At 59.7% G+C, this 57,355-nt stretch carries 53 protein-coding genes (2 of these 53 only partly in view); 23 read left to right on the plus strand and 30 right to left on the minus strand.

Annotation, left to right across the window (positions count from 1 at the left end; genetic code table 11):
* The 3 genes from HWW83_RS17585 to HWW83_RS17595 all read left to right on the plus strand — a co-directional run.
* Nucleotides 1-1,184: the 3' portion of an amidohydrolase family protein gene (locus HWW83_RS17585; RefSeq protein ID WP_176589457.1), read on the plus strand. It extends 205 nt beyond the left edge of the window; only the last 1,184 of its 1,389 coding nucleotides appear in the window; its start codon lies beyond the left edge, outside the window; it ends in the stop codon at nt 1,182-1,184.
* Between the two features lie 100 nt (nt 1,185-1,284).
* Nucleotides 1,285-1,836 carry an isochorismatase family protein gene (locus HWW83_RS17590; protein ID WP_069100550.1) on the plus strand — a complete coding sequence of 184 codons (552 nt, stop codon included), beginning with the start codon at nt 1,285-1,287 and terminating at the stop codon, nt 1,834-1,836.
* Between the two features lie 2 nt (nt 1,837-1,838).
* A complete protein-coding gene (locus HWW83_RS17595) occupies nt 1,839-2,762 on the plus strand; it encodes a GlxA family transcriptional regulator (protein ID WP_033652294.1) in 924 nt (307 codons plus the stop codon).
* Here HWW83_RS17595 and HWW83_RS17600 read toward each other — a convergent pair.
* A complete protein-coding gene (locus HWW83_RS17600; protein WP_033645106.1) occupies nt 2,757-3,749 on the minus strand; it encodes an acyltransferase in 993 nt (330 codons plus the stop codon). The two genes, HWW83_RS17595 and HWW83_RS17600, sit on opposite strands and share 6 nt — an antisense overlap.
* A gap of 217 nt (nt 3,750-3,966) precedes the next feature.
* Here HWW83_RS17600 and HWW83_RS17605 point away from each other — a divergent pair, with 217 nt between their 5' ends.
* Complete coding sequence (locus tag HWW83_RS17605; RefSeq protein ID WP_033633516.1) at nt 3,967-5,214, plus strand: MFS transporter; 1,248 nt, start codon at nt 3,967-3,969, stop codon at nt 5,212-5,214.
* Nucleotides 5,215-5,267: 53 nt separating this feature from the next.
* On the opposite strand, the gene HWW83_RS17610 is transcribed toward HWW83_RS17605, so the two are convergent.
* Nucleotides 5,268-5,894: a LysE family translocator gene (locus tag HWW83_RS17610; protein ID WP_047573204.1), complete on the minus strand. Its 627-nt coding sequence runs from the start codon at nt 5,892-5,894 to the stop codon at nt 5,268-5,270.
* A 121-nt stretch (nt 5,895-6,015) separates the two neighbouring features.
* Between HWW83_RS17610 and HWW83_RS17615 the strand changes: the two genes are divergently transcribed.
* On the plus strand, nt 6,016-6,927 hold the full coding sequence (locus HWW83_RS17615) for a LysR family transcriptional regulator (protein ID WP_033645108.1): 912 nt from the start codon (nt 6,016-6,018) through the stop codon (nt 6,925-6,927).
* 11 nt (nt 6,928-6,938) lie between these two features.
* Here HWW83_RS17615 and HWW83_RS17620 read toward each other — a convergent pair whose 3' ends face one another.
* The 10 genes from HWW83_RS17620 to fdnG form a co-directional block, all read right to left on the minus strand.
* Nucleotides 6,939-7,214: a type II toxin-antitoxin system RelE/ParE family toxin gene (locus HWW83_RS17620; RefSeq protein ID WP_033636570.1), complete on the minus strand. Its 276-nt coding sequence runs from the start codon at nt 7,212-7,214 to the stop codon at nt 6,939-6,941.
* Nucleotides 7,214-7,474 carry a CopG family ribbon-helix-helix protein gene (locus tag HWW83_RS17625; RefSeq protein ID WP_142001737.1) on the minus strand — a complete coding sequence of 87 codons (261 nt, stop codon included), beginning with the start codon at nt 7,472-7,474 and terminating at the stop codon, nt 7,214-7,216. The genes HWW83_RS17620 and HWW83_RS17625 overlap by 1 nt, the downstream gene beginning before the upstream one ends.
* 82 nt (nt 7,475-7,556) lie before the next feature.
* Nucleotides 7,557-9,398: a selenocysteine-specific translation elongation factor gene (selB, locus tag HWW83_RS17630; RefSeq protein ID WP_176589458.1), complete on the minus strand. Its 1,842-nt coding sequence runs from the start codon at nt 9,396-9,398 to the stop codon at nt 7,557-7,559.
* Nucleotides 9,395-10,789, minus strand: a complete 1,395-nt coding sequence (gene selA, locus HWW83_RS17635; protein WP_047025980.1) for an L-seryl-tRNA(Sec) selenium transferase — start codon at nt 10,787-10,789, stop codon at nt 9,395-9,397. Before selA ends, selB begins: the two co-directional genes overlap by 4 nt.
* 69 nt (nt 10,790-10,858) lie before the next feature.
* Nucleotides 10,859-11,464: a glutathione S-transferase gene (locus HWW83_RS17640; protein WP_069100544.1), complete on the minus strand. Its 606-nt coding sequence runs from the start codon at nt 11,462-11,464 to the stop codon at nt 10,859-10,861.
* Between the two features lie 40 nt (nt 11,465-11,504).
* On the minus strand, nt 11,505-12,155 hold the full coding sequence (locus HWW83_RS17645) for a DcrB/PsbP domain-containing protein (protein WP_033645112.1): 651 nt from the start codon (nt 12,153-12,155) through the stop codon (nt 11,505-11,507).
* Nucleotides 12,156-12,269: 114 nt separating this feature from the next.
* Nucleotides 12,270-13,199, minus strand: a complete 930-nt coding sequence (gene fdhE / locus HWW83_RS17650) for a formate dehydrogenase accessory protein FdhE (RefSeq protein ID WP_033645113.1) — start codon at nt 13,197-13,199, stop codon at nt 12,270-12,272.
* Nucleotides 13,199-13,834, minus strand: coding sequence for a formate dehydrogenase cytochrome b556 subunit (gene fdoI, locus HWW83_RS17655; protein WP_004934017.1), 636 nt, complete (start codon nt 13,832-13,834; stop codon nt 13,199-13,201). The genes fdhE and fdoI overlap by 1 nt, the downstream gene beginning before the upstream one ends.
* Nucleotides 13,831-14,733, minus strand: a complete 903-nt coding sequence (gene fdxH / locus HWW83_RS17660; protein ID WP_004934014.1) for a formate dehydrogenase subunit beta — start codon at nt 14,731-14,733, stop codon at nt 13,831-13,833. Before fdxH ends, fdoI begins: the two co-directional genes overlap by 4 nt.
* 12 nt (nt 14,734-14,745) lie before the next feature.
* Nucleotides 14,746-17,793 (minus strand): formate dehydrogenase-N subunit alpha, encoded by a 3,048-nt coding sequence (gene fdnG / locus HWW83_RS17665; protein WP_103101707.1) that lies wholly within the window; start codon nt 17,791-17,793, stop codon nt 14,746-14,748.
* 427 nt (nt 17,794-18,220) lie between these two features.
* On the opposite strand from fdnG, the gene sodA reads away from it, so the two are divergent.
* Nucleotides 18,221-18,841, plus strand: coding sequence for a superoxide dismutase [Mn] (sodA, locus tag HWW83_RS17670; RefSeq protein WP_004934003.1), 621 nt, complete (start codon nt 18,221-18,223; stop codon nt 18,839-18,841).
* A 125-nt stretch (nt 18,842-18,966) separates the two neighbouring features.
* A complete protein-coding gene (locus HWW83_RS17675) occupies nt 18,967-20,895 on the plus strand; it encodes a methyl-accepting chemotaxis protein (RefSeq protein ID WP_047025983.1) in 1,929 nt (642 codons plus the stop codon).
* A 32-nt stretch (nt 20,896-20,927) separates the two neighbouring features.
* On the opposite strand, the gene HWW83_RS17680 is transcribed toward HWW83_RS17675, so the two are convergent.
* Nucleotides 20,928-21,542, minus strand: coding sequence for a histidine phosphatase family protein (locus tag HWW83_RS17680; protein WP_031299772.1), 615 nt, complete (start codon nt 21,540-21,542; stop codon nt 20,928-20,930).
* A gap of 131 nt (nt 21,543-21,673) precedes the next feature.
* Here HWW83_RS17680 and yiiM point away from each other — a divergent pair, with 131 nt between their 5' ends.
* Both yiiM and HWW83_RS17690 read left to right on the plus strand, forming a co-directional pair.
* Entirely contained in the window at nt 21,674-22,345 is a 672-nt protein-coding gene (yiiM, locus tag HWW83_RS17685) for a 6-hydroxyaminopurine reductase (protein WP_033645117.1), read from the plus strand.
* A gap of 102 nt (nt 22,346-22,447) precedes the next feature.
* Nucleotides 22,448-23,227: a class I SAM-dependent methyltransferase gene (locus HWW83_RS17690; RefSeq protein ID WP_033652303.1), complete on the plus strand. Its 780-nt coding sequence runs from the start codon at nt 22,448-22,450 to the stop codon at nt 23,225-23,227.
* 11 nt (nt 23,228-23,238) lie between these two features.
* Here the strand turns inward: HWW83_RS17690 and HWW83_RS17695 are convergent, their stop codons facing one another.
* Complete coding sequence (locus HWW83_RS17695) at nt 23,239-23,601, minus strand: YibL family ribosome-associated protein (RefSeq protein WP_021504152.1); 363 nt, start codon at nt 23,599-23,601, stop codon at nt 23,239-23,241.
* A gap of 73 nt (nt 23,602-23,674) precedes the next feature.
* The gene (locus HWW83_RS17700; RefSeq protein WP_033652304.1) at nt 23,675-25,141 is read right to left on the minus strand and encodes an aminotransferase-like domain-containing protein; all 1,467 of its coding nucleotides are present in this window, start codon (nt 25,139-25,141) and stop codon (nt 23,675-23,677) included.
* Nucleotides 25,142-25,289: 148 nt separating this feature from the next.
* On the opposite strand from HWW83_RS17700, the gene HWW83_RS17705 reads away from it, so the two are divergent.
* Nucleotides 25,290-25,898: a LysE family translocator gene (locus HWW83_RS17705; RefSeq protein WP_176589459.1), complete on the plus strand. Its 609-nt coding sequence runs from the start codon at nt 25,290-25,292 to the stop codon at nt 25,896-25,898.
* On the opposite strand, the gene HWW83_RS17710 is transcribed toward HWW83_RS17705, so the two are convergent.
* The 4 genes from HWW83_RS17710 to HWW83_RS17725 all read right to left on the minus strand — a co-directional run bounded on the left by HWW83_RS17710 (nt 25,895) and on the right by HWW83_RS17725 (nt 30,926).
* Nucleotides 25,895-26,446 (minus strand): MltR family transcriptional regulator, encoded by a 552-nt coding sequence (locus HWW83_RS17710; protein ID WP_016929575.1) that lies wholly within the window; start codon nt 26,444-26,446, stop codon nt 25,895-25,897. The genes HWW83_RS17705 and HWW83_RS17710 overlap by 4 nt on opposite strands.
* A 94-nt stretch (nt 26,447-26,540) precedes the next feature.
* On the minus strand, nt 26,541-27,686 hold the full coding sequence (locus HWW83_RS17715) for a mannitol-1-phosphate 5-dehydrogenase (protein ID WP_164057667.1): 1,146 nt from the start codon (nt 27,684-27,686) through the stop codon (nt 26,541-26,543).
* 58 nt (nt 27,687-27,744) lie between these two features.
* On the minus strand, nt 27,745-29,664 hold the full coding sequence (locus tag HWW83_RS17720) for a PTS mannitol transporter subunit IICBA (protein ID WP_042783401.1): 1,920 nt from the start codon (nt 29,662-29,664) through the stop codon (nt 27,745-27,747).
* 542 nt (nt 29,665-30,206) lie between these two features.
* Nucleotides 30,207-30,926 carry a DUF3053 domain-containing protein gene (locus HWW83_RS17725; protein WP_025304780.1) on the minus strand — a complete coding sequence of 240 codons (720 nt, stop codon included), beginning with the start codon at nt 30,924-30,926 and terminating at the stop codon, nt 30,207-30,209.
* Between the two features lie 125 nt (nt 30,927-31,051).
* On the opposite strand from HWW83_RS17725, the gene HWW83_RS17730 reads away from it, so the two are divergent.
* Nucleotides 31,052-31,741: a Fic family protein gene (locus tag HWW83_RS17730; RefSeq protein WP_232095318.1), complete on the plus strand. Its 690-nt coding sequence runs from the start codon at nt 31,052-31,054 to the stop codon at nt 31,739-31,741.
* A gap of 40 nt (nt 31,742-31,781) precedes the next feature.
* Here the strand turns inward: HWW83_RS17730 and glyS are convergent, their stop codons facing one another.
* Both glyS and glyQ read right to left on the minus strand, forming a co-directional pair.
* On the minus strand, nt 31,782-33,851 hold the full coding sequence (glyS, locus tag HWW83_RS17735; protein ID WP_042783397.1) for a glycine--tRNA ligase subunit beta: 2,070 nt from the start codon (nt 33,849-33,851) through the stop codon (nt 31,782-31,784).
* A 9-nt stretch (nt 33,852-33,860) separates the two neighbouring features.
* Nucleotides 33,861-34,778 (minus strand): glycine--tRNA ligase subunit alpha, encoded by a 918-nt coding sequence (gene glyQ / locus HWW83_RS17740; RefSeq protein WP_004933966.1) that lies wholly within the window; start codon nt 34,776-34,778, stop codon nt 33,861-33,863.
* Nucleotides 34,779-35,252: 474 nt separating this feature from the next.
* On the opposite strand from glyQ, the gene HWW83_RS17745 reads away from it, so the two are divergent.
* Nucleotides 35,253-35,927, plus strand: coding sequence for an acyl-homoserine-lactone synthase (locus HWW83_RS17745; RefSeq protein ID WP_033645124.1), 675 nt, complete (start codon nt 35,253-35,255; stop codon nt 35,925-35,927).
* On the opposite strand, the gene HWW83_RS17750 is transcribed toward HWW83_RS17745, so the two are convergent.
* Nucleotides 35,874-36,620: a helix-turn-helix transcriptional regulator gene (locus HWW83_RS17750; protein WP_033645125.1), complete on the minus strand. Its 747-nt coding sequence runs from the start codon at nt 36,618-36,620 to the stop codon at nt 35,874-35,876. The genes HWW83_RS17745 and HWW83_RS17750 overlap by 54 nt on opposite strands.
* 591 nt (nt 36,621-37,211) lie before the next feature.
* Complete coding sequence (locus HWW83_RS17755; protein WP_089195329.1) at nt 37,212-39,200, minus strand: autotransporter outer membrane beta-barrel domain-containing protein; 1,989 nt, start codon at nt 39,198-39,200, stop codon at nt 37,212-37,214.
* Between the two features lie 197 nt (nt 39,201-39,397).
* On the opposite strand from HWW83_RS17755, the gene HWW83_RS17760 reads away from it, so the two are divergent.
* The 8 genes from HWW83_RS17760 (at nt 39,398) to ghrB (ending at nt 46,833) form a co-directional block, all read left to right on the plus strand.
* On the plus strand, nt 39,398-39,964 hold the full coding sequence (locus HWW83_RS17760) for a DNA-3-methyladenine glycosylase I (RefSeq protein ID WP_033652312.1): 567 nt from the start codon (nt 39,398-39,400) through the stop codon (nt 39,962-39,964).
* Complete coding sequence (locus HWW83_RS17765; RefSeq protein ID WP_169539925.1) at nt 39,961-40,413, plus strand: N-acetyltransferase; 453 nt, start codon at nt 39,961-39,963, stop codon at nt 40,411-40,413. Before HWW83_RS17760 ends, HWW83_RS17765 begins: the two co-directional genes overlap by 4 nt.
* A gap of 248 nt (nt 40,414-40,661) precedes the next feature.
* The gene (locus HWW83_RS17770; RefSeq protein WP_033645129.1) at nt 40,662-41,324 is read left to right on the plus strand and encodes an OmpA family lipoprotein; all 663 of its coding nucleotides are present in this window, start codon (nt 40,662-40,664) and stop codon (nt 41,322-41,324) included.
* 124 nt (nt 41,325-41,448) lie between these two features.
* Nucleotides 41,449-42,483, plus strand: coding sequence for a LacI family DNA-binding transcriptional regulator (locus tag HWW83_RS17775; protein ID WP_004933951.1), 1,035 nt, complete (start codon nt 41,449-41,451; stop codon nt 42,481-42,483).
* Between the two features lie 165 nt (nt 42,484-42,648).
* Nucleotides 42,649-43,401, plus strand: a complete 753-nt coding sequence (locus tag HWW83_RS17780) for a sugar phosphate isomerase/epimerase family protein (RefSeq protein ID WP_103101711.1) — start codon at nt 42,649-42,651, stop codon at nt 43,399-43,401.
* 7 nt (nt 43,402-43,408) lie between these two features.
* Nucleotides 43,409-44,374 (plus strand): sugar kinase, encoded by a 966-nt coding sequence (locus HWW83_RS17785; protein ID WP_176589465.1) that lies wholly within the window; start codon nt 43,409-43,411, stop codon nt 44,372-44,374.
* Between the two features lie 139 nt (nt 44,375-44,513).
* The gene (locus HWW83_RS17790) at nt 44,514-45,782 is read left to right on the plus strand and encodes an MFS transporter (RefSeq protein ID WP_033645131.1); all 1,269 of its coding nucleotides are present in this window, start codon (nt 44,514-44,516) and stop codon (nt 45,780-45,782) included.
* A gap of 73 nt (nt 45,783-45,855) precedes the next feature.
* Nucleotides 45,856-46,833, plus strand: a complete 978-nt coding sequence (gene ghrB / locus HWW83_RS17795; protein WP_033645132.1) for a glyoxylate/hydroxypyruvate reductase GhrB — start codon at nt 45,856-45,858, stop codon at nt 46,831-46,833.
* 67 nt (nt 46,834-46,900) lie between these two features.
* Here the strand turns inward: ghrB and HWW83_RS17800 are convergent, their stop codons facing one another.
* From HWW83_RS17800 to HWW83_RS17820, 5 genes are all read right to left on the minus strand, one after another.
* A complete protein-coding gene (locus tag HWW83_RS17800; RefSeq protein WP_033652314.1) occupies nt 46,901-47,851 on the minus strand; it encodes a DMT family transporter in 951 nt (316 codons plus the stop codon).
* Nucleotides 47,841-49,103 (minus strand): ATP-grasp domain-containing protein, encoded by a 1,263-nt coding sequence (locus tag HWW83_RS17805; RefSeq protein ID WP_033652315.1) that lies wholly within the window; start codon nt 49,101-49,103, stop codon nt 47,841-47,843. Before HWW83_RS17805 ends, HWW83_RS17800 begins: the two co-directional genes overlap by 11 nt.
* A gap of 103 nt (nt 49,104-49,206) precedes the next feature.
* Nucleotides 49,207-50,145: a phosphotransferase gene (locus HWW83_RS17810; RefSeq protein ID WP_080273428.1), complete on the minus strand. Its 939-nt coding sequence runs from the start codon at nt 50,143-50,145 to the stop codon at nt 49,207-49,209.
* Nucleotides 50,146-50,150: 5 nt separating this feature from the next.
* Nucleotides 50,151-51,290 (minus strand): trans-sulfuration enzyme family protein, encoded by a 1,140-nt coding sequence (locus HWW83_RS17815; RefSeq protein WP_046687995.1) that lies wholly within the window; start codon nt 51,288-51,290, stop codon nt 50,151-50,153.
* Nucleotides 51,291-51,369: 79 nt separating this feature from the next.
* Nucleotides 51,370-52,149 carry a 2OG-Fe dioxygenase family protein gene (locus HWW83_RS17820; RefSeq protein ID WP_033645137.1) on the minus strand — a complete coding sequence of 260 codons (780 nt, stop codon included), beginning with the start codon at nt 52,147-52,149 and terminating at the stop codon, nt 51,370-51,372.
* A gap of 1,027 nt (nt 52,150-53,176) precedes the next feature.
* Here HWW83_RS17820 and HWW83_RS17825 point away from each other — a divergent pair.
* The 3 genes from HWW83_RS17825 (at nt 53,177) to HWW83_RS17835 (ending at nt 55,102) form a co-directional block, all read left to right on the plus strand.
* The gene (locus HWW83_RS17825) at nt 53,177-54,427 is read left to right on the plus strand and encodes a valine--pyruvate transaminase (protein WP_033645138.1); all 1,251 of its coding nucleotides are present in this window, start codon (nt 53,177-53,179) and stop codon (nt 54,425-54,427) included.
* A 73-nt stretch (nt 54,428-54,500) separates the two neighbouring features.
* On the plus strand, nt 54,501-54,722 hold the full coding sequence (locus HWW83_RS17830) for a ribbon-helix-helix domain-containing protein (RefSeq protein ID WP_025304767.1): 222 nt from the start codon (nt 54,501-54,503) through the stop codon (nt 54,720-54,722).
* Nucleotides 54,722-55,102: a type II toxin-antitoxin system VapC family toxin gene (locus HWW83_RS17835; RefSeq protein WP_025304766.1), complete on the plus strand. Its 381-nt coding sequence runs from the start codon at nt 54,722-54,724 to the stop codon at nt 55,100-55,102. Before HWW83_RS17830 ends, HWW83_RS17835 begins: the two co-directional genes overlap by 1 nt.
* A 10-nt stretch (nt 55,103-55,112) precedes the next feature.
* Here HWW83_RS17835 and HWW83_RS17840 read toward each other — a convergent pair whose 3' ends face one another.
* Nucleotides 55,113-56,771, minus strand: a complete 1,659-nt coding sequence (locus HWW83_RS17840) for a putative transporter (protein ID WP_042783386.1) — start codon at nt 56,769-56,771, stop codon at nt 55,113-55,115.
* 167 nt (nt 56,772-56,938) lie between these two features.
* Nucleotides 56,939-57,355, minus strand: partial view of a small heat shock chaperone IbpB gene (gene ibpB, locus HWW83_RS17845; protein WP_004933922.1) — the 3' portion only. The gene runs 12 nt beyond the window's last position; the window shows 417 of its 429 coding nt (coding positions 13-429); its start codon lies off the right edge, out of view; the stop codon is at nt 56,939-56,941.

Consider the following 57,355-nt stretch of genomic DNA (forward strand, 5'->3'; position numbering starts at 1 on the left):
ACGGCGAAACGGTGATCGGCACCCGCACCGCGCTGTACACCCTGGAGATCAAAGACGGCAAGATCGCCGCCATTCACGCCGCCAACGCCGCGTTGCCGGCCGGCGTGCCCCGCTATAAGGCGCAGGGCCGGCTGCTGCTGCCGGCATTTCGCGATATGCACATCCACCTGGATAAAACCTTCTACAGCGGCCCGTGGCAGGCGCCGCGCCCGCGCCAGGGCAAAACCATCATGGACATGATCGCGCTGGAGCAGACACTGATCCCGACACTGCTGCCCACCTCGCAGCAACGGGCGGAAAACCTGATCGCCTTGCTGCAGTCCAAAGGCAGCACCGTGGCACGCAGCCACTGCAATATCGATCCGGTCAGCGGCCTGAAAAGCCTGGAGCACCTGCAGCGCGCGCTGGAAAACCACCGGGCGGACTTCAGCTGTGAAATCGTCGCCTTCCCGCAGCACGGCCTGCTGCACTCCAGGGTCGATGCGCTGATGCGCGAAGCGATGCAGATGGGCGTGCAGTACGTCGGCGGGCTGGATCCGACCAACGTCGACGGCGCGATGGAGAAATCGCTCGACGCCATGTTCCAGATCGCCCTCGATACCGGCAAAGGCGTGGATATCCACCTGCATGAAACCAGCCCGGCCGGGGTCGCCGCCATCAACTACATGATCACCACCGTGGAGAAAAACCCAGCGCTGCGCGGCAAGGTCACCATTAGCCACGCTTTCGCCCTGACCACGTTGACGCCGGGCGAACTGGCGGAAACCGCCACCCGGCTGGCGGCGCAGCAGATCACCATCGCCTCCACGGTGCCGATCGGCGGCCTGATGATGCCGCTGCCGCAGCTCAGTGAGAAAGGGGTGTTCGTGATGACCGGCACCGACAGCGTGATCGACCACTGGTCGCCGTTCGGCACCGGCGACATCCTGGAGAAGGCCAATCTGTACGCCCAGCTGTACCGCGGTTCCGACGAGTATCACCTGTCGCGCGCCATGGCCATCTCCACCTGCGGCGTGCTGCCACTGGACGATAAGGGGCAGCGCGCCTGGCCGAAAGCCGGCGATGCCGCCGAGTTCGTGCTGGTCAACGCCAGCTGTTCCGCCGAGGCGGTCGCCCGTCTGCCGGCGCGCAGCGCCACCTTCCATCAGGGGCGCCTGGTCGCCGGCCAGGTGAGCAAAGCCTAAGGTCGGTCCGCTGTTGTCATCATGATGGCCGTTTTTGGCCTTCTGCCAGAGTAAGGCGCGGCGCAAGATGGTCGCTACACACACTGGCGGAGGGCCGAAAATGTCACAGAGCGCGTTATTGATCATCGATGTCCAGCAATCATTCCAGCACCGTCCATTCTGGCAGGAGGACGATTTGCCTGCGTTTCAACAGGCGCTGACCCGCCTGATTGCGGGCTGCCGACAGCGCGGCGCGGCCCTGGTCGACGTGCTGCACGTTTCGCCGCAAGGGCCGTTCTCACTGGCTTCGGGCCATGTGCAGCGCCTGCCGTTCCTCACCCACCAGGCGGATATCACCGTACACAAGCATGTGCACAATGCGCTGACCGAATCCGGCCTCAACGCCTGGCTGCGCGAGCGGGACATCAACCACCTGATCGTCTCCGGCATCCGCACCGAGCAGTGCTGCGAAACCACCACCCGGGTGGCGTCCGACCTCGGTTATCGGGTGACTTTCGTCACCGAGGCGACGCTGACCTTCCCGATGCGCCATCCCGACGGCGAAGTCTTTACCCCCGCGCAGTTGAAGCGGCATACTGAAACCGTACTGGTCGATCGTTTCGCCCGCATCGCCAGCGTGGATGAGGCGCTGGCGCAACTCGCACAGGAGTAATCATGTCGCAGGCCGTCTATTTTCTGCTGTTGCCCAACGTGCTGTCGCTGGACGTCAGCGGCCCGGCGGAAACCCTGCGCCTCGCCGGGCAGTTCAGCCTGCGTTACCTCAGCCCGGCGCCGCAGATCGTCTGCTCCATCGGCATGACGCTGAGCGGCCTGCAGCCGTTGCCCGAACGCCTGGAAGACGGCGCCATCCTGGTGCTGCCGGGCGTCGGCGATTCGCAGCGCTATTTCGCCGGAGAGGAGGCCGAGCAGGCGCGCCGCTGGCTGGCGACGCTGCGGCCCGATCTGCAACGGCAGCGCATCACCCTGGTGTGCATCTGTTCCGGCGCGCTGCTGGCGGCGCAGGCCGGGCTGCTCGACGGCTATCAGTGCACCACCCACCACGACGTCATCGAACGTATCCGCCTCCAGGCGCCGGCGGCGCAGGTGAAAGAGAACCGCATCTTCGTCGAAGACCGTGGCGTCTACACCAGCGCGGGCATCACCACCGGCATCGATTTGGCGCTGCACCTGGTCCACCGCCACTGCGGTTCCGGCCGGGCGCGCGACGTCGCACGCGACATGGTGGTTTATTTCCGCCGCGCCGGCGACGATCCGCAGCTGTCGCCCTGGCTGCGCTACCGCAACCACCTGCACCCGGCGGTGCACCGCGCGCAGGACGTGATGGCCGCAGAGCCGGAGGCCGACTGGTCGGTGCCGCAGATAGCGGAGAAGGCGCACGTCAGCAGCCGCCACCTGGCGCGGCTGTTTCGCAGCCACGTCGGCATCAGCGTGCGGGAATATCATGAGCAGCTGCGGTTGGCGGTGGCGCAACAGCGCCTGCAGCAAGGATATGGCTTGGAGAAGGCCGCGCTGGCGGCTGGGTTTTCTTCCGGGCGGCAACTGCGCCGCGCCCAGCAGCGCCAGCGCTCGCCGCTATGACACCAGCCGGCGGGTATCCAGCCGCTGCAGGCCGACAGACAGCAGCAGGCTGCCCCCCAGCGCCACGCCGAACACCCAGAAGATATCCAGCAGCGGGTGGCCGGTGAAGTCCAGGTGCCGGCTGCGCATCACGTTGACGATCAGGGCGTGAAAACCGTAGATCGCCAGCGAATGGCGGGAAAATACGCTCAGCCAGCCGATCGGCTGCGGCAGACAGTGTTTCACCCACACCAGCAGCGCCACCGCCGCCATAAACACCAGCGGGCCGCTGTAGATGTAGTAGGTATCGGCGAAGTTGCCGTTGATGAACAGCTGATGTTTGGTGCCGCGCGCAATCAGCGCCACGCACAGCGCAAATCCCAACGCCGCCAACCAGCCCACGGCGCGCCCGCGCGCCTCCATCATGCCAATCGCCCGTCCGGCCAACGCATACAGCAGGTAGTAGAAGGTATCGCCGTAGATATACAGGTTAACCGGCAGCAGATGCGCGTTGCCGAAGGTCAGCTTATCGGTATTCGGGTTGGCGATCGCCGCCAACATCACCAGCGCGGCGGCCAGGTAGCGGCGCGATACCGGTTTGACGCTAATCAGCGGCGACAGCAGGTAAATCACCGCGATGGCGTAGAAAAACCACAGATGATAGAACACCGGCTTTTGCAGGATGCCGCGCAGCGACGGCCAGAAACCGATCTTGGTGAAAGCCGCGATATAGATCAGCGCAATGGCGCTGTAGAACAGAATGCAGCAGAGGATGCGGGTGAAATGCCGCCGGCCGGCGCTCTTTTCGCCGAAGAACAGGTAGCCGGAAATCATGAAGAACAGCGGCACCGACACGCGCGACAGTGAGTTCAGCACGTTGGCGATGTCCCAGTTGTGCAACCCTATCGCCGCGCCGTTGGTGACGTAATAGGTGGTGGCGTGGATCATCACCACCATCATGCACGCCATCGCCCGCAGGTTGTCTATCCAGCCGATTTTCTCGCTCAAACGCTCGCCCGATCTTGTGTCATATTGATATGTTAAGAAGAGGTTATCGGGCACGGCGTTCGGCGACAACCCAAAAGCGAAATATCAGAATGCACTTAAACAACACCTTATGATTGCGAAGGTGAACAATTGGCGGCAAAATAGCCGCCATAACTCGCTCAGTTTGCGCTTCCCGCCCTGGCAGTTCCTTTTTCTCTTTTACTATCAGTACAATAATATGAAAACGACATTACCACCTGCGGCACGTTTGGGCCGGCAGGCGCTTTTATTCCCTCTTTGTCTGGTGCTGTTCGAGTTCGCCACCTATATCGGCAACGATATGATTCAGCCCGGCATGCTGGCCGTCGTGGCGGATTTCAACGCCGGCGAAGAGTGGGTGCCCACCTCGATGACCGCCTATCTGGCCGGCGGCATCTTCCTGCAGTGGCTGCTCGGGCCGCTGTCGGATCGCCGCGGCCGTCGCCCGGTGATGCTGGCCGGGGTGGCGTTCTTTATCGTCTCCTGCCTGGCGATCCTGCTGGTCACCACCATCGAGCAGTTCATCGCCATGCGTTTCCTGCAGGGCATCGGCCTGTGCTTTATCGGCGCGGTCGGCTACGCCACGATTCAGGAGTCGTTCGAAGAGGCGGTGTGCATCAAAATCACCGCCCTGATGGCTAACGTGGCGCTGATCGCCCCGCTGCTGGGGCCGCTGGCCGGTGCGGCGCTGATCCACGTCGCACCGTGGCAAAGCATGTTCGTGCTGTTTGCGGCGCTGGCGGCCATCGCCTTCTACGGCCTGTGGAAAGCCATGCCGGAGACCGCCACGCTGCAGGGCGAGGCGTTCTCCGCCGCCAACCTGTGGCGCGACTACCGCCAGGTGCTGGGCAACCGCCGCTTCCTGTGCGGCGCCCTGGCGATCGGTTTCGCCAGCCTGCCGCTGCTGGCCTGGATCGCCCAGTCGCCGGTGATCCTGATCAGCGGGGAGTCGTTGTCGACGCTGGATTACGGCCTGCTGCAGATCCCGGTGTTCGGCGCACTGATCCTCGGCAACCTGACGCTGGCGCGCCTGACCGGCAAAAACAGCGTGGAGCGCCTGATCAAGCTGGGCGCTGGCCCGATGCTTCTGGGGCTGCTGATCGCCGCGCTGGCGACTCAGTTCTCCAGCCACGCCTACCTGTGGATGACCGCCGGCCTGAGCCTGTACGCCTTCGGCATCGGCCTCGCCAACGCCGGGCTGTACCGCCTGACGCTGTTCTCCAGCAACGTCAGCAAAGGCACCGTGTCCGCCACCATGGGCATGCTGAGCATGATGGTGTTCACCGTCGGCATCGAGCTGGCCAAGGTCGCCTACGTCTGGGGCGGCAGCGGGTTGTTCAACCTGTTCAACCTCATCAGCGGCCTGTGCTGGCTGACGTTGGTGGCGCTGTTCCTCGCCAAACGCCGCAACGGCGATCCCACCCCGCAGCCGAACGGCGCGGCATAAGCGCGACGATAAAACGCCGGTCTGGTTTCCCGACCGGCGTTTTTTATGCGGCTTCAGCCGAGCAGCTCCCCCAGCGCATACCCCGCTCCCACCACCGCTACCGCCAACAACAGCAACGCCGACAGGACGGAGATCGCCCGTCGCGCGCGCTGCAATGCCGTTCCCGACAGCAGGGTGATATAGGCCAGCAAGATGGCGAAGTCCATCAGCACCCACAGCGCGATCAGCAACGTCAGGCTGCCGCCGACCGAGGGGGTGACGGCGATGAACTGCGGAAAAAAGGCGACGAAGAAAATGATGTCCTTAGGGTTGGCGATGCCCACCAGAAAACCGTTCACGATCGCCGAGCATTTTTGCGGCGGCGCAACGGGCCGCGCATCGGGGGCCGGCGAGGAGAAATCCTCATACAGCGAGGCGATCGCCATGCGGGCGATAAACAAGCAGCCCAACAGGCTGATCCCCTGCAGCATGCGCCTTTCGACGGCGAACAGCCCGGTGACGATCAGCGCAGCGATGCCGATCAGCAGCAGTGAGGCCCCGTTGCTGCCCAGCGCGGTCCACAGCGCCCGCCGGGCGCCAAAGCGCGTCGCGGTGTTGGCGACCATTACCACCACCGGCCCCGGCGTGGCGATAAGCAGGAAAATAGCGGCGAAATACGCCGCCAGCAACGACAGGTTCATCTTTATTTCACTCACATTCAGACGGTTGGCATCGGATCATTATGATGCCGCCGCCCCCGCCTTGAAAAAGGAGTAATCCTGTCGTTTACTGTGAATCAGACTCATCCTGAGAGACGCCGCGATGGCCAGTTCCCTTCCGCCGCTTTACGCCCTGCGCGCCTTCGAAAGCGCCGCCCGCACCGGCTCGTTCACGCTGGCCGCCGACGCGCTGCATCTCACCCCCAGCGCCGTCAGCAAGCATATCAAAACGCTGGAGCAGCACTTTGGCTGTCGCTTGTTCCAGCGCAATGGCCCGCGCATCGAGGTCACCCCGCAGGGAAAAATCTTCGCCGCCGAGCTGCAGCAGGGGTTTGCGCGCATCGAGCAAGCCTGCGAGCTGTTCAGAAGCCACCGCGATCTGCTGCGGCTGAAGGCGCCCTCTACCCTGACCCTGCGCTGGCTGCTGGACTGCCTGAGCCGGTTCCGGCAAACGGCGCAGGCGTTCGAAGTGCAGGCAGCCAGCGTGTGGATGGACATCGACAACGTGGACTTTTTCAGCGAACCCTACGACTGCGCCATTCTGCTCGGCAACGGCTATTTCGGCGCCAACACCGCCGCCGTAAAACTGTTCGACGAATGGCTGATCCCGATTTGCGCCCCTGCGCTGCTCGCCGACGCGCAGCGCGATCTTGCCGCCTGCCCGCTGCTCCATCCTTCGCCCGATCGGCGCGACTGGCGGCGCTGGCTGCAAAAAAGCGGCATCGCGACCCCGATCGATCTTATGCGCGGCCAGGTATTTGATTCGCTGGAACAGGGCAACGCGGCGGCCATCGCCGGGCACGGCGTCTCGATCGGCGATCTGGCGCTGAGCCTGCGGACGATTGAGGAGGGGTTATTGGCGGTGCCCTGTGACGCCGCCGTGCGCACCGGCGACGGTTACTATCTGGTTTGGCCGGAGGAATCGGCGAAACGGCCGCTGATCGAGCGTTTACAAGCGTTTCTCGCCGCCCAAACGCCCGACGTCAGCCGGGCCGCCGTCAGGTTTATCGGGTAGGGGAGTTCGGCCTATCGCTCTTCGCGCGTATGCCAAATACGCAGAACATAAATCGTTGCCGGCTGCACCTGGTAACGTATCTCATAACGGCCGACCAGAATACGCCTCACTTCCTGCGGTAAAAACTCGTCCAGCCTTTCACCCAGGCGAGGATTATCGAGCAACGCTTTAGGCGCGGCGACCAAGGCCTTCACCGAATTCGCTGCCGCAGTGCGGTTAGCCAAGGCAAGAAACTCAAACAAACGCGCCAAATCCGATAGCGCCTTACTCGTCCATTTTAACTCCATCAGCGCGGTACCGGCAGCGGCTCGTCACTGTCCAGGCTGGCCGCCCAGGCTTCTACCGACTCATGATCGATAACGTTTTGCTGTTCGACATCGGCCAGCGCCGCCAGCGTTAACCGACGGCGCTCTTCCTCTTGCTCAAGCCAGGCGGCGAGGGCTTGCTTCACTATCCATCCCCGTGAGCGTTCAAGTTTGGCGGCCATTTCATCCACCTTTGCAGCCAAAGGCAGCGGGACATGAGCGGTGATAACTTTCGTATTCATCGTCTTGCTCCTCAGTACAATCAATATCAATCAAAGTGATTAAAGCTGATTATACCGCCATCAGAGAACAAAAAACACGCAATCAGTTACCGAACAGCCCGCCGTCGCGCAGCAGATGCTCGTTGCCCTTGCGGCGGGTAAAGCCGCTGCGATCGAAGAACTCCAGCACCTGGATCGCCAGCTTGCGCCCGACGCCGAGCCGATCGCGGAAATCGGCGGCGTTGGCGCCCCCGCGCTCCGCATCCAGCTCGCGGATCAGCGCCGCGAACTGATCGATGCGTCGGCTGAGGTAGTAGCGATCCACCACCACCGCCGTCACATGGCCCAGTTGAGCCGCCTTGCGCAGCAGCGCGCGCACCCGGCTCTCCTCTTCGCCCAGCTCGCTCGCCAGATCGCGCACCCACCACGGCTCGTCGCCGAACAGCGGCTCGATGCGCGCCCACAGCGGCGCCTCGTCGGCGCTGAACGCCAGGCCGTGTTCCGGCAGGTGCAGCCAGCCGCGCGTATTGTGCAGCGCGCCGGCCTTCAGCAGCCGATCGATCATCATAAACACCAGCGTTTCCGGCTGCTGAGGCAGGGCCATGCGCCGCAGGCGGGCGCGCCCTAAGCCCAGCTGATCGGCGTGCTGTTGGTGATACTCCGCCAGCACCTGCAGCAGGCGGCTTTCCGCCTGTTGCACCTGATCCTGCGCCAGCGCCCGGTCACCGACGATCAGCAGATCGCGGTTCGCCAGCAGTGCCGCCAGGCCGTCGTCGGTCAACTGACGCGCCCAGGCAAACGCCGCCAGCGACAGCGCGCCGTGCGGCAGCTCAAGCGCCAGCGCCTGCGCATCGTCCTGCGCCTGCGCCAGGGCCTGCAGCCAGGCCAAATAGTCCGGCTGGCGCTTGCCGCGCTTGGGCGCATTCAGCCTGAGTACCCGGGCCGCGCCCAGCGTTTGCCGCGCGCCGATATCGCGCAGCACCAGCCGATCGTTCTCCGCCAGCCACAGCGGACGATCGAGGATCAGTTCCGCCAGTCCGTCGTTCAGCAGCGAAATGCGTCCGGTGATGTGGCTGGCGGCATGGTGCAGATGCAGCGGCTGCCAATGGCGGATCGGCCGATCCGTCTCAAGCGCCACCAGAATGCGTTCCGCCGCCTCCGGCGGGCGCTGCGCCAGCAGCCAATCGCCGCGCGCGATCCGGTCTTTATCGACATCGCCGCTGATGTTAAGCGCGATGCGTTGCCCGGCCTGCGCCTGTTCCACGGTCTGATTCTGGGCATGCAGGCCGCGCACCCGCACCGGCGCGTCGGCGCCGGTCAGCCACAGCGTATCCCCCACCTTCACCCGGCCGCCGAGCGCGGTGCCGGTCACCACCAGCCCCGCCCCTTTGACGCTGAACGCACGGTCTACCGCCAGACGAAAACGGCGCGTCAGCGCATGCTCGCCGGGCGACAGCGCCAGCAAATGCGCGCGCAGCGCCTCGATACCCTCGCCCGCCGCCGCCGCGGTGACAAACAGCGGCGCATCGGGCCAGCCCTGGCGCGCCAGCTCGTCGCGCACCTGAACGCGCACCTCATCGATACGCGCCGCCTCCACCCGGTCGGCCTTGGTCAGCGCCACCGTCAGCGCCGCCCGCCCGCTCAGGCGCAGGATCGCCAGATGCTCGCGGGTCTGCGCCATCACACCATCGTCGCAGGCCACCACCAGCAGCGCATGGTCAATGCCGCCGACGCCCGCCAGCATATTGGCGAGGAATTTTTCGTGGCCGGGCACGTCGATAAAGCCCAGCACCCGGCCGTCCGGCTGCGGCCAGTAGGCGTAGCCCAGATCGATGGTCATGCCGCGGCGCTTTTCTTCCGGCAGGCGATCCGCGTTGATCCCGGAGATCGCCTGCAGCAGAGTGGTTTTGCCATGATCGACATGGCCGGCGGTGGCGATGATCATGATGCGCTCAACGCGTCGATCAGCGCCCCTTCCTGTTCCAGACAGCGCAGATCCAGCCACAGCCGGCCGTCGCCAAGGCGGCCGATCACCGGCTGCGGCAGGCGGCGCCAGCGTTCAGCCAGCGCTTCCAGCGTAGCGCCACGGCCGTCGCGCGGCGTGAAGGTCAGCGCATAGCTGGGCAGACGATCCACCGGCAGCGAACCGCTGCCAATCTGCGACCAGCACGGTTCGGCGCGCAGCGCGAAATCGGCGGTGAACCGTGGCGTCAGCGCCGTCAGCAGCCGCTCGGCCGTCTGTTGCATCTCCTGCTGCGGGCGGGTCAGCAGCCGCAGCGTCGGCAGTTGCTCAGCCAGTTTTTCCGGCTGCAAATAAAGCCGCAGCGTGGCCTCCAGGGCCGCCAGCGTCAGCTTGCCGACGCGCAGCGCGCGCTTGAGCGGGTGCTGCTGCAGGCGCGCGATCAGCGCCTTTTTGCCGACGATGATGCCGGCTTGCGGGCCGCCCAGCAGCTTATCGCCGGAGAACGTCACCAGATCGACGCCGGCGGCCAGCAACCGCTGCGGCATCGGTTCGGCGGGCAGGCCGTACTGCGCCATATCGATCAGCGAGCCGCTGCCCAGATCGGTGGCGGTCGGCACGCCCTGTTCGGCCCCGAGCTGCGCCAGTTCGGCCTCGTCGACCGCCGCGGTAAAGCCCTGAATGCTGTAGTTGCTGGTGTGCACTTTCATCAACAGGCCGGTCTGCTCGTTGATGGCCTGGCGGTAATCCTTCAGATGGGTGCGGTTGGTGGTGCCGACCTCAACCAATTGACAGCCGGCCTGGCGCATCACGTCGGGAATGCGGAACGCGCCGCCGATCTCCACCAGCTCGCCGCGCGACACCACCACCTCTTTGCCGGGGGCGATCGCCGCCAGCATCAGCAGCACCGCCGCCGCGTTGTTATTGACGATGCAGGCGTCTTCCGCGCCGGTCAGCCGGCACAGCAGACTCGCCACCGCCCGATCGCGATGGCCGCGCCCGGCGCCGTCCAGATCGTACTCCAGCGTCACCGCCTCCCCCATCACCGCGCTCACCGCATCCTGCACCGGCTGCGCCAGCAGGGCGCGCCCGAGGTTGGTGTGCAGCACAGTGCCGCTGAGGTTGAACACCGGCAATAACGCCGGGCGCTGCTGCCGAGCCAGCTCCGCCCGCAGCGCCTGCGGCCAGTCGCCGCACCAGGCCGGTAAACGTTGCTGCTGTTTTATCGCGTCGCGCGCCTCGGCCTGCAGCCGGCGCAGCAGTTCGCCGATCAGCGTCTGGCCATGCTGCGCCACCAGCGGTTCAATCGCGGGTTCACGCAGCAGGCGGTCGATGGCGGGCAGTTGGCTGTAAAGAAGGTGGGATTCAGTGCTCATGGTCGCTCGGTTTTCAGTTTAGACGTATCGGCATAGCAAAACCCCGCCGCGGCGGGGAGAAAAGAACGTTCAGGGCGGCGCCGTGCGGGCGAAACTTTCGCGGGCGAACAGGCGTTCGGCCAGCTTGACCAGCGCCGGACGTTGGACGCACCAGTTGGGCAGGATGCGGCGGAAATTCAGGTAGCCCAGCGCGCAGCCGGTGGCGATATCCGCCAGCGTCAGCCGCTCGGCATTGAGCCACGTTTTTTCCTGCGCCAGCGCCTCCAGCGCATCCAGGCCGTGCGTCAGCTTGTCACGCTGGCGCAGCATCCAGTTTTCGTCCTGCTTTTCCGGCGCGCGCCGGCTTTCGCGGTACAGCGTCGCCGCCGCTTCGGTCACGCCGTCCGCCAGCGCCGCCACCTGGCGGACGCGCAGCGCTGCGGCGCGATCGGCCGGCAAAAACGCCGGCTCCACCGTCAGCAGTTCGAGGTATTCGGCCACGATCGGCGAGTCGTAAAACACCTCGCCGTCATCGGCGATCAGCACCGGCACTTTGCCGAGCGGGTTCTGCTCCTTCACCCGGCTGCCGGGCTCATACGGCGGATCGTTGACGAATTCAAACGCGATCCCCTTCTCCAGCAGCATCACGGAAATCTTGCGCACAAAGGGGCTGGTGTAACTGCCGATAAGCTTCATCCGGTCTCCTCCGCTTCGTCCTGGCCGCGGCGCAATGCCCTTACTTCACCGCCAGAGTATCGATAATCCGCTGCACCAGCGCCTGATGCACTTCCGGCGTTTTGGCCGGCGACAGCATTTGCAGCGTTACCACCCGTTTGTTGAACACCGTCAACACCAGGGTGGACACCACCTTTTGGCCGTTGACGGTCTGCTCGGTATCCACCCGGCGAAACTTCTGTTTGCCGACGGTGAAGTTCTCTTCTTTGGTGGTCTGGATATTCTGATAGCGCTCGGCCAGCACCGTGATGGCGCTCTGCGTCAGCTCTTTCAGCATTTTGTCGCTGGTATTGATCTTCATGCCGTCCGGCGGGATCACTTCGGACGAAACCGCGCTCTGGCGCGACTTGCCGTCAAGAAAGCGCTGGATGGTGGAGGTGCTGTCATTGACGATGCCGCTGTTCAGCGTTTGATCGCTAAAGCCCGGCGGCAACTCGAAGGTGATCTTGCCCTTCTGCAGCGACACGTTCAGCCCCGGCGGCGCGGGTGGGGCCTCTACCGGCGCAGGCGGCGGCGGTGGCGCGGGCTGCGTCACGGTCGGCTTGGTGTCCGGTGGCGGCACCGCCGGTTTGGTGTCGTCCTTGTTGTCGCAGGCCGCCAGTCCGATCGCCAGCACGGCGACCGCGGTCAGTTTTGCCAGGGTGTTTAACATCGTGGTTCCTTTCGCTTGGCGCGTCATGGCCTAAACGTAGCAACTCGCCCGGGCGAATGCCAGAAGCCCGTTCTGAAATTGCTTGTCCGGCCCCGCGCGAACGGGGCCGGGCGGTTACTCCGCCGGGAACAGGAACGGATTGATGCTGCTGCGGCCGAAGCCTTCCTCTTCCATGCGGGCGTCCAGCACCAGCGAAGCCAGATCGTCGGCCACCGCTTCGACCTGCGGGTCTTTTTCCTGATAGAGGATCTTCAGGTAAGTGCCGCAGTCGCCGCAGCTTTCCGCCTTCACCGCCGCCTGCTCGCTGTCCAGCGACCAGTAGTTGAGATCGCGGGTCTGCTCGCAGTTGCTGCACTTCACCCGCACCACGTGCCATTCGCTTTCGCACAGGTTGCAGTGCAGGTAGCGCAGGCCGTTGACGGTGCCGATATGCACCATGCTGGAAACCGGGATGCTGCCGCACACCGGGCAGAACTGGCGCTGCTCGCCGTATTCGGCGCGCGCCTTGCCGGGGATCAGGCTGGCCATCTGCGCCCAATAGAGCGACAGTGCGGCCCAGAGGAACGGCGCCTTCTCGCTGCCCACCTTGCCGAACTCGCGGTTGAGCAAGGCGTCGGCCATCAGCTCCAGCTCGTGCGCCGAGGCCTTCTCCAGGTTGTCCAGCACCACCAGAATGTGCTCCGGCGCCTGCGGACGCAGCTCGGCGATCAGCGACGTCAGCAGCTTGCGCCAGTGCTCGCTGCGCGGGAACACGCTCAGATCGAGCGGCGGTTTGCCGCTGGCGGCGCCCTGCACCAACGCTTCACTCAGATCGAGCTGCAGCGGGTTATCGTGCAACGCATGCTGCTGCGCCTGCGCCAGCTCGGCGGCAAAGTTCAGGTAGTCACCCAGCGGGTTGTCGACCGCCAGCTGACGCAGACGATCGGCGCGGCGGCTGTACAGGCTTTTCAGGTTGGCGAAAAGTAACGGCGGGATATTCTCCGCCGTTGTGGACTTCTCACGCTGTGCCCCTAACTGCTCTTTAGGAACGATGCGGATACTCATCAGGGTTTATCTTCCTGTCGTTTCTCGCGGACCTCACGGTACCAGCGCGGATGATGTTTCTTGGCCCAGGCCGCCGGCACCCAGCCTTCCACCATCGCGGTAATGGTGCCTTTTACCCACAATGCGGCGTAAATGTGCACCATAATCACGATGATAAGGCCGACCGCGGCCAGCGAATGCACCAGCAGCGCGATGCGGATCAGCGGGATGGAGAACGACGGCGCAAAATACGGCCGCCAGATCACCACGCCGCTGGCCAGCAGCAGCACCAGGCTGATAATCGCCGCCCAGAACACGCACTTCTGGCCGAAATTATAGCGCCCGGTGTCACCCACTTCCTCGTTCATGGCGATTTTGTGGATATTCTTGGCCCAGACGATATCTTCCCGGTTGATCAGGTTATGCTTCCAGTAGCGCAGGAACATCAGCAGGAACGCGGCGAACATGATGACCCCGACAAACGGGTGCAGAATGCGCGCCAGCTGCGGCGTCCCGAAGATGTTCATCAGCCAGTTGAAGGAGGGGAAGAAGAACCCCAGCCCGCTGATGGCGGCGAACACGAAGCAGAACGCCACTATCCAGTGGTTGATGCGCTCCGGCGCGCTGTAACGCTGAATGGGCTTTTCCTTTCTCATTTGCGCGTCTCCTCGTCATGCGACTCGTCGTGCTCGTCCTCATCCTCGACGCGGTTAGGCCCGACGCCGACATAGTGGAACACGCTGGCCGCGAAGGTGGCGGCAAAGCCGATGGCCGCCAGGGGTTTCCACACGCCCTTCCAGAAGGTCACCGCCGGGCTGATGCTCGGGTTGTCCGGCAAACCGTGGTACAGCTGCGGTTTGTCGGCGTGGTGCAACACGTACATCACGTGCGTGCCGCCCACCCCTGCCGGATCGTACAGACCGGCGTTCTGGTAGCCGCGGGTGTTCAGCTCGCTGACGCGATCCGCCGCCACCTGTTTCATCGCTTCCTTGGTGCCGAAGTGAATCGCGCCGGTCGGGCAGGTTTTCACGCAGGCCGGTTCCTGGCCGACGTCCACGCGGTCGACGCACAGGGTGCACTTGTACACCCGGTTGTCGTCCTTGTTCATGCGCGGCACGTCGAACGGGCAGCCGGCGATGCAGTAGCCGCAGCCGATGCAGTGCTCGGACTGGAAGTCGACGATGCCGTTGGCGTACTGAATGATCGCGCCTTCCGACGGGCAGGCCTTCAGGCAGCCCGGATCGGCGCAGTGCATACAGCCATCCTTGCGGATCAGCCATTCCAGCTTGCCGTTTTCCTCCACCTCGGAGAAGCGCATCACCGTCCACGACTTGGCGGTCAGATCGGCGGGGTTATCGTACACCCCGACGTTGTGCCCCACTTCGTCGCGGATGTCGTTCCATTCGGAACAGGCCACCTGACAGGCCTTGCAGCCGATACAGGTGGTGACATCGATCAGTTTGGCCACTTCTTCCTGGTGGTCACGGGCGCGCGGCGCCGGCGTGAAGCCATTGGTGGCGGATTTACGAATGATGTCTTGAGATTGCATGGCCATAATTCGTCTCCGTTACACCTTTTCCACGTTGACCAGGAACGCCTTGAACTCCGGCGTTTGCGTATTGGCGTCGCCGACGAACGGCGTCAGCGTGTTGGCGATAAAGCCTTTCTTCGCCACTCCTTCGTAACCCCAGTGAATCGGGATGCCGATGGTGTCGACTTCCTGGCCGTGCACCTGCAGCGTACGAATTCGCTTGGTCACCACCGCCTTGGCCTTGATGTAGCCGCGGTTGGAACTGACCTTCACGGTATCGCCCTGCTTGATGCCCTTCTTCTCCGCCAGCTTTTCGCCGATCTCCACGAACTGTTCCGGCTGGGCGATGGCGTTCAGCCGCGCGTGCTTGGTCCAGTAGTGGAAGTGCTCGGTCAGACGATAGGTGGTGCCGACGTACGGGAACTTGTCGGATTTGCCCATCGCCGCCAGATCGTCCTTGAACACGCGCGCCGCCGGGTTGGACACCACGTTCGGGTGCAGCGGGTTGGTGCCGAGCGGCGTTTCGAACGGCTCGTAGTGTTCAGGGAACGGCCCTTCCGCCATTTTGTCGGTGGCGAACAGGCGGCCCATGCCTTCCGGCTGCATGATGAACGGCCCGACGTCGCTGCCCGGCGCGGCGGTGCTGTAGTCCGGGATATCGGCCCCGACCCACTTGGCGCCGTCCCACTCCAGCAGCTGGCGTTTCGGATCCCACGGTTTACCCTGCGGATCCGCCGAGGCGCGGTTGTACAGAATGCGACGGTTGAGCGGCCATGCCCAGGCCCAGCCCAGCGTGTTGCCGAGGCCGGACGGATCGGCGTTGTCGCGCCGCGCCATCTGGTTGCCGGCCGGCGTCCAGCTGCCGGCGAAGATCCAGCAACCGCTGGCGGTGGTGCCGTCGTCGCGCAGCTGCGCGAACGAGCTGAGCAGCTCGCCTTTTTTCACCACCACTTTGCCGTCGGCATCCAGCAGATCCGCCAGCGCCTTGCCGTTGTTCTCCTGCGCCACCTCTTCCGGGGCCGGGTTGTCCGGCGTCAGGTAGTCCCAGCGCATGTTCAGCACCTGTTCCGGCACCGCGCCGCCGTCGCGCGCATACATCTCGCGCAGGCGGCTGAAGATGCCCGCCAGGATCTCGCCGTCGTTCAGCGCTTCACCCGGGGCGTCCGCGCCTTTCCAGTGCCACTGCAGCCAGCGGCCGGAGTTGACGATCGAGCCGTTCTCTTCGGCGAAGCAGGTGGACGGCAGGCGGAACACTTCGGTCTGGATCTGCGAGGAATCCACCTCGTTGAACTCGCCGTGGTTCTGCCAGAAGTTGGAGGTCTCGGTGTTCAACGGATCGATGGTCACCAGGAACTTCAGCTTGGACAGCGAAGCCACCACCTTGTTTTTGTTCGGGAACGACGCCACCGGGTTAAAGCCTTGGCAGAAGTAGCCGTTGACCTTGCCCTGCGACATCATCTCGAAGTACTGCAGCACGTCGTAGCCTTTGTCCCACTTAGGCAGCCAGTCAAAGCCCCAGCTGTTGTCCTTCTGCGCCTTGTCGCCGTAGAAGGTCTTCATCATGCTGACGAAGAATTTCGGGTAGTTGCCCCAGTAGTTCACCTGGCCCGGCAGCAGCGCCTTCGGCGTGTTGGCCTTCAGGTAGGTCTCGAGATCGGTCTGTTTCTCCGACGGCAGCGTCAGGTAGCCCGGCAGGCTCTGCGACAGCAGGCCGAGATCGGTCAGCCCCTGGATGTTGGAGTGGCCGCGCAGCGCGTTGACGCCGCCGCCCGCCATGCCCATGTTGCCGAGCAGCAGCTGGATCATCGCCATGGTGCGAATGTTCTGCGCGCCGACCGAGTGCTGAGTCCAGCCCAGGGCGTACAGGAACGAAGCGGTCTTATCCGCGACGCAGGTTTCGGCGATGTATTCGCACACCTTGAGGAAATCGTCCTTCGGCGTGCCGCAGATGTTGGTCACCACGTCAGGCGTGTAGCGGCTCACGTGCTGCTTCAGCAGGTTCCACACGCAGCGCGGATCCTGCAACGTGACGTCGCGCTTGGCGAAGCCGTTCTCGTCGAACTGGTAGTTCCAGGTGGTTTTGTCGTACTTGCGGTTTTCCGCGTCGTAGCCGCTGAACAAGCCGTCTTCGAAGGCAAAGTCTTCCCGCACCAGCAGGCTGGCGTTGGTGTAGGCCTCGACGTACTCGCGGTTAAACTTGTTGTTGGTCATCAGATACAGCAACACGCCCGACAGGAAAGCAATGTCGGTCCCGGAGCGGATCGGCGTGTAGAAGTCCGCCACCGATGCGGTTCGGGTAAAGCGCGGATCGATCACGATCAGCTTGGCATTGTTGTGTATTTTGGCTTCCATCGCCCAGCGGAACCCCACCGGATGCGCTTCCGCCGCATTACCGCCCATGACGATAATCAAATTCGCGTTCTTAATATCAACCCAGTGGTTGGTCATCGCACCGCGACCAAATGTTGGAGCAAGACTTGCTACCGTTGGTCCGTGTCAGACACGCGCCTGGTTGTCTACGGCAAGCATGCCGAGAGCGCGACTAAATTTTTGCGACAGAAAACCGGTTTCGTTGCTGGCGGCCGAGGCGCACAGCATGCCGGTGGTCAGCCAACGGTTGACGGTAACGCCCTGGTCGTTGGTTTTGATGAAGTTGGCGTCACGGTCTTCTTTCACCAGCTTGGCGATGCGGGTAAAGGCGTCGTCCCAGCTGATGCGCTGCCATTTGTCCGACCCCGGCGCCCGGTATTCCGGGTACTTGAGGCGGCTTTCGCTGTGGATAAAGTCAACCAGGCCGGCGCCTTTCGGGCAAAGCGCGCCACGGTTTACCGGGTGATCCGGATCCCCTTCGATATGGAAAATGCTTTCTTTGGCGTTTTTGGCGCCATCACCAAGGCTGTACATCAACAGCCCACAGCCGACGGAACAATACGTACAGGTATTACGGGTCTCGCGGGCGCGCAGCAGTTTGTACTGCCGGGTTTCCGCCAACGCCACTTCGGGGGCAAAGCCCAGCGCGGCTACCGTCGTTCCTGCCATACCGCCAGCGCAGATCTTAAAGAACTGCCTTCTGCTGACCTGCATGGGGGTCTCCTTTACTCTCGATTGTCACATTGTTCAAATGGCGCTCCTCGCCAAAACGGCGGAGCGCTAATGTCACTGTTGTTATGCTGATACGCGACGCGGCGATATTACCACAGCGTGCTTGTGGTTGTTACACACTCGTGCTCATTCAGTGAACGCATTGGCACATTTCGATACATTTCGGCGTCGCAGCAGGCTCGGCGCTCTCTACAGTATAGAGAGTAACCAACGCATCGGCGCCAAGGCATGAAGAGGCGCTCAAGGCCTCTTTTCTATCAGTATGTTAACGCAGCGATTTGTTCATTAACCACACAGTCAGCAGGGCATTGATAATCATTTTCAATATCATTTAATTAACTATAATGATCCGACTGCTTACGCGGTGCTCGCCCTTTGCGCCGCCCATACACCACTGGAGATGATGATTATGAGTTATTCACTGCCATCCCTGCCGTACGCTTACGACGCACTGGAACCGCATTTCGACAAGCAGACGATGGAAATCCATCACACCAAACACCATCAGACCTACGTCAACAACGCCAACACCGTGCTGGAAGCCTACCCTGAGCTGGCCAAATACAGCGTTGAAGAGCTGATCCAGGATCTGGATAAAGTGCCTGCCGACAAACGCACTTTCATGCGCAACAACGCCGGCGGCCACGCCAACCACAGCTTCTTCTGGAAAAACCTGAAAACCGGCACCACGCTGGGCGGCGATCTGAAAGCGGCCATCGAGCGCGATTTCGGCAGCGTTGAGAAATTCCAGGAAGAGTTCGAGAAAGCCGCAGCCACCCGCTTCGGTTCCGGTTGGGCCTGGCTGGTGCTGAAAGACGGCAAACTGGCCGTGGTGTCTACCGCTAACCAGGACAGCCCGCTGATGGGCGAAGCCGTCGCCGGCGCTTCCGGTTTCCCAATCATCGGTCTGGACGTGTGGGAACACGCTTACTACCTGAAATATCAGAACAAACGCCCTGACTACATCAAGGCGTTCTGGAACGTGGTCAACTGGGACGAAGCGGCCGCACGCTTCGCCGCGAAGAAGTAATTCGCCCCCGTTGATGAAGATGCCCGCCGCCGGCGGGTATTTTTTTGCCTGAAATCCGCTAAAGTTTGACCACTTCTTGCCGATGGTTTGTTCAATTGACGTTCGCCCGGAGAAGGAAAAACGCTATGGCGGCATTGCAAGCATTGGCAGGAAAGTTCACCCATCTCACCGTAGGTAAAAAGCTCGGCCTCGGCTTCGCGCTGTTGCTGCTGTTGGCGGTCGTCATCGCTGGCACCGGGGCACAATACCTGCACATCATCGAATCCCGCGCCGATCGCATCGACTTCAGCAACCGGCTGAACGAGGAGATCAACCAGGCCAAATACAACCGCGCCATGTACGGCCAGACCTACCAGCCGGAGTATCTGCAGAACAACCGCGCCAATATCGATAACGCCGTCAAACTGATAGATCAGGGCCAGGCGTTGGACTGGGACGCCCAAAGCCGCAAGGATCTGCAGCGTCTGGTGACGCTGATTGGGGAATATCAGCAACAGCAAAAAATCTTTGAGCAGGCGGTCTCGGCGAAAGACGCGGTGCGCCAGAGCTGGAACATGTCGGAAGTGCAGGCCAGCCTGAGCCAGGTGGAGCGCCAGCTCACCAACGGCGATCTGCAGTTGGCCTTCATCCAGCTGAACCAGAAGCTGACCCAGGTGCGCTACGGCGCGCGCGGTCTGCTGCTGAGCCTGAACAAGGAAACCGAAGCGCCGCTGATGGCGGCCATCGACGACGCGCGCGACGCGGCCAACGCCTTGAGCCGCCGGGTCAGCGACGCGCAGCGCCCGCAGCTGCAACCGCTGCTGGCCGCCCTGGACGATTACAAAAACCGCATCGCTGCCTACCTGCCGGCCTATGAGCACGAGCAGCAGATCAGCCGACAGCTCGGTGAACGCGCGCATGAGATCGGCACGCTGGTGAACGCCTTTATGCAGGACGAACTGGCGCAGACGCGCAGCAACATCAACCTGGCGCAGCTGCAGATGGGCATCACTACCCTGATCGCGATTATCGCCGGAGTGCTTATCGCCTGGCGCATCACGCTGCAGATCACCCGTCCGCTGCAAAGTACGCTGGCGATGGCGGAACGCATCGCCGGCGGCGATCTGCGCCAGGCGCAGACCAGCACCCGCCGCGATGAGTTGGGGCAGTTACTGAACGCGGTGGCGGCGATGAGCCAAAATCTGCGCACCATGATTGAGAAGATCCAGATGGGGGTCAGCCAGGTCTCCACCGCCTCCGCGGAAATCGCCGCCGGCAACACCGATCTCTCTTCCCGCACCGAGCAGCAGGCGGCGGCGGTCGAGGAAACCGCCGCCAGCATGGAACAGCTGACCGCCACGGTGAAACAAAACGCCGACAACGCCCATCACGCCAATCAGCTGGCCACCGACGCCTCGCAGACCGCGCAACAGGGCGGCAAGCTGGTGGAGAACGTGGTCAGCACCATGCGCGATATTTCCAGCAGTTCACAGCGTATCGCAGAAATTACCACCCTGATCAACGGTATTGCCTTCCAGACCAACATCCTGGCGCTCAACGCCGCGGTGGAAGCGGCGCGCGCCGGCGAACAGGGACGCGGCTTCTCGGTGGTCGCCAGCGAAGTGCGCAGCCTGGCGAGCCGCAGCGCCCAGGCGGCGAAGGAGATCGAAGGGCTGATCGCCGAATCGGTCAGCCGGGTGAAAACCGGCACCGAACTGGTGGAAAGCACCGGCAATACCATGGAGCAGATCGTCCGCTCGGTTACCCACGTGCGCGACATCATGGCCGAGATCGCCGCCGCCTCCGATGAACAGACGCGCGGCATCGCCCAGATTGGCCAGGCGATCGTCGAAATGGACCATACCACTCAGCAGAACGCCGCGCTGGTGGAAGAGTCCGCCGCCGCCGCCGATTCACTGGAAGAGCAGGCCGACATGCTGTTGCAGAGCGTTTCGGTGTTCCGTTTGGCGGAGCAGACCGAACCCGCCGCCGTGAAAGCCGCCGCGCCGAAAGCGCCGGCCGTAAAACCCGCGGCCGCCAACGCCGCAGCGGAAGAGAACTGGACCACCTTCTGACGCCCTCAGGCGAGGAATATCCGTTCCTCGCCCTATCTTTGTGGCAACAGGTGGGTCGCGACTCCCCAATTCAACAAGTTAAAACCAGAGGCGGTCGCATCAAGCATTGCGTAGCCGCAATTGCGATGACCGTATCTGCGGAGGTCCTCCTGCGGGTCGGCCCCTTTAAGCCACCAAATCAGTGCCTGCAGAGCATGGCCGTGCGTAACAACACCAAGCGTTTGATTTTGTCCATCGACAGCCAGATCGGACAGACAAGCCATCAGGCGCCAGGCAACCTCATAAGCATTCTCCCCTCCCGGAGCCGACGCCTCTGCCTTACCGGCAAAGAGGCACTGCGTCGCTTCTGGATAATCGCGCATGGCCTGCGCATAAGATAATCCTTCCAGTCGGCCAAAATCTTGCTCCTGCAAACGCTCATCCATTTGCACAGTGCAGCCACATCTCTCAGCCAACGTCTCCGCTGTCGTAAAAGCCCGACCAGCCGGTGAACTGATCAACAAAGTGACCGATAACATTTGCAAGCGAGCGCCAAGCCCAGCGATTTGACGTCGCCCCTCTTCTGTCAGCGGACTGTCACTTCGCCCCTGAATAATCCCCGAGCGGTTCCATTCTGACTCCGCATGCCTCAATACAATGAAACGCATGGTTTTTTCTCGACGATAAAAGCCTAAATATAGACAGGAAAAACACATCCTTCCGTACAGGTAAATGCCGGGTAGTGTACGAGAACAACTCAGGCTATGCTGAGCCCTCGACGCGAGACACGGAGGCGCACATGCATCACCCAGACGTTTACATCGGCAGCATTCAACCCTATGAAGGCGGGCGCCCCAGCGCCATCGCCAAACGCCAGGTGGATGGCGCCATCCGGCTCACGCCGCTCGGCCTGGAAGGCGACGAACAGGCCGAAAAAAGCTACCACGGCGGGCCGGACCGCGCGCTGTGCCACTACCCGCGCGAGCATTATGCCCACTGGCGCGAGCAGTTTCCGGCGCAGGCCGAGCAATTTTGCGCCCCGGCCTTCGGCGAGAATATCTCCACCGAAGGGCTGACCGAACACAATGTGTTTATGGGCGACATCTTCCGCTGGGGCGAGGCGCTTATCCAGGTCACCCAGCCGCGCTCGCCGTGCTTCAAGCTCAATTATCACTTCGCCATCGAGGACATTTCGGTGCTGATGCAGCAAAGCGGCCGCTGCGGCTGGCTGTATCGGGTGGTGTCGCCGGGCGCGGTCAGCGGCGATCGTCCGCTGGCGTTGGCGGCGCGCAACAGCGATGTGTCGGTGGCCGAAGCCATCGCCATCGCCTGGCACATGCCGTTCGATGCGGAACAGTATCGCCGCCTGTTGGCGGTGGCCGGCCTCTCCGCCAGCTGGAGCAAGACCATGCTCACGCGGCTCGCCGAAGGGCGCCTTGAGGATTTCAACCGCCGCCTGCTCGGCCATTGAAAGCGCGGGCGGAAAAATGAAAAACGTGCGCCGAATGCCGCGTTAACCCTTTTCTTCCGCCTATACTGTAGCCGCACGTTTTTTCAGCCAGGAGCCAGGTATATGACCACCCCGACCCATTCGATTCATCACGCCGCCGCCGAGGGCTATCAGGCCAATGCCGATCGCTATGTGAAAGGCCGGCCGGATTACCCGCCGGAAATCGCCGCCTGGCTGCGTGACGTCATCGGCCTGCACGCCGGCATGACGGTCATCGATCTCGGCGCCGGCACCGGCAAGTTCACCCCGCGCCTGCTGGAAACCGGCGCGCAGGTGATCGCCGTCGAACCGGTGCCGCAAATGCTGGAAAAACTGTCGGCGGCGCTGCCGCAGGTGAAAACGCTGGCGGGCACCGCCGACGCGATCCCGCTACCGGACGAGTCGGTGGATGCCGTGGTGTGCGCCCAGTCCTTCCACTGGTTCGCCACGCCGCAGGCGCTGGCGGAAATCCAGCGCATTCTCAAGCCCGGCGGCAAACTCGGCCTGGTGTGGAACATGCGCGATGCGCGCGTCGGTTGGGTGCGTAAACTGAATCAGATCGTCGATAGCCACGAAGGCGATGCGCCGCGTTTCTATACCGGCGAATGGCGCAAACTCTTCCCGTTCAAAGGCTTTGAACCGCTGCAGGAGCAGGTGTTTATGCTCGGCCACCGCGGCGCGGTGGAGGACGTGATCTACAACCGCGTGCGTTCAACCAGCTTTATCGCCGCGCTGCCGCAGCCGCAACAGGAGCAGGTTATCGATCGGTTGCGCCAACTGGTGGCGGAAGAAGAGGAACTGCGGGGCAAGGACACGGTCACCGTGCCCTATCAGACCAAGGCGTATTTCACCACCAAGGTCTGACGCCCGGGGATTCAGAACGCTTTCTTGGCGTAGCCGGTGACCGCTTTCAGGCCCATCTCGCGGCCCAGCGCGGTCATCGGGTGCACGACGATCAGCCCGCGCGCGCTTTTCTTCAGCGCGCCCATATCGGCCTGCTCTTTCTTGGTGATCTCGCGGCTGAACGGCAGCTGGCTCAGCTTCTGCGCTTCGGCGCTCAGCTTCTCGCCGCGCACGTTTTTCAGGCGCTCGATCTCCGTCGCCAGCTTCTCTTTCTCTTTGGTGTGCTGCGCGATCAACTCAGGGTTGCCCTGTTGGATCACGGTGGCATCTTTGTGGTTCAAGGCGTCCAGCAGGTCGCTCAGGCGCTTGATCTCTGCCTTTTCTTTCTCTTTCATGGTCTCTGGCCCGTTGTGCCCAAAATGGCACGCTAATCAATGATACCGGCATTGTAGCAAAAGGCGCGCGCCGTTACCCGTCCTGCGCAATGCCGGGCGGCAGGCCGCTCATCTCGCAGGCCCTGGCGCCGAGCCGAGCCAGCGCCTGGGTGTAGCGCGCGTTGAACGGGTAGCAGCAGGAGAGCCGCAGCGCGTTGCGGTAGCGCCCGCTCGGGGAATACAGGGTGCCCGGCGTCAAACAGATCTGCTCCTCCAGCAGCTGATGGAACAGCGCCACGCTGTCCACGCCGGGAGGGAATTCGACCCAGAACACGAAGCCGCCCGCCGGCTGCGTGGCCAGCGTGCCGCGCGGGAAATGCCGGGCGATCAGCGCCCTCGCCTCGTCGACCTGCGCCGCATAGCGCTTGCGCAGGTTGCGCAAATGGTGATCGTAGCCGCCGCTCTCCAGGAAGGTCGCCAGCGTTTCCGACAGCAGCTGCGACTCGGACATCGACGACACCGCCTTCAGCTTGCGCAACGCCTCGTGAAAACGGCCGCCGCAGATCCAGCCGACGCGAAAATCCGGCGCCAGCGTTTTGGTGAAGCTGGAGCAAAACAGCACCCAGCCGTCGCGATCGAACGCCTTCACCGCCGGCGACAGCGCGCCGCCGAACTGGATCTCGGCGTACAGCCCATCTTCAATCAACGGCACCTGATGATCGTTCATCAGCCGCGCCAGCCGCTTTTTCGCGGCCAGCGGCATGGTGCAACCCAGCGGGTTTTGCACCGTCGGCATGGCGATCACCGCATTCAGCCGCTTCTCGTTCAGCAGCAGCTCCAGCGCGTCCAGCGACAGCCCCAGCTGGGGATCGGTAGGGATTTCCAGCGCTTTCAGCCCCAGGCTGGCCAGCAGCGGCAGCAGATAAAAGTAGGTCGGCGACTCCAGCCCGACGCAGTCGCCCGGTTTGGTGGTGACGCGCAGCGCCAGCTGCAGCGCCTCCATGCAGCCGTGGGTCAACACCACGTCGCCCGGCTCCAACAGCATGCCGAGCGTCATTGAGCGGCGGGCGATCTGCTGACGCAGCCGCAGGCTGCCGGGCGGCAACGGATATTGTCCGATCAGACCCGGCTGGCGGCGCAGTTGGGAAGACAGCATGCGCCCCAGTTTGCCGCCGGGATAGAAATCGCTGGTCTGCGGGCAGGCCAGCGCAATGTTGGTGAAGGCCGGGTTCTGCTGGGCGGCGAACACCGTATCGATCAACGCCAGCACGTCGTCCGCCGGCGGCTCGATGCGGCCGCTGGGCGCCGAGGCCATCTTCAGCGCCGGCAGCGTGCTGCGGACATAAAACCCCGACTGCGGCCGCGCTTCGATCAGCCCGCGATCCTCCAGCGTGCGGTAAGCCGACACCACGGTATTGATGCTGACGCGATGGGTTTGCGCACAGCGCCGCACCGAAGGCAAGCGGTCGCCGGGCTGTAGCGTGCCGCGGCGAATGGCTTCGGCCAGCGTATCCGCCAGCTGCAGGTAACGGGTATCCGGGGTTTCATCGAGCAAGGTCACAGTTTCTCTCCAGGCAATGGGTACAGTTTACATTTCATACAACTGTAACCATGACAATATCCGATTTGTGATTCTGTCACCATCCCATCGCAGCGATTATGCTGATCCTCTCGTTATTACCGTCATTTTCACGTTCAAGGAACCTGCCATGCTGGACTCCGCCTTTGTCAGCTACGTCACCGTCATGTCGATCACTCCCGGCCCCAACAACCTGCTGCTGGCCTCGTCGGGCGTTAACTTCGGCCTGCGCCGCACCCTGCCGATGCTGTTCGGCATCTGCGTCGGTTGTGCGGTACAGCTGGCGATCATTATCCCGCTGCTGGCGCTGGCGCTGAGCTGGGCCGGCGTCATCCGCCTGCCGCTGGCGGTGATCGGCTGCGCCTATCTACTGTGGCTGTCATGGAAGCTGTTTCAGGCGGCCTCGCCGGACGCCAAAGAACAGGCGCAGCCGATGAGCCTGCTCAGCGGCGCGCTGTTTCAGGCGGTCAACCCCAAGGCCTGGCTGATGGTGATCAACGTGGCGATCCTGTTCACCCCGCGCGAAGGCGCCACTTTCGTCCATACGCTGTCTATCGTCGCCGGTTTCGCGCTGCTGAACTTGCCGTGCGTGCTGCTGTGGGCGGTGTTGGGCGACCGGTTGCGCAACGCGCTGCGGGTCACCTGGAAACTGCGCGCCTTCAACGGCGTGATGTCCGGGCTGATGGCCGCCACCGCGCTGTGGTTGCTGTTCGACGAATGGCGCGCGGCCTTCGCTTAGCCGCGGCCGAGAGGAGAGAGTCGGGAAGGTTGTTTGGCGCCGATGCCGGCGATCAGGTCGGTAATGGACAGCACCATGGTGGAGCGCACCATCTGCTGATAGCGCTGGCGCTGCATGGCGATCAGCGCTTCATCCGCCTCGCCCGGCTGCAGGAAGGTCGGCACCGGCGGCAGCGCGGCCACGCAGTGCAGCTCGCCGAACGGCCCGAGGATTTCGTCGTCGACGAAGCGGTATTCCGAACCGTCGTGGTTCAGCTCTTCGCGCATCGCCATCAGCAGTTCGGCGTCTTCATATTCGTGGCGGGAGATCACCCCCAGCCCGTACATCAGCTTCAGGCGTACCGACAGCTCCCCCAGCGGGCCGCTGCCGGACAATAGCGGTTCGACGGCATATTTCACCGCATAGTCGTCCTTGCGGAATACCTGCACCACCAGCACGTTGAGCGCTTCCGCCAGCAGCTCTACCGCCGCGATCAGGAAGCTGCGCACCGTTTTGCCCGCGTTCAGCTTTTCCAGAACCTGGTTTTCAAATGCCTGTGCTTCTTCCATCGTCGCTTTTCGAAAGGCGTGGGGAGGGCCGTCGATGCCGAACTCGGGTTCCAGGAGCGCAGCAAGCTGCGCTCGGGTGTTCATCATCACGATTCTACTTGTGCATGGCGTTATACACAGCAACGGCCTCTTCTACAACCTCGCTTTCCGCCGGCAGGCCGGAAATTTGCGCCAGCGCGGCTTTCGGCCCGAGCGTGTTCAGCAGTTCCGCCAGTTCCTGCGCCTGCGGATCCTGTTCGCTGCGGTAGCTCATGGCGGCGGCGATGCCCTGGATCAGGTTGGCATGCGGCAGGCCGTATTCCAGCGTGCCCAGCAGCGGTTTGATCAGGCGATCGCCGGCGCTCAGTTTACGCAGCGGCTGGCGCCCTACGCGCTCGACGTCGTCGTGCAGATACGGATTTTCAAAGCGGCCGAGGATTTTGTTGATGTAGGCGGCATGCTTGTCGGCGTCGAAGCCGTAACGCTTGATCAGCACCGCGCCGCTCTCTTCCATCGCCCCTTTCACCACGCGGCGGATCGCCGGGTCGAGAATGGCGTCGCGAATGGTTTGCAGCCCGGCCCGTTGGCCGAGGTAGGCGGTGATGGCGTGGCCGGTGTTGAGGGTGAACAGCTTGCGCTCGACGAACGCCATCAGGTTGTCGGTCAGTTCCATGCCGGCGATCGCCGGTGGCTGGCCTTTAAACTGCGTCTGATCGACGATCCATTCGCTGAAGGTTTCCACCGTCACTTCCAGCGGATCGCTGCTGTCCGCCGGCGGCACGATGCGGTCGACCGCCGAATCGACGAAGCCGACGTGCTGTTCAACCCATGCCTGCTCGTCCTGCGGCAGCGCGGCGAACACGTGCTGCTTCAGCTGGCTGGTGCCGCGCACCATGTTCTCGCAGGCGATGATGTTCAGCGGCTGCACATTGCCCTGCTGATGGCGCAGCACCAGCCCTTTGGCGATCGTGCCGGCGATTTTGGCGAGAATTTGCGGGCCAACGGCGGTGGTCACCAGATCCGCCTCGGCGATCAGCGCCACCGCCGCCTCGCTGCCGCTGTTGACGGCGCTGACGTTGTTGACGCGCTCCACGCGCTCTTGCTCGCCCACCACGTGCACCGAGTAGCTTTTTCGGCTGTTCAGCAGATCCAGCACCGTTTGATTGACGTCGGCGAAGGTCACCTCAACCCCCGCGTCCGCCAGCAGCTTGCCGATAAAACCACGGCCGATATTCCCTGCGCCAAAATGTAATGCTTTCATAACTCTACCTTCTTAATGTCGAAGGGTGCAGCAAGCTGCACCCTTTAAAATGATTCCGTTATCCGGCTTTTTTGCCGCCGAGCAGGTCCAGCACTTCCTGAACGCTGGTGGTATTCGCCAGCCGCTCGATCACGCTCTCGTCATCCAGCGCGTTGGTCAGGCTGGTGATCACCTGAATATGCTCGTTGTTGCGCGCGGCGATGCCGATCACCAGACGGGCCACTTCATCCTCTTCATCGCCGAAGCGCACGCCCTGTGGGTACTGACAGAACACCACGCCGGTGCGCAGCACCCGGTCCTTGGCCTCGATGGTGCCGTGCGGCACGGCGATCGATTCGCCCAGGTAGGTGGAGGTGAGCTTTTCGCGCTCCAGCATCGCCGGCACGTATTCCGCCTCGACGTAGCCGCCCTTCACCAGCTGCTCGCCGGCGAAGCGGATCGCCTGCTCTTTGTCGCTGGCCTGCAGGTTGAGGAACACGTTGCTCTCGCTCAGCTTGAACAGGTTCGGTTCCCCGGCTTCAAAGCTGTCGTCCAGCGCGCCCAGCACCTTCTGCTGGTTGTCGGTGGTTTTGTTGACCGCCACCAAACGCTCGACCAGATCGCTGTACAGCTTGCTGTCGAGGAAGTTGGTCAGCGAGATGTGCTGGGCCTGCGGCGCGTGGCGCATCGCGCGCTCGGTCAGATCGCGGTGGGTGATCACCAGATCCACGTCGTCCGGCAGGCTGTTGATGGCGCTGTTGGTCACCGAGATGTTCTTCAGCCCGGCGTCGGCCACTTTCTTGCGCAGCACCCCGGCGCCCATGGCGCTGGACCCCATGCCCGCATCGCAGGCGACGATGATTTTGCGCACGGTGCTCAGATCGCCGTCGACCGATGCCGGCGCCGCCGCGCCGCCTTTGGACTGCGATTTCATCTCTTGCATGCGACGGGTCGCGGCTTCCAGATCGTCATCCTCTTTCACCTTGGAGGTTTTCAGCAGGAAAGCGGATACCACGAAGGAGACGGCGAAGGCTGCGCATACCGCCGCAATGTTGGCGAAGTAAGCGCCTTTCGGCGTCATCGCCAGCACCGCCAAAATCGAACCCGGGGAAGCCGGAGAAACCAGGCCGCCGTTCAGCATCGTCAGGGTAAAGACGCCGGTCATGCCGCCCAGGATCACCGCCAGCAGCAAGCGTGGGTTCATCAGCACGTAGGGGAAGTAGATTTCGTGGATGCCGCCCAGGAAGTGAATGATCGCCGCACCGCCGGCGGATTGCTTGGCGCTGCCGCGGCCAAAGAACATGTAGGCCATCAGCACGCCCATGCCCGGACCTGGGTTGGCTTCTATCAGGAAGAACACCGATTTGCCGGCTTCCGTGGCCTGCTGAATACCCAGCGGCGAGAAGATGCCGTGGTTGATGGCGTTGTTCAGAAACAGGATTTTCGCCGGTTCAACGAAGATGGAGGCCAGTGGCAGCAGGTTGTTCGTCACCATCACGTGCACGCCCGCGGCCAACAGTTTGGAGAGCACCTCCACCAGCGGCCCGATGCCCAGGAAGGCCAGGATCGCCAGCAGCATGCCGATGATGCCGGCGGAGAAGTTGTTCACCAGCATTTCAAAGCCGCTTTTGATCTTGCCGTCCACCCAGCGATCGAAATGCTTGATGGCCCAACCGCCCAGCGGGCCGGCGATCATCGCGCCGAGGAACATCGGCATGTCGGCGCCGACGATGACGCCCATGGTGGTGATGGCGCCGACCACGCCGCCGCGATCGCCGCCCACCAGCCGCCCGCCGGTGTAGCCGATCAGCAGCGGCAGCAGGTAGGTGATCATCGGGCCGACCAGCTTGGCTAAGGTTTCATTCGGCAGCCAGCCGGTTGGAATGAATAGCGCGGTGATAATCCCCCAGGCGATAAAGGCGCCGATGTTGGGCATCACCATGTTGCTGAGGAAGCGGCCAAAGTTTTGCACTTTAACCTTGATGTCTGGTGAAAACATAAAACACACCCCTATTGTTACGCGCTGACAATAGAGCGCGTGATTATTGTTGTGACGATCCAGCCGTGTTGCCGCTGTATGCGAAACGGACTCTATCACGCTGTTTTTGTCACGCGAACTTCACGGATTTTTTGTGATACAAATCACACACAACACCCCAACAAACCCTCATTTATAGTGATTTAGATCACACTTATGACGTGTAAAAAAAGCACAGTGAGAAAAAAACCGCCTCAAAACCCACAATAAAGTGACATTGGTCACATTTTTGACTTGGCTGTTTGTTTTTAAATTGTGATGAAAATCACAATTTATTTTAGCTGCAGCGCCCGATCGCAACGCTCTGTTTGATCTTCCCTGTGAGCACTCATCCCGCCGGGAACTAGCGAAGTGATGAATGAAAGAAAACTACATTGCCTAATGAATGGATTAATTGAAGTGTAGTACAGAAGCCTGCGCAATAAGCCAGCAAGCGATTGGAAACGCTGAGGGGAAATAAAACAGGCCGGCAATGCCGGCCTGTTTCGCGCCTGGACGCGTTATTATTGCGTCACGCTTTGAATGGTTTTCTGCGCATTCATCAGGTTCTGCTGCTTAGCCACCAGATTCGACATCATGGTGTTGTATTGCGCCACCTGCTGCGCAGTGCGGAACTGCACGCCGTTGTTGTTGAAGCTGACCTGATTGCCCTGGCTCTGCAGGAAGTCGCCGACCTGCACCAGATCCTGCACAAAGCTGGCGGTAGTCGGGATCGCCGGCATCAAGGCGTTGGCCGGGGCGGTGACGATCTTGTCATAGGCCTGGTTGTACACCGCCTTCAGATCGTCAGGCTGCTTCAGCGCCGCGTGGGCAGTATCCGCCTGCGATTTGGCCGACTGGATCTGCTGGCCCAACAGGTTCAACGCCCCGACCGATTGCTGCAGCGCGTCGCGTTTGTTCAGGTAGTCCTGCGCGGTGCGGATCTGGTTAATCTGATCCAGCGCCGGGGTCAGGCTGGCGCCGACCGACTTGGACAACTGCTGCGAAAAGCCGACCAATATCGCGTAATCACCGGCATAGTTGCCAAACTTCTGTTTCTGGTCTTCGCTCAGCGTGGGGATGTTTGCCCCGCTGCGCATCACGGTATTCTGTAAGTAATCGATAAATGCTTTGCGCTGTTCCGGCTCTTTATCGCCGCAGGCGGTCAATTGCATGACCACCAACAATGCCAATACCGGTGCCAACCAACGCGCGAAACCTCTGCTCTGGATCCCTACCGCCATGTGACATAACTCCTGTTATAAACCTGCTTTTTCATTGGACTCCGCCCCTTTTTCCGCACTCCGTGCGCCTATAAGAATAGATCAACTGGCGGCGTTCCGATACGCGATTCCGCTTGCGGTGAACATTGGCTCGGCCGGAGGCGGTTGAAAACGGCGTACTGCCTGATGCTGGCCGCTATCGTCAAAGCGGCGTCGGCGTGATGAACGGCAATGTTGTGATCCATATGGCTCCACCGGCGGAACGCGTACCGTTGCTAATCCGTCAATTGCTCATCTGGCTGCAACAAACCGACCTGCCACCGCTGATCGGCAGCTGTGTATTTCACTATGAATTCGAATTTATCCATCCCTTTGCCGATGGAAACGGCCGTATGGGACGGTTGTGGCAAACGCTGATTTTGTCACGCTGGGATCCGTTGTTCGCCAACGTGCCGGTTGAGAGCCTGGTACATGATAACCAGCCCGGATATTACCAGGCGCTGAATGCCAGCAACCAAAAGACCGATTGCTCACCCTTCGTTGAATTCATGCTGGAAATGATTCTAAAAGCGCTTGAGCTGAGCATTACCCCCCAAGTCACCCCCCAAGTCACCCCCCAAGTCGCTGACTTGCTAGCGGCGCTGCAAGGGGAGATGTCGCGAGAAACGCTTCAGAATGTTCTACAGTTGCAAGATCGAAAATCTTTCCGCGAGCGCTATCTACAGCCGGCCTTGAATGCGGGTTGGATTGAAATGACGCTACCGGATAAACCCAAGAGCCGTTTACAACGCTATCGCTTGACCGCTGCCGGTATCAGACTGTTACGCCAACCATAAAAAAGGCGCCCGCAGGCGCCTTTTCACAGCAAAGAATCGCTTACTGCAGCACGGAGATATCCGCCACCTGCAGGAACAGCTCGCGCAGTTTGCTCAGCAGCGTCAGACGGTTAACGCGCACTTCCGCATCGTCCGCCATCACCATCACGTTGTCGAAGAACGCATCCACCGGCTCACGCAGCGCGGCCAGTTCCACCAGCGCTTCCTGGTAGTTGCCCGCCGCGAAATACGGCTGCAGCTTGTCGCGCAGCACCACCAGGTGAGTCGCCAGCTGGATCTCCGCCGCATCCTTCAGCACCGAGGCGCGCACGCTGTCGTTCAGCGTTTCGCTAGACTTGGCCAGAATGTTGGAGACGCGTTTGTTGGCCGCAGCCAATGCCGCCGCCTCGTCCAGCGTACGGAAATGGGATACCGCCTTGACGCGCGCGTCGAAGTCGGCCGGTTTGGTCGGACGGCGCGCCAGCACCGCCTGAATGGTATCGACCGCGTGGCCTTCTTCCTGATACCAGGCGCGGAAACGACCCAGCATGAATTCCACCACGTCGTCGACCACCTTGGCATTGGTCAACTTGCTGCCGTACAGGCGCACGGCCTCTTCGGTCAGAGTCTGCAGATCCAATGGCAGGTTTTTCTCGACGATGATGCGCAACACGCCCAGCGCGGCGCGGCGCAGCGCGAACGGGTCTTTATCGCCCTTCGGATGCTGCCCGATGCCGAAGATGCCGGCCAGGGTGTCCATCTTGTCGGCGATCGCCAGCGAGCAGGCCACCAGCGACTGCGGCAGCGCATCACCGGCGTAGCGCGGCTGATACTGCTCGTTCAGCGCAACGGCGACGTCTTCCGCCTCACCGTCGTGGCGCGCATAGTGCATGCCCATCACGCCCTGGGTGTCGGTGAATTCGAACACCATGTTGGTCATCAGGTCACACTTCGACAACAGGCCAGCACGGGTGGCGTGGTTGACGTCGGCGCCAATCTGGCCGGCAACCCAGCCCGCCAGCGCCTGGATGCGATCGGTTTTGTCGCGCAGGGTGCCCAGCTGCTGTTGGAACAGCACGGTTTCCAGGCGCGGCAGGTTGTCTTCCAGACGTTTTTTGCGGTCGGTGTTGAAGAAGAACTCGGCGTCGGCCAAACGCGGACGCACCACCTTCTCGTTGCCGGAGATGATCTGCTGCGGGTCTTTCGACTCGATGTTGGCCACGAAGATAAAGTTAGGCAGCAGTTTGCCCGCGGCGTCGTACACCGGGAAATACTTCTGGTCGCCCTTCATGGTGTACACCAGCGCTTCCGCCGGCACCGCCAGGAATTTCTCTTCGAATTTGGCGGTCAGCACCACCGGCCATTCCACCAGCGAGGCCACTTCTTCCAGCAGGCTGTCGCTCAGATCGGCCTTGCCGCCGATCTTCTGCGCCGCCAGTTCGGCGTCGCGTTTGATAAGGGCTTTGCGCGCTTCGTAGTCAGCGACCACTTTGCCGCGCTCCAGCAGGATCTGCGGATATTGGTCGGCATTGTCGAGGGTGAACTCGGCTTCGCCCATGAAGCGGTGGCCGCGCACGGTGCGCGCGGATTCGATGCCCAGCACGGTGCCCGGGATCAGATCGGCGCCCAGCAGCATCGTGACGGTGTGCACCGGACGCACGAACTGCACGTCGGAATCGCCCCAGCGCATCAGTTTCGGGATCGGCAGCTTGCCGAGCGCGGTGCTGACCATGCCGGCCAGCAGTTGTTGCGCCGACTGGCCTTTGACATGGGCGCGGTACATCAACCACTCGCCCTTGTCGGTCACCAGGCGCTCCGCCTGATCGACGGTGATGCCGCAGCCGCGCGCCCAGCCTTCGGCCGCTTTGCTCGGTTTGCCTTCGGCGTCGAACGCCTGAGCGATCGCCGGGCCGCGTTTTTCAATTTCGCGATCGGCCTGCGCCGCGCTCAGGTTGGCCACTTTCAGCGCCAGACGGCGCGGTGCGGCGAACCAGCTCACGTCACCGTGTTCCAGGCCGGCGTTGTCCAGCTCGGCGGTGAAGTTGGCGGCGAAAGATTCCGCCAGGGAACGAAGAGCCTTCGGCGGCAGCTCTTCCGTGCCGATTTCCACCAGGAAAGTCTGTTGAGTCATGGCTGCCTCTTAGTTCTCGTTCTTCTTGTTGCACATCGGGAAGCCCAGCGCTTCGCGGGAAGCGTAGTAGGCTTCGGCAACGGCTTTGGTCAGCGTGCGGATGCGCAGAATGTAGCGTTGACGCTCGGTCACCGAAATCGCCTTGCGCGCGTCCAGCAGGTTGAAGGTATGGCCCGCCTTCAGGATGCGTTCGTAGGCCGGCAGCGGCAGCGGTTTTTCCAGCGCCAGCAGCGATTGGGCTTCTTTCTCGTACTGCTCGAAGCAGGAGAACAGGAAGTCGACGTCGGCGTATTCGAAGTTGTAGGTGGACTGCTCCACTTCGTTCTGATGGAACACGTCGCCGTAGGTGGTGACGCCCAGCGGGCCGTTGCTCCACACCAGATCGTACACGCTGTCCACGCCCTGGATGTACATCGCCAGACGCTCCAGGCCATAGGTGATCTCGCCGGTCACCGGCTTGCACTCCAGGCCGCCGACCTGCTGGAAGTAGGTGAACTGCGTCACTTCCATGCCGTTCAGCCACACTTCCCAACCCAGGCCCCAGGCGCCGAGCGTCGGGTTTTCCCAGTTGTCTTCCACGAAGCGGATGTCGTGGATAGTCGGATCCAGACCCAGCTCTTTCAGCGAGCCCAGGTAGAGTTCCTGAATGTTGTCCGGCGATGGCTTAATCACCACCTGGAACTGATAGTAGTGCTGCAGACGGTTCGGGTTTTCGCCGTAGCGGCCGTCGGTCGGGCGACGGGATGGCTGCACATAAGCGGCGGCCATCGGCTCCGGCCCCAGTGCGCGCAGGCACGTCATCGGGTGTGAGGTTCCCGCGCCGACTTCCATGTCCAATGGTTGAACGATGGTGCAGCCCTGGCGCGCCCAATAATCCTGCAGTGTCAGGATCAGGCCCTGGAAGGTCTTGGTATCAAACTTTTGCATGTTGAATTCGCACGCGATACAAGTGGATTTATATGGAATGCGCCAGTATACCCTTTGACCGTAAGATATACAGCCAGAATCCGGCAACAAGTGCGAATCGGGGCAAGAAGCGCTGGATTTTCACCCGTCGGCCAAGAAAACCGTCGGCAGCATCGGCGCCGCAGAAGGCGAGGTACCGCACCGCTTTCGCAGGCTCGGGTATCGGCTGGCTTTAGAGAAACGCCGATTCATCCCCCGCATGCTTCCACTACCGGCAGCTTGAGGCTTCTTCGACAAACAACAGGCGTGTTGAACAATATTCAAATAAGTGAATGGAATGAAAAAAAACATAACTCAGTGTTATATATTTACTTTATTCTTACCGACGCGGCATCGACTGAAATTTACTTGCCATAGTGACTCTGGTAGTATAACAAGAACAAATAACAGCCGCAGCTAAAAAGCCATTTAAGTCGCTTAGGAAAAAGATTGAAAATGATAGAGCTCTTTGACGTAGACTATAATTTGCTGCCAGATAACAGATCGAAAGAACTATTCTCTTTAAGAAAAAAAACGTTTAAAGACCGTTTAGACTGGCTCGTTAATTGCGAAAATAACATGGAGTTTGACGAATACGACAACCGTCACGCCACCTATATTTTCGGCACCTACCAAGATCACGTCATTTGCAGCTTGCGATTTATCGAAACGAAATACCCAAACATGATCAGCGATGGCGTATTCGACAATTACTTTAACGATATAAAACTCCCCGAAGGGAATTACGTTGAAGCCAGCAGATTATTTATAGACAAGGCGCGCATTCAAGCACTTCAACTCCATCAAGCGCCAATTAGCACCATGCTTTTCCTGTCGATGATAAACTATGCAAGAAGCTGCGGCTACGAAGGCATATACGCCATTATCAGTCACCCGATGCGCATTATTTTCCAACGCTCCGGCTGGCATATCTCGGTGGTAAAAACCGGATGCTCCGAAAAGAATAAAAATATTTATCTGATCTATCTGCCGATAGACGATGTCAACCGGAACAGATTGCTGGCGCGCATCAACCAACACGCCACAAAGTGGGATAACCCGTTGGATTCCTGGCCATTATCCTTCCGAGTCAGCGAGAAGCGGCCGGATGAGCTGCAGCTCCACACCTAACCTGATGGCATGTTTGGCATTGGTGACGCCAAGCTTTTTGACGGCGTTGCCGATGTGATATTTTACGGTGGTGAGTTTTATTCCCAGGATAAGGGCAATTTCTTGATAGGATTTACCTAAGCTCGCCCAGTAGATGATCTCATTTTCACGCTTGGAGAAAAACTCCCGCTGGTTCATTTTTTCAAAGTCAGCAGGCGTGCTCATTTCCTGGTAGAGCGCCGTCATTTTTCCGTGCATGGTAATCAGCAGCATTTGAATTTCGGCCTTATTATTGTCAATCTGCTGTTCAACATCCGCATCACAATGCTTATCCAACATAATGGATAACACCACCAGATTATGATGATGATCGTGCAAGACGAAAGTATACCCATTAATAATATTGTAGTTCTTGGCCATATCAAAAATCTTTGGCAATTTTAATCCTGCGCCAATTTCCAAATCTTTATCCCAGGTAAACGGGGTGATTCTATGCGATGCGGTAATCAAAACGGGATCAATAAACTGATAGTTATTTTTGATATAAAACTCGAACCACTCCGTTCTATTGGAAATGATTGAAAAGCTAGTCGGATTTCTTTTATTCATTATAGCATAGGCATATTTTATATTATTGTATTTGCTCAGCCCGCGTTCCAACTCTTCTTTTATAGAGGCATTAATGGTTTCATTATTGAAAAAAAAGTTAGACACTCACCAATCCTCTTCAAGAAATAACATCACTATAAAACTGAGAAGAGTATAACCCGGTTGCGCCGCCAAGTAAATTAAACCGACAGGCATAATAGGAAGCGTTAATAATCAACAGGCGTTTTAAAGAGTCAATTAAAATAATTTCGGAGGGGAAATTAATTTAATCGAGAAATAAGCGCGTCGCTGAAGAAGGGGCGGCAGAGGGCATTATCCGGCAAAGAAACACAAAGAAAACAAAATCATAACAACTCGGCATCATGACATGCATCTGACAAAAGCGTTCTGTCGCGTTGAAGATGAGAGGGGCCAGACAGGCAGGCGAAAACGCCCCGCATCCGATGATGAAGGGAAAAAGCCATTGACAGTGAAGATTTGGATATACAATAATAACCAAAATTTTCCCTGGTGTTGGCCAAGTGGCTACCTGATCCTTTATAGGATCAGTTTTTTTTTGTAGCGCTGTATTTTATCGTTATGCAATAACGATAAGAACTTTCAGCGATAAATGATAGTTGTACTAAAGTACAGTCTCATCCGCCCACATCGCCTCGCCATCTCGCCGTCACAGGCTCTATCCTCTCCCAAGAGTTCTCAGAAGCGCGCGCTGACGCCGACGTTATACATAAACTGCTCGCCGCTGCTCAGGCCGCCGGTTTGCGAGACGGTGGCGAAGGCCGACACTCTATCCGTCAACGGCATGTTGGCCCCCAGCGTGACATCCACCCAGTTTTTGTCCTGACCCGCACTGTCGCGAGTAAATGAGGTTTGCGTCGATTTCAGGCCGCCGCCGGCGCGGTAGACGTCATCGCCGAACTGATGCTGATAACTCACTTCCGCATAGGGGTTAAACACGCCGAATTGCGTATCCAACCGCCAGCCCAACGCGCCGATCTGCGAATGATAGGTTTGATCGTTGAAGCGCATGGCGGTGCTGTCATCACCGTCTTCGCTGTAGCCGGACACATGGCTGTAATCCCAGGCGAACTGCGCCACCGGCCCGGTGGTGAGGTAAGCAGCGATAGGGAAGTCATAGCCGGCGGTCACGCGCGCGCCCCACTGCTTGCCGGAGGTCGAACCGGTTTCGGTGCGCGTCAGCGGCCCCAACCGCATGCTGCGGCGGATGTCGTCATAATCCATCGTCGCATAGTGCAGATCGGCATTGACCCATCCCTGCTCGAATATGGCCAGCGAACTGAAGGCCGACAGCAGCACCCCACGCGCCTTGTAGTCATAGCGGCTGGAAGGATGCTGATCGTCGTTGGAACCGGCGATCAACGCACCGATCAACCAGCTGTCGGTCAGCTGATAGTCCACGCCGACGGTCAGGTTGTGGGTGGTGGCGTTGCCATCCCCCGCCGCCCGGTTATCGGCATAGTCATAGTGCTGGCCTGCGTAGCCGCCGAACACGCCCAGCGAGCCCTGCGGATTGTCGCCGTTGCGCAGCTGCTGGAAACGGCTGTCGAGCGTGGCGCGGCTGTCACGCGCCATCGCCGCCGTCGCCTGATTCAGCGCCACCACCTGCGCCGGGCCATCCAATACCGCCTGGATATAATCCGCAATCAGCAGGTGCGCCTGCGGGCTGGGGTGGAAATGGTCGGAGAACAGATAGGAGTGGCCGGCGTCGAAGCCAGGCATGTCGGAACGGCAAACCGCCGAGGAAACGCCCGCCGGACAAGCCATGCCGGCCGTGTTGGCGAAGCCGAACTGCGCCGGATTGGCGATCGCTTCGGCGAACAGCTTGTTCACGTCCACCCGCACGATATTGCCGCCCCCCTGCGCCAGCAAACGGTCTTCGCTTTGATTATAGAAATCGGTCAGCTGAGCGGCCTGCGCGCTCAGGCTGTCATACGCCGCCACAAGCTGGGCGGCGATCGCCTGCTGCACCTGAGGGATCGCGCTGCCCTGCTTCGCCGCGGCGGTCAACGCCGCGTGGATCGCCTGCGTGCGCGAAGCGTTGTCCGGGGTTGCCACCGAATTGAGCGTGGCATAGGCCGCCTGAATCGCCGCCCCCTGTACCGGCGGCAGCGCCTGCTGAATGATCAGTTCCATCAGCTGCGGCGTGGAGCCGATGTTCGGCACCGTCGGCACGATCACCGTGCCGGCGCCGGCGTTCAGCAGCGAATGCACCTGCGCGGCGGCGGCCGCGGCGCTGTTATAGGCCACGCCGGGCGCGGTAGCGGCGTTCAGCGCCGCCGCCGCCAAATCGTTACCGCCGATCCAGTGAATATACAAACCGTCGCCATCGGCCTGGCCGTTAACCCGATTCAGGTAGCGCTGCACCTGATCCTGAGTGTTGTCGACCGGGTTCAGGCCCGGCACCGCCACGGCGCCGCCGGCGGCGTAGTTTTCACCGCCGTTGTCCGAGGCCACCAGCGCCGCGCCGATGCGTTGCGCCAACGCTTCGTCGTACAGCAGGTGCTGACTGCCGTCATAGGTGAACCGGCCGTTGTTGCCGGTATCACTCAGGCTGTCGCCAAAGACGTAGAGTTGGTCATACGCCTGAACCGGAAGGGTCACACTGCAAAGTAACGCCACTGCAAGCGCCGCCGGGCGGGGCATGCATGTTATTTTTAGAGGCATGAATCGACTCCTGAGAGCCTGCAAATGAAGGCAATGTCGTTTTTATCGTTGGCCGGTTTTCCACCGGCCATGTAGTAACTATTGTCGGCTTTTTCGTCACGTCAAGCGGGGCTGCGGACAAAACAATCAGAGGCTTGCCAAGTTCACCGCTTCGAGCGATGATTACTGTTCATAAATACAGCACAAGGACATTCAGGATGGCAGAAGAACGTTGCGGTTGGGTGACGGCCGATCCGTTGTATCTCGAGTATCACGACAAGGAATGGGGCACGCCCACCACCGACGCGCGCGAGCTGTTTGAAATGCTGTGTCTGGAGGGACAACAGGCCGGTCTTTCCTGGATCACCGTGCTGAAAAAGCGCGAGAACTACCGCCGCGCCTTCCATGATTTCGATCCGCAGCGGGTCGCCGCCATGACCGAACAAGACGTGGAAAGGCTGCTGCAAGACAGCGGCATCATCCGTCACCGCGGCAAGATAGAAGCCATCATCACCAACGCCAAAGCCTATCTGGCGATGGAGGCGGCCGGCGAGAATTTCGTCACCTTCATATGGGACTTCGTCGGCGGCCGGCCCCAGCTCAACCGCTGGCAGGCGCTGAACCAGGTTCCGGCCAAAACCGAGCAGTCCGACGCCATGTCCAAGGCGTTGAAAAAGCGCGGCTTCAAGTTTATCGGCTCCACCATCTGTTACGCCTTCATGCAGGCCAGCGGGCTGGTGAACGATCATCTCACGGGGTGCATGTGCTACCCAAAGCCACGCTGATCCGCCCCTGTGGCCCGGCGGATATCGACCGGCTGATGGCGCTGTGGCTGCCCAGCACCATCGCCGCCCATCCGTTCGTGGCGGAAAAATACTGGCGTGAAAGCGCCGCACTGGTGCGGGAAAATTACCTGCCGCGCGCGCAGAGCTGGGCCTGCTGGCATGAAAACGAGATCGTCGGCTTTATCAGCGTGCTGGACGAACAGTTCATCGGCGCGCTGTTTGTCGATCGGGCGTATCACGGCCGCGGCGTAGCCCGGGCGCTGATGACGCACGTGCAGCAGCTCTACCGCCGGCTCAGCCTGGAGGTTTATCAGCAAAACCTGCGCGCCTGCGCGTTTTACCACAAGCACGGCTTTCAGGTGACGCAGCGCCTGTTTAACGACGAAACCCAGGCCTATACGCTGATCATGAACTGGCCGGCAATCGAGAATTCAACCGGTTACGGTTAAAAAAGGCGCATTCGCACCCTGGCAGCGCGCAATTAGGAATCCGCTGCATGGCGCCGCCCGGCGTTTTGTCGCATAACTCCCCCAGCACTTACCCGCGCTCATCATTTGTCACGTTTTTCTCCGGAACTGCCGGCGAGCCAACGCGTCATAGTAGCGCGGTGATGCGGGCCCCACCTGCGTCGCCTACTTTTTTGCGCCCCCGTGTTGGTCCGGCGCGTACAGATATTGATGCCATTAAGGACAAGAACATGAAAAAACGCATTGCAATTATTGCCGGCGCAGTGAGCGTCGCGCTCACGCTGTCGGCCTGTACCACCAACCCTTACACCGGCGAATCCGAAGTCGGCAAGTCCGGCATCGGCGCGGGCCTCGGGGCCGCACTGGGCGCCGGCGTCGGCGTACTGTCCTCTTCCAAGAAAGATCGCGGCAAGGGCGCGCTGATCGGCGCGGCGGCCGGTGCGGCGCTCGGCGGCGGCGCTGGCTATTACATGGACGTGCAGGAAGCCAAACTGCGCGACAAGATGAAAGGCACCGGCGTCAGCGTCACCCGTCAGGGCGACAACATCGTGCTGAACATGCCGAACAACGTGACCTTCGACAGCAGCAGCGCCACGCTGAAACCGGCGGGCGCCAACACCCTGACCGGCGTCGCTATGGTGCTGAAAGAGTATCCGAAAACCGCAGTCAACGTCATCGGCTACACCGACAGCACCGGTTCCCGTTCGCTCAACATGAACCTGTCGCAGCAGCGCGCCGATGGCGTAGCCAGCGCGCTGATCACCCAGGGCGTGGCGGCGAACCGTATCCGCACCGCCGGTGCCGGCCCGGACAACCCGATCGCGTCCAACAGCACCGCGGAAGGCAAGGCGCAAAACCGCCGCGTCGAGATCACCCTCAGCCCGCTGCAATAATCCCGCGCGGGGCGCCACCGGCGCCCCGCCGCTTCCCTGCGATTTTCTCCTTATCCTTCAACATTCCCGCCCGCACGCCGGGTATGGTAGTCTCCTTGGCAATTAACCGCAGGAGGGATCGGCTGTGAGCACTGTCAAGGCAACGCGCGCCTCAGGACGCGCCACCATCAGCGATGTAGCGAGCATCGCCAAAACCGGCAAGACCAGCGTGTCACGCTATCTGAATGGTGAACAGCACCTGCTTTCCGACGATCTCAAACAGCGCATCGAACAGGCGATCCAGCAGCTCGACTACCGCCCAAGCCAGATGGCGCGCAGCCTGAAGGGCGGCCAAACGCGCCTGATCGGCCTGATCCTCGCCGATATCACCAACCCCTATTCGGTGGACGTGATGCGCGGCATCGAGGCCGCCTGCCGCCAACACGGCTTTACCCTGCTGGTGTGCAACACCAACAACGAAGTCAATCAGGAACAGCACTACCTGCAGCTGCTCAGCAGTTACCGGGTGGAAGGCATCGTGGTCAACGCGGTCGGCATGCGCGAGGAAGCGTTATCCACGCTGCAACAGTCGATGCTGCCGATGGTGCTGATCGACCGCAAAATCCCCGACTTCGCCTGCGACGTAGTGGGCCTGAACAACCGCGAAGCCGCCACCGTCGCCACCGAGCACCTGCTGCAACAAGGCTTCGAAGCGATCCTGTTCCTCAGCGAACCGCTCGGTACGGTCAATACCCGCCTGGAACGCCTGCACGCCTTCAGGCATACCATGGCGCAGCACCCTGCGCTGCTGGCGGAGCAGGCCGAAACGCCGCTCAACGATCGGCAAAAACTGGAACAGGTGCTGAGCGATTTCAGCGGCCGTCATCGCGGCATGCGCAAGGCGGTGATCTCCGCCAACGGCGCCCTGACACTGCAGGTGGCGCGCGCCATGCGCCGGCTCGGCATCCAGTGGGGCAACGACATCGGCCTGCTGGGCTTCGACGAGCTGGAGTGGGCGGAACTGGCGGGCGTCGGCATCACTACGCTGAAACAACCCACCTACCAAATGGGGCACGCGGCGCTGGAGCGGCTGGTGCAGCGTATTCAGGGTCTGGCCGCCCCCAGCGGCGAGCAGATGTTCTCCGGCGAGCTGATCGTCCGCGGCTCCACCACCCGCTAACCCGCCTTCTCCGGGGCCTTAACCGCCCCGCCTTCATCGGCTGTTTTTTGCTCAGCTTCGTGATTGCGATCATATTTTTACACTCTGTCGCTTTCTACTGGAACCGGTTCCATTTAACGTACCGGTAACAGCAGCGGCGGCGACAATGCCGCCTCAGGAGTCAAAATGAAAACAGAAATCATCGTGGTCACCGGTGCCTACGGCGCCGATACCGTCAAACAACAGGGCGGCCAGCGCGCGCTGTTGCCCATCATCGCCGGCGCGGGCGCCGACGGGGTGGAGATCCGCCGCGAACTGTTCGCCGCCGGCGAACTGGACAGCCTGCCTGCGCTGGCCCAGGAGATAGAACGCCAGCAGCTGTTCGCCGTCTATTCCGCCCCTGAGGCGCTGTTCACTCCGCAACATACGCTGAATCCCAACCTGCCGGCGCTGCTGGCGGAAGCGCAGGCGCTGAACGCGCGCCAGCTGAAGCTCTCCCTCGGCCATTTCCGCCCCGGCTTCGATTTTACCGAGCTGAAAGTGGCGCTGGAGCAACATCCGGTCAAACTGGTGGTCGAGAACGACCAAACGCCGGACTGCGGCATTTTGTCGATGCTGAACGCCTTTTTCCATGCAGCGGAAGATAGCCACCTGCCGGTCAGCATGACCTTCGATATGGCCAACTGGCTGTGGGTGGGGCAAGACGCCTTCGCCGCCGCCGAGCGCCTGGCCCGCCACGTCGGTTACGTGCACGTCAAGGCCGCCACGCAAGGTCCGCGCGGCTGGCGCGCCATTGCGCTGGACGAGACCGACGGCAGCTGGCGCGATCTGCTGGCCCGCCTGCCGCACGATGCGCCGCGCGGCATCGAATTCCCGTTGCAGGGTGATGACCTGGAAGCCGTCACCCGCCATTACGTCAATATTTTGCGTGCGGAGTAACCCCATGATGACAACGTTAACGGCAACGACGGCGCAGCAGGCGCCCCTGGATGTGGTCACGCTGGGTGAAGCCATGGCGATGTTCGTGGCGGCGCAGACCGGCGATTTGGCGGAGGTGGAAACCTTCACCAAACGCATCGCCGGCGCCGAACTGAACGTGGCGATCGGCCTGGCCCGTCTGGGCATGAACGTCGGCTGGGTCAGCCGCGTCGGCAACGACTCGTTTGGCCGCTTCACCCTGCAGCAGCTGAAAAAAGAAGGCATCAACTACCGGCAGGTGACGGTCGACGGCCACTATCCGACCGGTTTTCAGGTGAAATCCAAGACTACCGATGGTACCGATCCCAGCGTGGAATATTTCCGCAAGGGCTCGGCGGCCAGCCACCTGTCGATTGCCGATTTTAACCGCGAGTATTTCGGTTCCGCGCGTCACCTGCACCTGAGCGGCGTGGCGGCGGCGCTGTCCGGCGAATCGCTGGCGCTGTGCCACCATGCGGCGCGCGAGATGCGCGCCATGGGCAAAACCATTTCGTTCGACCCCAATCTGCGCCCGGTGCTGTGGCCCAGCCGCGAGGTGATGGTCGAGCAGCTGAACCAGCTGGCGTTCGCCGCCGACTGGGTGCTGCCGGGGTTGAAAGAGGGGCAGATCCTCACCGGCCAATCGACGCCGGAAGGCATCGCCGATTTCTATCTGGAACGCGGCGTGCAGGCGGTGATCATCAAAACCGGCCCGGACGGCGCCTGGTTTAAAACCGCCGCCGGCGATAAAGCGGCGGTGGCCGCAGTCAAGGTCGACAACGTGGTGGATACCGTGGGGGCGGGTGATGGCTTTGCCGTCGGCACCCTCAGCGCCCTGCTGGAAGGCAAAACGCTGGTACAGGCGGTGCAGCGCGGCAACAAAATCGGCTCGCTGGCGATCCAGGCCATCGGCGACAGCGAAGGCCTGCCGACCCGCGCGGCGCTGGCCGAATAACAATAAAAAAACGACTTCTCCGCATGACGTCAGCCTCTGGCCCTACAACCGGGACGCGTCGGGAGAGCATCTGCCCCTTCGTCTTTCATGCCCAACGGGCTGGGCGAAGGGGATGCAACACCACTGAAGGATACTGAACATGAACAAAGCGACTGTCGCGGCCAAACGCTGGTGGTACATCATGCCCATCGTGTTTATCACCTACAGCCTGGCCTATCTCGATCGCGCCAACTTCAGCTTCGCCTCCGCCGCCGGCATCAATGAGGATCTCGGCATCACCAAGGGCATGGCCTCGCTGCTGGGCGCGCTGTTTTTCCTCGGTTATTTCTTCTTCCAAATTCCCGGCGCCATCTACGCCGAGCGCCGCAGCGTCAAAAAACTGATCTTCTGGTGCCTGATCCTGTGGGGCGGCTGCGCCTCGCTGACCGGCGTGGTGAGCAATATCCCGATGTTGGCCGCCATCCGCTTTATCCTCGGCGTGGTGGAAGCGGCGGTGATGCCGGCAATGCTGATCTACATCAGCAACTGGTTCACCAAATCGGAGCGTTCACGCGCCAATACCTTCCTGATCCTCGGCAACCCGGTAACGGTGCTGTGGATGTCGGTGGTGTCCGGTTACCTGATCCACGCCTTCGGCTGGCGCGAAATGTTCATCATCGAGGGCATTCCGGCGGTCATCTGGGCGTTCTGCTGGTGGGTGCTGGCGAAAGACAAACCGGCGCAGGCCGGCTGGTTGAGCGCCGATGAGAAACAGGCGCTGCAACAGCAGCTGGACGAAGAACAGAAAGGCATCAAGGCCGTGCGCAACTACGGCGAAGCCTTCCGTTCGCGCAACGTGATCCTGCTGTGCGTGCAGTACTTCGCCTGGAGCATCGGCGTATACGGCTTCGTGCTGTGGCTGCCTTCCATCCTGCGCAGCGGCATGCAGATGGGCATGGTGGAAGCCGGCTGGCTGTCGGCGGTGCCTTACCTGGCGGCGACCATCGCCATGATCGTGGTCTCCTGGGCGTCGGACAAAATGCAAAACCGCAAGCTGTTTGTCTGGCCGCTGCTGCTGATCGGCGCGCTGGCGTTCTTCGGCTCTTACGCCGTCGGCACCAACCATTTCTGGATCTCTTACGGCCTGCTGGTGGTCGCCGGCGCCGCGATGTACGCCCCTTATGGGCCGTTCTTCGCCATCATTCCGGAAATGCTGCCGAAAAACGTCGCCGGCGGCGCCATGGCGCTGATCAACAGCATGGGCGCGCTGGGTTCGTTCTTCGGTTCCTGGTTCGTCGGTTACCTGAACGGCGCCACCGGCAGCCCGGCGGCTTCCTACATGTTTATGGCCATCGCACTGGTGGTGGCGGTGGTGTTGACGCTGATCGTCAAGCCCGCCCGCAACGAGATCCAGCCGCAGATGGCTTGATCCGGTTATACTTTTTCTCTGTCAATCAACCCGAGGGGGCGCCAGGCCCCCTTTGGCCCAGCTGGAGTTCGTGATGAAACCTTCTATCGTATTGTACAAAAGCCTGCCCGCCGACCTGCGTGAACGTCTGGAACAACACTTCACCGTACACGCGTTCAACGGCCTGCAGCCGGAGAACCGTGAGGAACTGCGCCAGGCGTTGCAGCAGGCCGAAGGGATCATCGGTTCCGGCGGCAAAATTGACGAAGCCTTCCTGCAGCAGGCGCCCAAACTGCGCGCGGCTTCGACCGTTTCCGTCGGCTACGACAACTTCGACGTCGAGGCGCTCAACGCCCATAACGTGCTGTTGATGCACACCCCGACGGTGCTGACCGAAACCGTCGCCGACACCATCATGAGCCTGGTGCTGGCGACGGCGCGCCGGGTGGTGGAAGTGGCGGAACGGGTCAAGGCCGGCGAATGGCGCGGCAGCATCGGGCCGGACTGGTTCGGCGTCGACGTGCACCACAAAACCATCGGCATCCTCGGCATGGGCCGCATCGGCCTGGCGCTGGCGCAGCGCGCGCACTTCGGCTTCGGCATGCCGGTGCTGTACAACGCCCGCCGCACGCACGAAGAGGCGGAGCAACGCTTCAACGCCCGCCGCTGCGATCTGGATACCCTGCTGGCCGAGTCGGATTTCGTTTGCATCACGCTGCCGCTGACCGAACAAACTTTCCATCTGATCGGCCGCGATCAGCTGGCGAAGATGAAGAAAAGCGGCATTCTGATCAACGCCGGCCGCGGGCCGGTGGTGGATGAGCAGGCGCTGATCGAAGCGCTGCAAAACGGCGTGATCCACGCCGCGGGGTTGGATGTGTTCGAGAAGGAACCGCTGCCGGCCGACTCGCCGCTGCTCAGCATGCCGAACGTAGTGGCGTTGCCGCACATCGGCTCCGCCACCCATGAAACGCGCTACGGCATGGCCGCCTGCGCGGTGGATAACTTGATCGCGGCATTGACCGGCACGGTGAAAGAAAACTGCGTCAACCCGCAGCTGTTGCAGAAATAACTCAGCGCGGCCGGCGATCTGCGGATCGCCGGCCTCGCCGCTTTTTGCGGCTGTCGACGGAGTATTTTCACTCCGTCAAACTCACGGGCTTCCCCCTTATCTTGCTGACGACAAATTTGCCCACGTCGTCATTGGCGATCAGCATGACCAGCAGCAGCATCACCAACACCGCCAGTTTCATATGGCTGTAGGCTATCGACGGGTCAAAAGCCTCCAGCAACAGCGTAATGCAGGGTGAAACATTCACAATAATGTTGGTGGTCAAGGCGCTGGTGAGTTCAATACCCTTTTGCAGCATCCATAGCGGCAATATATTCCCTAATATGACGATGATCGGCAGGTACATCCAGAAGCTGGATTGCGTCGTTGCCAATACGCCTTCGCTCGGCAACATCAGCGCGCAAACGCCAATGAGCAAGGGAAATCTGAACGACTGAATATTGACGGCGTTAAACGCTTGTTTGGACAATGATTTTGCAATATAGGTGCCGACAGCCATACAGGTTGAGGTGACGAGACACACTAAGCCAAGCGCCAGAACAAATAGGGTGTTTGAATCGAAGGGGTTAAAACGCTGCCCTTTCACGGCCAATATCATCAGCACGGCGACAATAAAAGCCAGCATCACGGCTATAACGATGTTTTTTACACCCACCGAATTTCGGTTATAAATCTCAATGAAAACAGAAATGATCGGGCTCAGTCCAAAAAGCATGGCCACCAGAATGGAGGGCTCCGTCCATTTCAACCCAACGAAAAGCCCAACCCAAGCTCCCAGCGTAGAGATATTCAATAATAGAATTAACTTCCAGGCGTTGAGGCAAGCTCGCAGCTTGACGGGGAAAAACAGCACGGAGATCACAAAGAAACCGAGCCAGGTCAAGGTGAAAGTCCAAAACAATAATACGAACAGATCGATGCTCTGCAACAAACCTGAGAGAAAAACATCTATGGCCGCACCCAGGATGCAATATCCAAGAATGTACGTTGGGCCGGACGCCTTGATTTTAGTGTTCATAGACTTCAAACATGCCCTTACTTTCAAGGCCAACGATATATTGATAGTCGGCATTGAGCTGATCGGCGCAACGGTGGCTTAACGCAATCCAGCCCGGAGAGCTGTAAACGTCCGTCGTGAGTTTTATTTCCTGATCAACATCCGGCAGATTTGATTTCTTGTAGGATGGCAAACCGGCGATGGTATCGACATGCTTAACGGCCTTGATAGTGCCAGCGCTAAAAGATATCAGCTCTTTAATTTTTAAATAGTTTAACGGTTTATATTCCTCTGCGACCGCTTCCAGGAATGCCTCGGTTGAACACACGCTCAGTACCAGTTCGTCAATCTGCGTGCGCTTCAACGCCAGGGATGACAACGCCGGAAAACCCGCGCCGTGCGGTCTGGCCCCGGTTTCAATTAGCGTCCAACCGTCTTTGGTTAAAAACAGTTCCGAGTGCGCTGCGCCAAACGTGATCCCTAAAGCATCCAGACAGCTAAAGATGTAATCTTTGAGCTGAGCGTGATTCTGCGCATCGAAGGAGGTCAGTTCGGTGAACTCACAGATGGAATCGGCCCCGTTGTAACTGCCCTTGCCCATCTTCCATATCGCACAGATCTTGTGACGGCCTTGATAACTGACAGTATCGACGACGTACTCTTCCCCCTCAATAAAAGGCTGCAGAATAATGACTTCATTTTTTAAATTGAGCTGATTGCTTTTTTTGAACAAATCACCCGAATGAGCTTCAACTTCTTCAACCGTTTTGCAAACAAAAACGGAGTCCGTGCCTGCGCTGTCAACGGGTTTTAGCACCAGCTTCCGGTATTTTTTAAACAGCTCGGTCGCATATTGCGTGGCGTCTTTAAGGGTAGTTAACCGGTGCGTGGGGATATGATTGATCGCGCTATTTTTCAGGCACTCCTGCATCAGGTATTTATTCCTGCGAGAACGGCTCGTGCCGGTATCGTTACCGGGCAGGTCCAGAAGCTCAGCCAGATGATCTGCGAGTTCAATGCCTGTTTCACAGCCTGCAATCACCGCGATAACATCATACTCTTGCAATTGATTGAGGATCTCATCCCCCGTGTATTGCAAACTGATAAAGAAATCATCCCCTCTGTAGCTATTCAGCAGCTTCGCCGGGATATCTTCTCGACTTTGAATGTGCGCGCACCCGTATCCTTTTTTATTGAATTCCGGTGCCACATCATTTCCGGATGAGTAGGCGTCAACGAGGATGACGATTTTTTTCGTGTCTTTGATGTCCATGCAGCGGGTTACTCCGTACTATAATCAGGGCCGAATATTAACGTTCGATTGTCTTGGCGTCGAATTTACGCTCGACGCCCTTTTACTTTATGAAGGGAACGTGTCAGCAAATTTGTGAGAAGTCGGTGCGTTCAATACTTTTAGCCAGGCTTGTCATTTCGCGATATTTATCAGATTTATCACCACCCGGCTGATAGATTCTATACCGCCAATAACGCCAAAGAGATGTCAGGATGGCGGCGTATTCCGTATAGGTTTTCAACACCTTAATTTCGCGCGCTTCAAGCATTCTTATAGAATTATAACCCGCGATGATATGCTTCGCTTTTTCCGGCGACAGCGTCCCATTGATGCCGCAGGTGCCGACAATCGCCATGGCGATATCGAAAACGGAGTGATAAATACAGGTCAACTCAAAATCTATCATGCCGACGAACTGCTCGCCTTCAAACAGCATATTGTCGTAGAAAAGATCGGAGTGGATGACAGAGGTAGGCAAGCCGCTGATGCGTTCTACGGCAAGATGCCTGAGTCTGTCTTTGGCCCAGCGCTCATAATCCTGATCGATATTGGCATCGAGGGCATCCATGAACTTTTTCTGCTCATAGAAGACTGAGTCTGTTAAGAAATTAGGGACGGGGATCGTATGCAGTTTCGCCATGGCAACGCCGAGCTGCCTGAGCATATGTTCGTTGAAATCCCGGCGGACGGCGCCATCCATATAGGTTCTTAATAGAGAGTGCTTGCCCCTTAATATAATTGAATAGCTTTCTTGCCCTTTGGGTTTGACCAGCAAGGAGGTCTCATAATCATGTGCTTCCAGCCATACCAGCGTCTTCGCCATGATCTCAACATCATCACGGCTTTGCTCTTCAATAATGCTGAAAACACAGCGGCCGATATCCGTTTCGAGGCAGTAATTGGTATTGCCAGATCCCATCCCCAAGAAGGCGCTGCTTTTTACCGTCAGCCCATAAAGAGATTCTATGCGGTGAACTTCATCACTATTCAACGTTGAGCCTGTTTGCATTTCTAATTCCATATCATTCACTTGAGCGCTTGATGCAAATCTTCATACAAGTCATTAACGTCTTCGATGCCGACTGACATTCGTATTAATTGCCTCGTAATCCCTGATTTTTTCTGCTCCTGCTCGCTAAGACTTCTGAACGACGATGAGGCCTGATAAGGCGAGTTCAGCGTGGTCTCCAAATCCCCCAAACTGTTGGAAGGGACGATGAGATTTAACTTCTTCTGAAAACTTGTCGCGTCAAACCGCGGGGCGATTTCAAAGCTGACCATGCCGCCGAACCCCCTCATTTGTTCGCGGGCTACGCTATGATTATGATGACTCGGCAACCCCGGATAGAACACGTTCGTCACATTAGGGTGCTCATTTAAACGGCTGGCCAGTTCCATCGCGTTGCGGTTAATGGCATTCATTCGAATGGCCAACGTGCGCAAGCTTCGCTCAAGCAGATGACATGACTGCGCGTTCAGACACCCGCCAAAGTCATTCATATATTCGGCCATTGCAGCAATGGACTCTTCACTGCCGACAGCCACGCCGCCTGACACATCGCCGTGGCCGCCCAAAAACTTGGTGGCGCTGTGCAATACCAAATCGACGCCATATTCCAGAGGGTTTTGGTTGATAGGCGTCGCCACGGTGTTATCAATAATGGTGAACACCCCCCGACTCTTGGCGAATCGGGTCAATAGCTCAATGTTCAGGATTTTAAGCAATGGATTTGTCGGTGTTTCGATATATATCATTCGCGTATTCGAATTGACTAATGCGATGATGCTCTCTACTTCACAACTCTCCGAAACGCTGTATGTGATGCCTAATTTTGCAAAATGATTCTGTACAAACTTGAGCGCACCTGAATACACGCCGTTTTGTAAAACAATATGGTCACCGGCTTTTAAATGCGAAAGCATCGCCGTCGCGAAAGCCGCCATACCGGAACTGAATACCAGAGCGGCCTCACCACCGCTTTCCAATGCGCACATCTTCTCGGCAACGGCGCGTTGATTGGGTAAGTTACCATGTCTTGGATAGACATCTTCTGTCATATCAAGATGCTTGTGAGAACTCGCGGAGAATAGCGGAGAAAGAATGCCACCATGCATTTCGTCGATAATGGTTCCGCTGTGAACGGCAAGAGTTTCTTTTGCTAACACGGTTACTGCCTATTTTCGAGTATCAGGAAGTGGGGGGCATGCCTTGAATAAAGGATCCCCCCGTTCATGTGAGTCTTTATTACGATGGGTTATTTGGCACCGCGAACATCGGGGTGAAATCGATTAATATGACATCGCGGAAGCCCACCTTACCGTGCCCATCCACATGAACCGGTTTCACCTGGTGCCAGACTAGATCATCAACGATGCCGATGGAGTCCAGCGGTTTGAGCATCGCCTCATTACACAGGATGTTCGTCTTGGTGTTATCTGTAATGATGTTCTCACCGCCAGAAACACCATCACGATTGATCAAATGTATCCAGGTGCAAGGCTCGCCATCCTTATGAAGTCGATTCGGTACGGAAATCCCCGGCGCATCAACCGTCGCTTTCATTCTGATGAAGTGAATGCCGACCTCCATGGGAATCGTGGAAGCATACTCATGTAACGGGGAGTTTTTAAAATCATGCAGGACAAGCGACGTGATCAGATTATTTGACAAAATTTCGTTTGGAACAGGCTGAAACTTCCTTGCCTCCTCAACGACTTCATCATTAAATCCGACATCTTGTTTGTAACTGTAGGCGTGTTCGGAAGATTGAGGAATCAAGAGATTAAAGCAAGGTAAAAGCACATATTTACTGTGCTGCCGATAGCGCCCCGCATTTTCACCGTAGGGATCCAGAGCAAGCGTATCGAAATGCCGCTGAATAATACTTAAGTCTGATTTTTGCGCATCGGTAAGGTTAAAGTCATCCGAAGCCAATTTGCAATACCCTACATCTGTCATCATGGGGTATGCGCTCACACGGCACTCAAGTGTGTTCTCAAACTCTTTAATGTTACCACGAATCATCGTGCAATCTTCCTTTTTACTCTGATTGGAATAACGACATATTGATGTTCACCGCAATGCTCATGAACATTGAACAGCAAATGCTTCCCTGTTTTTCAAGTGAAGTAATTCATCTCACAAATAAAAGAGCTTGATTATTTATTCTTTAAACTTCCTGCACGCTAAAAAGTGCGAAAGAGACTTTTATAGATTTCTTTTCCACTTATTTATCGAAACCAGACTTGCGCTGTTTTTCATTGCTACCTGACCTCATCTCACTTGTGCGCGGTGAGCGAAAGTCTACGCTGCATACGGGTTTTCAAATGACGCCAGGTGAATCGGCGCGAAACCTTTATCCTCCAACCCTACCCGCCTAATGGGCTGCGATGCCTGGCGATGCGCATCTGCCGGACACAGAGCGCCCTACCCTGGCGTTACGCCGCTAAATGCTATTTGCGGCTCCCTCGCGGGTAGTATGATTAGTGTTTTTTATACAAAATAGCCAATTTTCAGCAACGGCAACGTACATGCCCCATGCCGGCCAGCAGGAGACACCGCTCATCAAACCGATTACTCTGTAGATAGACAGGGACGAAACTGGCAATCAACCCATGGTCAGGCAAGTAAAATCGCCTTGAAAGCCGTGCTTTTGGCATGGCTTCATCCACGCTACCGCACTACTCATCCCTTTCCGAGCATTAGTTTAGATAATCTTTATTGTTAAGTTAAATTTAACGGATGCGGAAGTTACTCGATATGGTTATAAATTGCCATAGTGTTAATGAAATGCAGCGAAAAAGTGTGATCTGGGTCGGGACCGCAAAACCTGTGCCAACCCTAAGATCGCGTGGCTGAATCGCGTGGCTGAAAGGTTGAGGCGATAATGGCGTGGGCCGGCGAACGGTCACAATAATCCAGCGTAATATGCTGCTAATCGAACGCAGGGCAAAACTTGTGCCCACCGGTCGATTTGTCAGCCGCATTGCAGCGGGGTTTATCTGGCGGTATGGTGGGTGATTACCTGCTAAAAAACAGTACTGCTGCACCTATGACTTTCTCACTTTTCGGCGAAAAATTTACCCGTTATGCGGGCATTACCCGTTTGATGGACGACCTGAACGAAGGCCTGCGCACCCCCGGCGCCATCATGCTCGGCGGCGGCAACCCCGCACAGATCCCAGAGATGGAAGCCTATTTCAAACAGCTGTGCCAGGAGATGCTCGACCAGGGCAAACTGACCGAAGCGCTGTGCAACTACGACGGCCCGCAAGGCAAGGACGCGCTGCTGAAAGCGCTGGCCAATCTGCTGCGCGACGAGCTCGGCTGGGAGATCTCGCCACAGAATATTGCTCTGACTAATGGCAGCCAAAGCGCATTTTTCTACTTGTTCAACCTGTTCGCCGGCCGCTACGCCGACGGCTCGCGCCGCCGCGTGTTGTTCCCACTGGCGCCGGAATATATCGGCTATGCCGATGCCGGGCTGGATGAAGGGCTGTTCGTCTCCGCCAAACCGAACATCGAGCTGCTGCCGGACGGCCAGTTCAAGTATCACGTCGATTTCGAACATCTCACCATCGGCGATGACATCGGCATGATCTGCGTTTCACGGCCGACCAACCCGACCGGCAACGTGATCACCGACGAAGAGCTGATGAAGCTCGATCTGCTGGCGCAACAGCGCGATATTCCGCTGGTCATCGACAACGCCTACGGCGTGCCGTTCCCCGGCATCATCTTCAGCGACGCCACGCCGCTGTGGAACCCGAACACCATCCTGTGCATGAGCCTGTCCAAGCTCGGCCTGCCCGGCTCGCGCTGCGGCATCGTGATCGCCGACGAGAAGGTGATCACCGCGTTGACCAACATGAACGGCATCATCAGCCTGTCTCCAGGCAGCATGGGGCCGGCGATGGCGACGGAAATGATCGCGCGCGGCGATCTGCTGCGCCTGTCGAACGAGGTGATTCGCCCGTTCTACAAACAGCGCGTCGAGCACACCATCGAGATCATTCGCCGCTACCTGTCGCCGGAACGCTGCCTGATCCACAAACCGGAAGGGGCTATCTTCCTCTGGCTGTGGTTCAAGGATCTGCCGATCACCACCGAAGTGCTGTATCAGCGCCTGAAAAAGCGCGGCGTGCTGATGGTGCCCGGCCACTACTTCTTCCCGGGACTGGAGCATGAATGGCCACATACCCACCAGTGCATGCGCATGAACTACGTGCCCGATCCGGAGAAAATCGAGCGCGGCGTGGCTATTCTGGCGGAAGAGATCGAACGCGCACATCAGGAAGGCTAACGCCGACTGATTGAAAATCGACCGATAAAGATATACGATGCATATATCGTATATCTTTTTTGGAGGGCCAACGATGACTCGCATCGTGATCGATTTACCTGAAGAAGACCTGCGGCAGCTCGATAATCTGAAAAATATCCGCCACGTTCCCCGGGCCGAAATCATTCGTCAAGCAGTCTCCCGCTATCTGACGGAGAACCACGTGGAAGATCCCAGCAACGCTTTCGGGCTCTGGTCCGGGGCGATGGGAGATGGCGTGGAGTACGAAAATCGTCAGCGCGAGGAGTGGGAATAATGGTGGCTCAACGGGCGTTATTCGACACCAATATCCTGATCGATTATCTCAACGGCATTCCTCAAGCCAGGGACGTTCTGGTCGAGTATCACATCAATCCGGCCATCAGCGCCATCACCTGGATGGAAGTGATGGTAGGTGCTAAAAAACAGGGTCCGGCACTGGAGCTGAAAACACGTCAGTTTTTAGGGCAATTTCTGCTGCTGCCTATTACCGATGAAGTCGCCGAACGCGCCGTAGAACTGCGCCACTCACAGCATGTGAAACTGCCAGACGCCATTATCTGGGCCACCGCGCAGGTGGGATTCCGGATGCTCATCTCCCGTAACCCCAAAGATTTCGGCACTGACAATGGCGTGTTGATGCCTTATCGGCTGTAGACGATCCGCACTACAACGTCCAGAACAGCACCGCCAGCAGCTGCGGCGACATGATGCGCAGGAACATCGCCAGCGGATATACGGTGGCGTAAGACAGCGCGGCGGCGCCGCTGGTGGGATGCAGGCCGTTGGCGAACGCCAGCGCCGGCGGATCGGTCATCGACCCCGCCAACATGCCGGACAGCGTCAGATAGTTCATCTTGCCCACCGTGCGCGCCAGAATGCCGACGCTCAGCAGCGGAATGGCGGTGATCAACGCGCCATAACCAATCCATGTCAGCCCCTCGCCATGCAGCAACGTATCGATAAAATTGCCGCCCGATTTCAAACCGACCACCGCCAGAAACAGCACGATGCCCAGTTCGCGCAGCGCCAGGTTGGCGCTCGGCGGCATAAACCAATACAGCTTGCCGATACTGCCGATGCGCCCCAGGATCAGCGCCGCCACCAACGGCCCGCCGGCCAGCCCCAGCCGCAATGCCGCCGGGAAGCCGGGCACAAACAGCGGAATGGAGCCCAGCAGCACCCCGAGGCCGATGCCGATAAAGACCGGCAGCATCTGCACCTGCTGCAGCTTTTGTTGGGCGTTGCCGACGATTGCCGTCACCGCGTCGATGGCCTCCGGCCGGCCGACCAGGTTGAGAATATCGCCAAACTGCAGCGTCACGTTGCTGCCGGCCACCAGCTCCACGCCGGCGCGGTTGAGGCGTGAAATCACCACGTCATATTTCTGCTTCAGGTTCAGATCGCGGATTTTTTTCCCCAGCACCTGCTCGTTGGTCACCGCCGCCCTCACTACCTGCAGCGCAGTGCCGCGCGTGGACAGCGAAGCGTCGACCTCTTCACCGATCACCAGCCGGGCGTTCTCCAGATCTTCGCGTTTGCCCACCAGGTGCAGATAGTCGCCGAGCTCCAGCCGCTCATGCGGCGCCGGCACCATCAACATCTCGCCGCGTTTGAGGCGCGAACAGACGATCGCTTCACCGTTGAGCAGCGGTACGCTTTTGATCGCCATGCCCTGCAGATTGGGGTTACGCACCGCCACGTTCATGGCGTGCAACAGCTCGCGCTGATTACCCAGGCTGCTTTCAAACGCCTGCGCCTCGCGCTCGATGTTGATGCGAAAAACCAATCGGATCAGCCACATCACCAGCAGGATGCCGCAAATGCCGAACGGATAGGCCATGGCGTAACCCATGCCCATGCCGTCCACCAATGCCGGATCGGAACCGAGATCGGTCAGGATTTGCTGACCGGCGCCCAGCGCCGGCGTGTTGGTGACCGCGCCGGAGAACACGCCGAGGATGATCGGCAGCGGCACGTCGAACAGCTTGTGCACCGCCGCCGCCACTGCGCCGCCGGTCAGCACCAGCAGCACCGCGAAGGCGTTGAGCCGCAGACCGGAGACGCGCAGCGAAGAGAAGAAGCCGGGGCCAACCTGAATGCCGATGGTGTAAACGAACAGGATCAGGCCAAACTCCTGGATGAAGTGCAGCATGTCCCCGTTCAGGCTGATTTGCCCGCTCTGGGCGAAGTGGCCGACCAGGATGCCGCCGAACAGCACGCCGCCAATCCCCAGCCCGACACCGTACAACTTCCAGTTCCCCATCCACAGCCCAATGACGGCCGCCAACGCCAACATGCTGACGGTCAGGGCGATATCGCTCATAGGTCACATCCTTGCCAAAGTTGAACATGGGATTTGCGGATATAGACACACAATTAACAAGGATTATGGCATCGGGCAGACGGGGGGACTGTGGCGTGCGCCACATAACGCAACGGGGGAGATCCGTCTGGATCTCCCCCGCATGATGATGACCGTTTTTCAGTCGGTTATTTGGCTTCCAGCTCCGGCGTCGCGCCGATGGCGATGCGCTGAGGCTGCAAGGCTTCCGGAACCTGACGCACCAGATCGATGTGCAACAGGCCATTTTCAAATTTGGCCTCGGACACCTGCAGGTGTTCCGCCAGAGTGAAGGTCAGCTGGAACTCTTTGCACACCAGCCCCTGATGCAGGTACTCGACCTGTTTTTCCGGCGGCGTGGGTTTACCGCTGACGGTCAGCCGCGGCCCTTCCACTTCGATATTCAGTTCGCTCTGCCGGAAACCGGCCAGCGCCAGAGAAATGCGGTAGTGATTGTCATCGCTTTTCTCGATATTATACGGCGGGAACCCCTGGGGTTCCTGGCCCCCCATGGAACTGGCCAGTTTATCAAAACCAATCCATTGACGCAGAAGCGGGGATAGATC

This window comes from Serratia ureilytica (assembly GCF_013375155.1).
GTDB classification, from domain to species: domain Bacteria; phylum Pseudomonadota; class Gammaproteobacteria; order Enterobacterales; family Enterobacteriaceae; genus Serratia; species Serratia ureilytica.

Coding starts and splice junctions, on each gene's coding strand:
- HWW83_RS17755 (WP_089195329.1), bottom strand. CDS start 39,200: ATGCCTCTAAAAATAACATGCATGCCCCGCCCGGCGGCGCTTGCAGTG.
- HWW83_RS17595 (WP_033652294.1), top strand. CDS start 1,839: ATGTCGCAGGCCGTCTATTTTCTGCTGTTGCCCAACGTGCTGTCGCTG.
- HWW83_RS17590 (WP_069100550.1), top strand. CDS start 1,285: ATGTCACAGAGCGCGTTATTGATCATCGATGTCCAGCAATCATTCCAG.
- HWW83_RS17830 (WP_025304767.1), top strand. CDS start 54,501: ATGACTCGCATCGTGATCGATTTACCTGAAGAAGACCTGCGGCAGCTC.
- HWW83_RS17720 (WP_042783401.1), bottom strand. CDS start 29,664: ATGTTTTCACCAGACATCAAGGTTAAAGTGCAAAACTTTGGCCGCTTC.
- HWW83_RS17820 (WP_033645137.1), bottom strand. CDS start 52,149: ATGATTCGTGGTAACATTAAAGAGTTTGAGAACACACTTGAGTGCCGT.
- HWW83_RS17695 (WP_021504152.1), bottom strand. CDS start 23,601: ATGAAAGAGAAAGAAAAGGCAGAGATCAAGCGCCTGAGCGACCTGCTG.
- HWW83_RS17780 (WP_103101711.1), top strand. CDS start 42,649: ATGAAAACAGAAATCATCGTGGTCACCGGTGCCTACGGCGCCGATACC.
- HWW83_RS17800 (WP_033652314.1), bottom strand. CDS start 47,851: ATGAACACTAAAATCAAGGCGTCCGGCCCAACGTACATTCTTGGATAT.
- HWW83_RS17620 (WP_033636570.1), bottom strand. CDS start 7,214: ATGGAGTTAAAATGGACGAGTAAGGCGCTATCGGATTTGGCGCGTTTG.
- HWW83_RS17725 (WP_025304780.1), bottom strand. CDS start 30,926: ATGGCGGTAGGGATCCAGAGCAGAGGTTTCGCGCGTTGGTTGGCACCG.
- HWW83_RS17675 (WP_047025983.1), top strand. CDS start 18,967: ATGGCGGCATTGCAAGCATTGGCAGGAAAGTTCACCCATCTCACCGTA.
- HWW83_RS17825 (WP_033645138.1), top strand. CDS start 53,177: ATGACTTTCTCACTTTTCGGCGAAAAATTTACCCGTTATGCGGGCATT.
- HWW83_RS17760 (WP_033652312.1), top strand. CDS start 39,398: ATGGCAGAAGAACGTTGCGGTTGGGTGACGGCCGATCCGTTGTATCTC.
- HWW83_RS17770 (WP_033645129.1), top strand. CDS start 40,662: ATGAAAAAACGCATTGCAATTATTGCCGGCGCAGTGAGCGTCGCGCTC.
- fdhE (WP_033645113.1), bottom strand. CDS start 13,199: ATGAGTATCCGCATCGTTCCTAAAGAGCAGTTAGGGGCACAGCGTGAG.
- sodA (WP_004934003.1), top strand. CDS start 18,221: ATGAGTTATTCACTGCCATCCCTGCCGTACGCTTACGACGCACTGGAA.
- yiiM (WP_033645117.1), top strand. CDS start 21,674: ATGCATCACCCAGACGTTTACATCGGCAGCATTCAACCCTATGAAGGC.
- HWW83_RS17710 (WP_016929575.1), bottom strand. CDS start 26,446: ATGGAAGAAGCACAGGCATTTGAAAACCAGGTTCTGGAAAAGCTGAAC.
- HWW83_RS17645 (WP_033645112.1), bottom strand. CDS start 12,155: ATGTTAAACACCCTGGCAAAACTGACCGCGGTCGCCGTGCTGGCGATC.
- selB (WP_176589458.1), bottom strand. CDS start 9,398: ATGATCATCGCCACCGCCGGCCATGTCGATCATGGCAAAACCACTCTG.
- HWW83_RS17680 (WP_031299772.1), bottom strand. CDS start 21,542: ATGCGTTTCATTGTATTGAGGCATGCGGAGTCAGAATGGAACCGCTCG.
- HWW83_RS17790 (WP_033645131.1), top strand. CDS start 44,514: ATGAACAAAGCGACTGTCGCGGCCAAACGCTGGTGGTACATCATGCCC.
- HWW83_RS17690 (WP_033652303.1), top strand. CDS start 22,448: ATGACCACCCCGACCCATTCGATTCATCACGCCGCCGCCGAGGGCTAT.
- fdoI (WP_004934017.1), bottom strand. CDS start 13,834: ATGAGAAAGGAAAAGCCCATTCAGCGTTACAGCGCGCCGGAGCGCATC.
- HWW83_RS17640 (WP_069100544.1), bottom strand. CDS start 11,464: ATGAAGCTTATCGGCAGTTACACCAGCCCCTTTGTGCGCAAGATTTCC.
- HWW83_RS17840 (WP_042783386.1), bottom strand. CDS start 56,771: ATGAGCGATATCGCCCTGACCGTCAGCATGTTGGCGTTGGCGGCCGTC.
- HWW83_RS17605 (WP_033633516.1), top strand. CDS start 3,967: ATGAAAACGACATTACCACCTGCGGCACGTTTGGGCCGGCAGGCGCTT.
- HWW83_RS17705 (WP_176589459.1), top strand. CDS start 25,290: ATGCTGGACTCCGCCTTTGTCAGCTACGTCACCGTCATGTCGATCACT.
- HWW83_RS17745 (WP_033645124.1), top strand. CDS start 35,253: ATGATAGAGCTCTTTGACGTAGACTATAATTTGCTGCCAGATAACAGA.
- HWW83_RS17615 (WP_033645108.1), top strand. CDS start 6,016: ATGGCCAGTTCCCTTCCGCCGCTTTACGCCCTGCGCGCCTTCGAAAGC.
- HWW83_RS17785 (WP_176589465.1), top strand. CDS start 43,409: ATGACAACGTTAACGGCAACGACGGCGCAGCAGGCGCCCCTGGATGTG.
- HWW83_RS17625 (WP_142001737.1), bottom strand. CDS start 7,474: ATGAATACGAAAGTTATCACCGCTCATGTCCCGCTGCCTTTGGCTGCA.
- glyS (WP_042783397.1), bottom strand. CDS start 33,851: ATGACTCAACAGACTTTCCTGGTGGAAATCGGCACGGAAGAGCTGCCG.
- selA (WP_047025980.1), bottom strand. CDS start 10,789: ATGAGCACTGAATCCCACCTTCTTTACAGCCAACTGCCCGCCATCGAC.
- fdxH (WP_004934014.1), bottom strand. CDS start 14,733: ATGGCCATGCAATCTCAAGACATCATTCGTAAATCCGCCACCAATGGC.
- glyQ (WP_004933966.1), bottom strand. CDS start 34,778: ATGCAAAAGTTTGATACCAAGACCTTCCAGGGCCTGATCCTGACACTG.
- HWW83_RS17715 (WP_164057667.1), bottom strand. CDS start 27,686: ATGAAAGCATTACATTTTGGCGCAGGGAATATCGGCCGTGGTTTTATC.
- HWW83_RS17610 (WP_047573204.1), bottom strand. CDS start 5,894: ATGAACCTGTCGTTGCTGGCGGCGTATTTCGCCGCTATTTTCCTGCTT.
- ghrB (WP_033645132.1), top strand. CDS start 45,856: ATGAAACCTTCTATCGTATTGTACAAAAGCCTGCCCGCCGACCTGCGT.
- HWW83_RS17810 (WP_080273428.1), bottom strand. CDS start 50,145: ATGGAATTAGAAATGCAAACAGGCTCAACGTTGAATAGTGATGAAGTT.
- HWW83_RS17805 (WP_033652315.1), bottom strand. CDS start 49,103: ATGGACATCAAAGACACGAAAAAAATCGTCATCCTCGTTGACGCCTAC.
- HWW83_RS17835 (WP_025304766.1), top strand. CDS start 54,722: ATGGTGGCTCAACGGGCGTTATTCGACACCAATATCCTGATCGATTAT.